Source organism: Fodinibius salipaludis (genome assembly GCF_002287075.1).
Taxonomy (GTDB): Bacteria; Bacteroidota; Rhodothermia; order Balneolales; family Balneolaceae; genus Fodinibius; species Fodinibius salipaludis.
The window spans coordinates 288,357-346,027 of sequence record NZ_NSKE01000001.1 but is presented as its reverse complement, the minus strand read 5'-3'; the positions used below and the strand labels follow the sequence as shown (position 1 = coordinate 346,027).

At 42.2% G+C, this 57,671-nt stretch carries 47 protein-coding genes (2 of these 47 cut by a window edge); 25 read left to right on the top strand and 22 right to left on the bottom strand.

What is annotated here, in order from left to right; translation table 11 throughout:
• Positions 1–172: the 5' portion of a 16S rRNA (cytidine(1402)-2'-O)-methyltransferase gene (gene rsmI / locus CK503_RS01420; RefSeq protein ID WP_095604993.1), read on the bottom strand. 512 nt of this gene lie to the left of the window's left edge; the window shows 172 of its 684 coding nt (coding positions 1–172); the start codon lies at positions 170–172; the stop codon falls past the left edge of the window.
• Positions 173–382: 210 nt separating this feature from the next.
• On the opposite strand from rsmI, the gene CK503_RS01415 reads away from it, so the two are divergent.
• The 3 genes from CK503_RS01415 to dnaJ all read left to right on the top strand — a co-directional run bounded on the left by CK503_RS01415 (position 383) and on the right by dnaJ (position 2,746).
• Positions 383–775: a VOC family protein gene (locus tag CK503_RS01415; protein ID WP_095604992.1), complete on the top strand. Its 393-nt coding sequence runs from the start codon at positions 383–385 to the stop codon at positions 773–775.
• A 183-nt stretch (positions 776–958) separates the two neighbouring features.
• Positions 959–1,561 (top strand): nucleotide exchange factor GrpE, encoded by a 603-nt coding sequence (locus CK503_RS01410; RefSeq protein ID WP_095604991.1) that lies wholly within the window; start codon positions 959–961, stop codon positions 1,559–1,561.
• A gap of 27 nt (positions 1,562–1,588) precedes the next feature.
• A complete protein-coding gene (dnaJ, locus tag CK503_RS01405; RefSeq protein WP_095604990.1) occupies positions 1,589–2,746 on the top strand; it encodes a molecular chaperone DnaJ in 1,158 nt (385 codons plus the stop codon).
• A 100-nt stretch (positions 2,747–2,846) separates the two neighbouring features.
• Here dnaJ and CK503_RS01400 read toward each other — a convergent pair whose 3' ends face one another.
• The 7 genes from CK503_RS01400 to CK503_RS01370 form a co-directional block, all read right to left on the bottom strand.
• Positions 2,847–3,734, bottom strand: a complete 888-nt coding sequence (locus CK503_RS01400; RefSeq protein ID WP_095604989.1) for an ATP-grasp domain-containing protein — start codon at positions 3,732–3,734, stop codon at positions 2,847–2,849.
• A gap of 72 nt (positions 3,735–3,806) precedes the next feature.
• Positions 3,807–4,421 (bottom strand): class I SAM-dependent methyltransferase, encoded by a 615-nt coding sequence (locus CK503_RS01395; RefSeq protein ID WP_141239851.1) that lies wholly within the window; start codon positions 4,419–4,421, stop codon positions 3,807–3,809.
• Positions 4,422–4,429: 8 nt separating this feature from the next.
• Positions 4,430–6,526 (bottom strand): heavy metal translocating P-type ATPase, encoded by a 2,097-nt coding sequence (locus tag CK503_RS01390; protein WP_095605176.1) that lies wholly within the window; start codon positions 6,524–6,526, stop codon positions 4,430–4,432.
• 11 nt (positions 6,527–6,537) lie between these two features.
• Positions 6,538–6,885: an ArsR/SmtB family transcription factor gene (locus tag CK503_RS01385; RefSeq protein WP_095604987.1), complete on the bottom strand. Its 348-nt coding sequence runs from the start codon at positions 6,883–6,885 to the stop codon at positions 6,538–6,540.
• Between the two features lie 146 nt (positions 6,886–7,031).
• Positions 7,032–7,295: an RNA-binding regulator gene (gene rbp / locus CK503_RS01380; protein ID WP_095604986.1), complete on the bottom strand. Its 264-nt coding sequence runs from the start codon at positions 7,293–7,295 to the stop codon at positions 7,032–7,034.
• 170 nt (positions 7,296–7,465) lie between these two features.
• Positions 7,466–7,954 carry a GNAT family N-acetyltransferase gene (locus CK503_RS01375; RefSeq protein WP_095604985.1) on the bottom strand — a complete coding sequence of 163 codons (489 nt, stop codon included), beginning with the start codon at positions 7,952–7,954 and terminating at the stop codon, positions 7,466–7,468.
• A 22-nt stretch (positions 7,955–7,976) separates the two neighbouring features.
• Positions 7,977–8,486, bottom strand: a complete 510-nt coding sequence (locus CK503_RS01370) for a Fur family transcriptional regulator (RefSeq protein WP_095604984.1) — start codon at positions 8,484–8,486, stop codon at positions 7,977–7,979.
• 191 nt (positions 8,487–8,677) lie between these two features.
• On the opposite strand from CK503_RS01370, the gene CK503_RS01365 reads away from it, so the two are divergent.
• Together CK503_RS01365 and CK503_RS01360 are read left to right on the top strand one after the other, a co-directional pair.
• The gene (locus CK503_RS01365; RefSeq protein WP_095604983.1) at positions 8,678–10,552 is read left to right on the top strand and encodes an AMP-dependent synthetase/ligase; all 1,875 of its coding nucleotides are present in this window, start codon (positions 8,678–8,680) and stop codon (positions 10,550–10,552) included.
• Positions 10,553–10,563: 11 nt separating this feature from the next.
• Positions 10,564–11,052 carry a DUF2269 family protein gene (locus tag CK503_RS01360; RefSeq protein WP_095604982.1) on the top strand — a complete coding sequence of 163 codons (489 nt, stop codon included), beginning with the start codon at positions 10,564–10,566 and terminating at the stop codon, positions 11,050–11,052.
• Positions 11,053–11,057: 5 nt separating this feature from the next.
• Here CK503_RS01360 and CK503_RS01355 read toward each other — a convergent pair whose 3' ends face one another.
• Together CK503_RS01355 and CK503_RS01350 are read right to left on the bottom strand one after the other, a co-directional pair.
• Positions 11,058–11,615, bottom strand: a complete 558-nt coding sequence (locus CK503_RS01355; RefSeq protein WP_095604981.1) for an LOG family protein — start codon at positions 11,613–11,615, stop codon at positions 11,058–11,060.
• Positions 11,612–12,775, bottom strand: a complete 1,164-nt coding sequence (locus CK503_RS01350; RefSeq protein WP_095605175.1) for a cysteine desulfurase family protein — start codon at positions 12,773–12,775, stop codon at positions 11,612–11,614. The genes CK503_RS01355 and CK503_RS01350 overlap by 4 nt, the downstream gene beginning before the upstream one ends.
• Positions 12,776–12,932: 157 nt before the next feature.
• Here CK503_RS01350 and CK503_RS01345 point away from each other — a divergent pair, with 157 nt between their 5' ends.
• From CK503_RS01345 to CK503_RS01335, 3 genes are all read left to right on the top strand, one after another.
• Positions 12,933–14,381: a hypothetical protein gene (locus CK503_RS01345; RefSeq protein ID WP_095604980.1), complete on the top strand. Its 1,449-nt coding sequence runs from the start codon at positions 12,933–12,935 to the stop codon at positions 14,379–14,381.
• A 48-nt stretch (positions 14,382–14,429) separates the two neighbouring features.
• Complete coding sequence (locus tag CK503_RS01340) at positions 14,430–15,623, top strand: phosphoglycerate kinase (RefSeq protein ID WP_095604979.1); 1,194 nt, start codon at positions 14,430–14,432, stop codon at positions 15,621–15,623.
• A 144-nt stretch (positions 15,624–15,767) separates the two neighbouring features.
• Complete coding sequence (locus CK503_RS01335) at positions 15,768–17,453, top strand: acyl-CoA dehydrogenase family protein (protein ID WP_095604978.1); 1,686 nt, start codon at positions 15,768–15,770, stop codon at positions 17,451–17,453.
• Here the strand turns inward: CK503_RS01335 and CK503_RS01330 are convergent.
• Positions 17,450–19,201 (bottom strand): DUF2207 domain-containing protein, encoded by a 1,752-nt coding sequence (locus CK503_RS01330; RefSeq protein ID WP_095604977.1) that lies wholly within the window; start codon positions 19,199–19,201, stop codon positions 17,450–17,452. The two genes, CK503_RS01335 and CK503_RS01330, sit on opposite strands and share 4 nt — an antisense overlap.
• A gap of 196 nt (positions 19,202–19,397) precedes the next feature.
• Here CK503_RS01330 and CK503_RS01325 point away from each other — a divergent pair, with 196 nt between their 5' ends.
• The 8 genes from CK503_RS01325 (at position 19,398) to CK503_RS01290 (ending at position 29,617) form a co-directional block, all read left to right on the top strand.
• Complete coding sequence (locus CK503_RS01325) at positions 19,398–19,838, top strand: single-stranded DNA-binding protein (protein WP_095604976.1); 441 nt, start codon at positions 19,398–19,400, stop codon at positions 19,836–19,838.
• A gap of 126 nt (positions 19,839–19,964) precedes the next feature.
• Positions 19,965–21,335, top strand: coding sequence for a hemolysin family protein (locus tag CK503_RS01320; protein ID WP_095604975.1), 1,371 nt, complete (start codon positions 19,965–19,967; stop codon positions 21,333–21,335).
• A gap of 30 nt (positions 21,336–21,365) precedes the next feature.
• Positions 21,366–22,418 carry a UDP-N-acetylmuramate dehydrogenase gene (gene murB / locus CK503_RS01315; RefSeq protein WP_095604974.1) on the top strand — a complete coding sequence of 351 codons (1,053 nt, stop codon included), beginning with the start codon at positions 21,366–21,368 and terminating at the stop codon, positions 22,416–22,418.
• Positions 22,405–24,300 (top strand): DUF2779 domain-containing protein, encoded by a 1,896-nt coding sequence (locus tag CK503_RS01310; protein ID WP_095604973.1) that lies wholly within the window; start codon positions 22,405–22,407, stop codon positions 24,298–24,300. Before murB ends, CK503_RS01310 begins: the two co-directional genes overlap by 14 nt.
• A gap of 81 nt (positions 24,301–24,381) precedes the next feature.
• Positions 24,382–25,866 (top strand): M48 family metalloprotease, encoded by a 1,485-nt coding sequence (locus tag CK503_RS01305; protein ID WP_095604972.1) that lies wholly within the window; start codon positions 24,382–24,384, stop codon positions 25,864–25,866.
• A 121-nt stretch (positions 25,867–25,987) separates the two neighbouring features.
• The gene (gene purB / locus CK503_RS01300) at positions 25,988–27,283 is read left to right on the top strand and encodes an adenylosuccinate lyase (protein ID WP_095604971.1); all 1,296 of its coding nucleotides are present in this window, start codon (positions 25,988–25,990) and stop codon (positions 27,281–27,283) included.
• 95 nt (positions 27,284–27,378) lie between these two features.
• Positions 27,379–28,437 carry a LuxE/PaaK family acyltransferase gene (locus CK503_RS01295; RefSeq protein ID WP_095604970.1) on the top strand — a complete coding sequence of 353 codons (1,059 nt, stop codon included), beginning with the start codon at positions 27,379–27,381 and terminating at the stop codon, positions 28,435–28,437.
• Positions 28,438–28,537: 100 nt separating this feature from the next.
• Positions 28,538–29,617, top strand: a complete 1,080-nt coding sequence (locus CK503_RS01290; protein WP_095604969.1) for an acyl-CoA reductase — start codon at positions 28,538–28,540, stop codon at positions 29,615–29,617.
• Positions 29,618–29,702: 85 nt separating this feature from the next.
• On the opposite strand, the gene CK503_RS01285 is transcribed toward CK503_RS01290, so the two are convergent.
• From CK503_RS01285 to CK503_RS01270, 4 genes are all read right to left on the bottom strand, one after another.
• Entirely contained in the window at positions 29,703–32,942 is a 3,240-nt protein-coding gene (locus CK503_RS01285) for a VPS10 domain-containing protein (RefSeq protein ID WP_095604968.1), read from the bottom strand.
• A 262-nt stretch (positions 32,943–33,204) separates the two neighbouring features.
• Positions 33,205–34,269, bottom strand: coding sequence for a flavin monoamine oxidase family protein (locus CK503_RS01280; protein ID WP_095604967.1), 1,065 nt, complete (start codon positions 34,267–34,269; stop codon positions 33,205–33,207).
• Between the two features lie 99 nt (positions 34,270–34,368).
• Positions 34,369–34,710 (bottom strand): cupin domain-containing protein, encoded by a 342-nt coding sequence (locus CK503_RS01275; protein WP_095604966.1) that lies wholly within the window; start codon positions 34,708–34,710, stop codon positions 34,369–34,371.
• Between the two features lie 112 nt (positions 34,711–34,822).
• Positions 34,823–35,467, bottom strand: coding sequence for a class I SAM-dependent methyltransferase (locus CK503_RS01270; RefSeq protein ID WP_095604965.1), 645 nt, complete (start codon positions 35,465–35,467; stop codon positions 34,823–34,825).
• A 183-nt stretch (positions 35,468–35,650) separates the two neighbouring features.
• Here CK503_RS01270 and CK503_RS01265 point away from each other — a divergent pair, with 183 nt between their 5' ends.
• The 3 genes from CK503_RS01265 to CK503_RS01255 all read left to right on the top strand — a co-directional run bounded on the left by CK503_RS01265 (position 35,651) and on the right by CK503_RS01255 (position 41,389).
• Complete coding sequence (locus CK503_RS01265) at positions 35,651–37,390, top strand: Na/Pi cotransporter family protein (RefSeq protein ID WP_095604964.1); 1,740 nt, start codon at positions 35,651–35,653, stop codon at positions 37,388–37,390.
• A gap of 282 nt (positions 37,391–37,672) precedes the next feature.
• Positions 37,673–40,273 carry a leucine--tRNA ligase gene (gene leuS, locus CK503_RS01260; protein WP_095604963.1) on the top strand — a complete coding sequence of 867 codons (2,601 nt, stop codon included), beginning with the start codon at positions 37,673–37,675 and terminating at the stop codon, positions 40,271–40,273.
• A gap of 174 nt (positions 40,274–40,447) precedes the next feature.
• A complete protein-coding gene (locus CK503_RS01255) occupies positions 40,448–41,389 on the top strand; it encodes a sodium:calcium antiporter (RefSeq protein ID WP_217988291.1) in 942 nt (313 codons plus the stop codon).
• Between the two features lie 100 nt (positions 41,390–41,489).
• Here CK503_RS01255 and CK503_RS01250 read toward each other — a convergent pair whose 3' ends face one another.
• From CK503_RS01250 to CK503_RS01225, 6 genes are all read right to left on the bottom strand, one after another.
• The gene (locus CK503_RS01250) at positions 41,490–42,917 is read right to left on the bottom strand and encodes a GH3 family acyl-acid amido synthetase (protein WP_095604961.1); all 1,428 of its coding nucleotides are present in this window, start codon (positions 42,915–42,917) and stop codon (positions 41,490–41,492) included.
• Between the two features lie 95 nt (positions 42,918–43,012).
• Positions 43,013–44,176, bottom strand: coding sequence for a citrate/2-methylcitrate synthase (locus CK503_RS01245; protein ID WP_095604960.1), 1,164 nt, complete (start codon positions 44,174–44,176; stop codon positions 43,013–43,015).
• Positions 44,177–44,387: 211 nt separating this feature from the next.
• Positions 44,388–45,158 carry a nucleoside triphosphate pyrophosphohydrolase gene (gene mazG / locus CK503_RS01240; RefSeq protein WP_095604959.1) on the bottom strand — a complete coding sequence of 257 codons (771 nt, stop codon included), beginning with the start codon at positions 45,156–45,158 and terminating at the stop codon, positions 44,388–44,390.
• A gap of 70 nt (positions 45,159–45,228) precedes the next feature.
• On the bottom strand, positions 45,229–46,500 hold the full coding sequence (locus CK503_RS01235) for an asparagine synthetase B (RefSeq protein WP_095604958.1): 1,272 nt from the start codon (positions 46,498–46,500) through the stop codon (positions 45,229–45,231).
• Between the two features lies 1 nt (position 46,501).
• Positions 46,502–48,409 (bottom strand): tetratricopeptide repeat protein, encoded by a 1,908-nt coding sequence (locus tag CK503_RS01230; protein WP_176466177.1) that lies wholly within the window; start codon positions 48,407–48,409, stop codon positions 46,502–46,504.
• A gap of 25 nt (positions 48,410–48,434) precedes the next feature.
• The gene (locus tag CK503_RS01225; RefSeq protein WP_095604956.1) at positions 48,435–49,061 is read right to left on the bottom strand and encodes a Maf family protein; all 627 of its coding nucleotides are present in this window, start codon (positions 49,059–49,061) and stop codon (positions 48,435–48,437) included.
• Between the two features lie 268 nt (positions 49,062–49,329).
• Between CK503_RS01225 and CK503_RS01220 the strand changes: the two genes are divergently transcribed.
• The 6 genes from CK503_RS01220 (at position 49,330) to CK503_RS01195 (ending at position 56,917) form a co-directional block, all read left to right on the top strand.
• Positions 49,330–49,572: a hypothetical protein gene (locus CK503_RS01220; protein WP_217988290.1), complete on the top strand. Its 243-nt coding sequence runs from the start codon at positions 49,330–49,332 to the stop codon at positions 49,570–49,572.
• 20 nt (positions 49,573–49,592) lie between these two features.
• Positions 49,593–50,402, top strand: coding sequence for a DUF92 domain-containing protein (locus CK503_RS01215; protein WP_095604955.1), 810 nt, complete (start codon positions 49,593–49,595; stop codon positions 50,400–50,402).
• Positions 50,399–51,709 carry a dicarboxylate/amino acid:cation symporter gene (locus CK503_RS01210; protein ID WP_095604954.1) on the top strand — a complete coding sequence of 437 codons (1,311 nt, stop codon included), beginning with the start codon at positions 50,399–50,401 and terminating at the stop codon, positions 51,707–51,709. Before CK503_RS01215 ends, CK503_RS01210 begins: the two co-directional genes overlap by 4 nt.
• A gap of 114 nt (positions 51,710–51,823) precedes the next feature.
• Positions 51,824–52,723: a tetratricopeptide repeat protein gene (locus CK503_RS01205; protein WP_095604953.1), complete on the top strand. Its 900-nt coding sequence runs from the start codon at positions 51,824–51,826 to the stop codon at positions 52,721–52,723.
• 126 nt (positions 52,724–52,849) lie between these two features.
• Positions 52,850–55,807 carry a lamin tail domain-containing protein gene (locus CK503_RS01200; protein ID WP_095604952.1) on the top strand — a complete coding sequence of 986 codons (2,958 nt, stop codon included), beginning with the start codon at positions 52,850–52,852 and terminating at the stop codon, positions 55,805–55,807.
• Between the two features lie 291 nt (positions 55,808–56,098).
• Positions 56,099–56,917: an aldo/keto reductase gene (locus CK503_RS01195; protein ID WP_095604951.1), complete on the top strand. Its 819-nt coding sequence runs from the start codon at positions 56,099–56,101 to the stop codon at positions 56,915–56,917.
• 63 nt (positions 56,918–56,980) lie between these two features.
• Here the strand turns inward: CK503_RS01195 and CK503_RS01190 are convergent, their stop codons facing one another.
• Positions 56,981–57,671, bottom strand: partial view of an acyl-[acyl-carrier-protein] thioesterase gene (locus CK503_RS01190; protein WP_176466176.1) — the 3' portion only. It continues 38 nt past the right edge of the window; only the last 691 of its 729 coding nucleotides appear in the window; its start codon lies beyond the right edge, outside the window; its stop codon occupies positions 56,981–56,983.

Below are 57,671 nucleotides of genomic sequence, written 5' to 3'. Positions count from 1 at the left end.
GTGCATGAAAAGCAAAGGTGTTTGCATTAATATCAAGCTTTTTCAGCAGCACGCCTGAGGTGCGGGTATCTTCACAGGCGATGTAGGAAACCGATTTGAGGGTTTTGATGGCTCGCTCGGAGATATCCTCAAGATTTCCAATAGGCGTGGCAATAATATAGAGTGTACTCAACAGTTTCTGAGTTTAAGGTTTTTGGTTTAAATCCCACCAAAAGTAACAAAAACTTATTAACTATTTCGACTTATGATGGTAATTGGGCAGGCTGAAATTAAGGCGGAAAAAGGCTATATTTAGCTGCGTTAGAAAATGAATGATGATTGGAGATTTTTGTGTTATCAACACTTTCAGAATTTATTAAATAAATAGATAAACAAAATTATTATGGCAGATTTTAGTCCATCAGGTATTAATCACATTACGATTCGAGTAAACGATATTGAGCGAGCGGAAGAGTTTTACGGGGATGTTTTGGGATTTGAACTGGTTCGTAAAATGGGGAAAAGCATGGCCGTATATCGGGTTGGTGAAGAGGATACGCTGGTATTGGTTGAGGCGGAAACAAGCTATGATCCTGAGTCACGGGATTACCGGGTAGATCATTTCGGATTTTACCTGGATTCCGAGGAAGAAGTTGACGAGATGGCAGACTATTTTCGTAAAAAGGAAGTTTCTATTTTGAGTGGGCCGGCGAATCGCAAGCGGGGACGATTTGTGTTTATATCTGATCCCGACGGAAATATGCTGGAGTTTTTCTATGAGGAAGATGATGAATAATTTTAGTATTGGTGCGTTAGATACTGATACAAAAAGCTGACACTCTGAATCTTTGCTTTTATTCAGGAACAGAACTTCCGTAACTTTGTCAGCAGATATAGAGGCACAGGGTAATGGCATGTTATTTGCATTCTTGCACCCTAAAGAATCAAAAATAGAATTTAATTGTCAATTTAGTTTCACATGAGCGAATCCAACGAAAAGGTAACTGAAGAACAAGCAGCCGAAAAAGAGCAGCAGTCGGCTGAAGAACAAAACGAAGCTGAGGAGCTTTATTCCCAATACGAAGATTTTGAAACGGATGAGCTTCGTGAATTGCTTGTTTCGCGTGATCAGGAAGTACAGAAATTAGAAGAGGAACTTGCCGAAGCAAAAGATAATCACTTGCGAAAAGCTGCTGAGCTGGAGAATTATCGCAAGCGGGTACAGCGGGAGCGTTCCCAGGTGTATGAGACGGCTAAAGCCAATGCATTGGAGGATTTTCTGGAGATCAACGACGATCTGCAGCGCACGCTGAAGGCGGCTGAAGAACTCGAGGTGAATGATACCCTGATGGATGGTGTAAACCTTGTAGCCAGTAAATTTAAAGAAGTACTCAGCAAATACGGTGTAGAACGCATTGATGAGGAGGGCGTTCCGTTTAATGTAGATCTACACGATGCCATGATGCGCCAGAAACCCGAAGATGACAGCATTGGAAGTGATGTTGTTCTCAATGTTGTGGAGAGCGGTTACCGCATGGGCGATCGTACCATCCGTCACGCAAAAGTAATTGTAAGCGAATAAAATTTATAAGGTTAGTTAGTTCAATACATGTCTAAACCAGATTATTACGACGTACTCGGCGTAAGTAAAGATGCATCTGAAGATGAAATTAAAAAAGCTTACCGAAAGAAAGCGATGAAGTTTCATCCGGATCGTAATTCTGATGATCCGGAAGCGGAGCGGAAGTTCAAGGAAGCTTCGGAAGCTTATGAAGTATTGGGAGATGAGCAGAAACGTCAGCGATATGATCAATTTGGCCATCGTGGTGTAAATGGCGGTGGTGGATTTGGCGGCGGTGCTGCCGGATTCGAGGATATCGGATTTGATGATATTTTTAGTCGTTTCAGTGATATATTCGGTGGTGATTTTGCCGGTGGACGAAGCCGCTCACGTGGTCGTCGCTCTTCGGGACAACCCGGTTCGGACATGAAACTCCGAATTGAGCTTTCACTTGAGGAGATAGCTTTTGGCACCGAGAAAAAGCTTAAAGTTAAAAAGCAGATCAAATGCGACGAATGTAACGGTACCGGTGCGGAATCGGAAGAAGATTTCGAAATGTGCGGTACCTGCAATGGTACCGGTGAAGTGAGACAGGTTCGCAAAACGATGCTTGGCCAGATGGTAAATGTACAGCCGTGCCCAGAGTGTCGTGGCGAAGGTCGTATCATCCGCAATAAATGCTCAAAATGTAGTGGAGAAGGACGCTATCGGGGTGAAGAGACGGTTAAAGTAAATGTTCCTTCAGGTGTATCAGAAGGTAACTATATAACCCTGCGTGGAAAAGGGAATGCCGGTAAGCGCGGCGGTGATGCGGGTTCGTTGGTTGTGCTGATAGAAGAGAAAGAGCACGAGCATTTCGAGCGCGATGGTAACGATATTTATTACGATCTTGTGCTTAGCATGCCCGATGCTATTTTGGGTACCGAAGTGGAAGTGCCCACTCTCAAAGGAAAAGCTAAAATAAAAATAGAAGAGGGCACACAGCCCGGCAGACTGCTTCGGATGAAGGACAAAGGTATTCATGGGTTAAACCGTTCGGGTATCGGTGACCAATTTGTGCGGGTGAATGTGTATATGCCTAAAGATCTATCCGATGAGGAACGTGAACATGTGGAGGCTCTGAGAGGTAATGAGCATTTTAGTGCTACAAATAAAGAAGATGATGGAAAAGGATTCTTCTCTAAAATAAAAGATGTGTTTACGTAGTGTCTTTAGTGATGAGTAGTTAGTATTGAGTTGAAAACTACTAAGACACCAACTAAATATTTTATTTGGTCACACTGCTCTGCAGTGTGACCTTTTTATTTTAATCCTGGATCGAGAGCTTTTTCTCCATCCACTCGTCAAATACTTTTGCAAATCTTTTTGGAGATTCCGGATCCATGTTGAAATATAGTGAGGGTTCGATGAGCTCCAGCTCCATCAGCGCGAAGGTATTCTCGGCCGTACGGACGTAGTCGGCACGGGTATATAACGGTTCAGGATCAATCAGATCCCGCATGGCTCGGGCCGTTTTTAGGAGATCTTCTTCAGGTTCAACCAGCGTTAACCTTCCGCCGTGTTCTTCCTGTACGCGAAAATCATTGGTTTTAGGTGTTTTTAGGATGGTATGACTGTAGATGTCTCCAAAAAAGAAGACCGAAAATTCGCCTTCTGCTGTTATATTATCCATGAAGGGCTGTACCAAAAAGGGCCGGTTTTTGAACACGGATTTAAGATCATTAACAAAAATACCATAGTTTGATTTGTGAATACGGAACGTATTATCAGCTCCGGCACTAATGGTTGGCTTGATAACAATCTCTGCTGATTTTAAATCAGTAAAAATGGAGGGGAATAGATCCGAATTAAATTTTTGATACCACAGGCTGGGGACGATTTCAAGGCCCCGTGATTCCAGATCCCGAAGGTAGGTTTTGTCAATATTCCATTTAACAATTTCGAGGCTGTTTTCGAGTACTGCCTCAGATTGTTCAATTTCTTCCAGTACCTTTAAAAAAGTCTGTGGGTCGTCTTGATAATCCCACGGACTTCGAATAATGACGGCATCATAGCTATCCCAGTCTATGTTTTCATTACGCCACGAAACCTCTTCAGCTTGCCATCCTAATTCTTTGAGTGGTTTAAAAAGCAGATGATCATACACTTCAAAATCATCGAGATTGTCCATTGAAAGAAAGGCGCAATACTTCATTATGCCATTAAATATTTGGAATTTAGTTCGCGCTAAAGATAGGATTCGAATGTAACAGCAACAAGTTGATATCTACTTAATTCCTTCCAGAAGCAGAAGTTTCCAGTATCGCCAGTTCCAGCTGTGCGATATTTTGATATTAAATTTTTGAGCGCTCATCATTTGTTTTAACTCCCCCAGGGAACAAGTATTTATATATTCTGAATTAGTCCAACGTATAAGCTGATTAAAAATCTGGAAGAAACCTTCTCGATTCCAATCCAGGATATAAAGTTTTCCGCCCGGCTTTAGGATATTATAAAACTGACCTAAAACCTGCTGCTGATTTTTATAAAAGTGAAAAGAATTCAGGCAGATAATTTTGGTGAAATAATTTGGCGGGTAGGAGAGGTGTTGAACTTTGTGATTGGCAAAGCTAATTGAGGGATTGCTGGATAGTCGTTGCCGGGCAATTGTGAGCATTTCATCAGAAGGATCATTAACGACCAAATGGTCAAAAGAAGACTTTCGGTCTATAAGTTTTTTAGCAAGTAATCCCGTGCCAGCGCTGGGATCTAAAATGACATCTGATGGATCAACTTCGATATATTTGAGCAGCCTTTGGTGGGTGTGGTCGAGATATGCCCCCCATTTTTGCTCATACATTTTTGCTTTTCGGTTATAGCGGTGGATCGTTGAGTCAGACAAAACAAATATTATTTTGTTAGCAGGCGTGAGGAATTAAGCAATATCCCTACATCAGGCAGAGATTGTGCCGCGGCAGCCAGAACAGGGGGAAGGATTCCAAAGGCCGCCAGTGACAGTCCCACCAGGTTATAAGCCGTTGTAAACCCGAAATTCCATTTGATAACACGCATGGTTTTATCTGCCGAAGCAAAAAGATCGGGCACGAGATACCAATCGTCGCGCATCAGGGTGATATCAGCTGTTTCGATAGCAACATCGGTACCGGTTGTTCCCATTGCGATACCAACATCGGCTTGAGCAAGAGCAGGAGCGTCATTGATGCCGTCGCCAATCATGACTACTGTGTGACCTTCTGACTGATATTTTTTGACGATATCAATTTTATCTTCGGGCAACAGTTCACCCCTGAAATCGATATTTAATTTCTTTGCCAAATGGCGGGCAGTTTCGATATTATCTCCCGTCAAAAGTTCAACGGTATCAAACGAATGTTGTTCACGGAGATTTTCAAGAGCTGCTCCAGCTTCGGATCGTTCAGTATCCCGGGCTGCTAACACACCAACAGGCAGACCGTTTTTCTGTACAATAATAGCTGTTTTACCTTCTTTTTTGAGGGTATCAACCGCCGATTTAATTTCCTGGGTTTCATCGTCGAGCAGACGCTGGTTCCCGACGGTAATGGTGTGCCCATCCACTGAGGCGCGAACTCCGTTTGCAGTGATTTCTTTAAAGTTATCCGGTTTTGAGAGAGTCAGGTAACGTTTTTGAGCTGCTTCAACCACTGCTTTACCGATGGGATGGTCAGAATACTGTTCGGCACTTGCAGCCATGGCAAGAAGATCACCTTCGGTAGTTCCGTTGAACGGTATGATATCCGAAATTTCCGGTCGACCGAATGTTAGCGTCCCCGTCTTATCAATCAACAACACATCGGCGCGATCCAGTGCTTCAATATATTTACCGCCCTTGATAAGTACTCCACGTTTGGCGTTGGATCCTACAGAAGCGAGCAGGGCTACCGGGGTTGCGAGAGCAAAGGCACAGGCACACGCCACTACCATCACGGCCACGGTTGCCATGAGGTCACCGGACAGTAGATAGGTAAGTACTGCAATGAACGTTACTACCGGCAGATACCACGCCGAGAATTTATCGGCATAGCGCTGTATCGCTCCCTTTTGAGATTCAGCTTCTTCGACCATGCTTATGATTTTCCCGAAGGTGGAATCCCGACCAATAGCTTCTGCGCGTAACGTTAGAAATCCTCCTTGTGCAATGGTAGATGCAAAAACATTGGATCCTTCTGTCTTTTCAACCGGCATTGATTCACCGGTAATAGGTGATTCATCAATGGTAGCCTGTCCGTCGATTACAGTACCATCGACGGGGATTTTACCGCCGGGGCGGACAAGGATTTTATCACCCTGTTTTACTTGGTCAATGGGAATTTCTTGCTCAGTATCGTCCCGTAATACAGTAGCGGTCTGCGGTGCGTGTTTTGTCAATGAGCGAAGAGAATCCCGAGCCTTTTCGGTGGTGTAACTTTCGATGTAATCGCCGGTTCGCATAAAAAATACGACGATACCGGCCGTTACCCATTCTCCCGCGGCCAGTGCTGTAATTGATCCCAGAGCCATGAGAGCGTGTGGAGTAACCAGTCCCTTTTTAGCAGCTACGATAACCTGTTTAAAAACGGGATATCCCATAAAAAGTACGAGAAGGGCTCCCAACCAGAAGGGAATCCACTGGGTAAGCGTTTGAAAGAGTCCGAGCCATTCTCCTGCAATGACGATGAGCAATATGGCCCCAAACACAAGTCCGAATAATCGAAAGGATTTTTGAGCTTTTTCTTTCAGTGATTCGTTTTCCTCTCGATATTGATCTGATGTGTTATCAGGAATATGATAGCCAATATCCTCAACGGCTTTTTTGATACTATCGAGATCAGGCTGGTCAGTTTTGGTATTAATTCGGGCTTTTTCGGCTGATAGCAGAACCTCGGCAGATTCTACTTCCTCAAGTTGTTCGAGTGCAGTTTTTACATTGTTGGCACAGCCCGAGCAATCCATGCCTTTAACCGTGAGTTGAACTTCTTTCTTATTCATTATTTGCTGATTCATTTTTTTGATTCGTATCGCGTACAATCGTAGACCCCTTTAGCAACTTCTGAGAGAAGCTGTTCAGACTTCTGTAGGATCATTGTTATGCGCGTATCACTTAGTCTATAATAGATATAACGCCCGTCTCGTTCTTTTTTAACCAGATCGCAATCAGCGAGACACCGCAGGTGATTCGAAACATTTGGTTGAGAAAGTCCGGTAATTTCAACTAATTCTCCTACACTTCTCTTCCCGTTGCGAAGTACTTCAATGAGCATTAGTCGCGAGGGGTCAGCAAATCCACGAAATAACTTTGCTTTTATTTGAATGGCTTGTTCATCGATCAATAATTGTTCGGTATCCATAGTCTATTAATATATCATTATACAATGATATAAAATACAAGGTTTTAAGGCCAATTGGAACTTTATTGTCGATAGTGAAATGTCTATTAAACAAAAAAAGCCTCAGAAAGGATTCTGAGGCTTTTTAATAAATCAAAAAGTAAATTTTACCGTCGGCTGCCGGCTGTTTCTTTGGGACGGGCCTTATTTATTTTAACAGTTCGGCCCTTGATTTCGGCGCCATCAAGTTTATCAATAGCGGCTTGGGCTTCTTGGTCATTTTGCATTTCTACAAAACCGAATCCTTTTGATCGGCCGGTTTCACGATCTTTGATAACCTTGGCTGAAATTACATCACCAAGCTCTTCGAAAATTTCTTCCAGTTCCCGATCTGAAACCTTATAAGAAAGGTTTCCTACGTAAATATTCATTCGTCTAATATCAGTTTAATTATAGGTTATTGCGGGACTCGTGATACATCCCACAATTAGGATATTACGACGTTTTCAAATAGAAAAGAAATTAACTTTTTGGTATGAAAAGCGGATTAACTTATTCGGTTTTTCCCATTAGTTATACTGATAAAAAAAGAGGTTAGTCCTTACAACTTTTTGTACATATAAAGATGATCCCGAAACTCACCGTCAAAATTAAGTCCGTCGGGAATACGTCCCGCTTCACTGAATCCAAACTTCTCGAGAAGGGCAATACTTGGTTTATTATCACTGACTAAAATAGCAACAGCAATACGATAGCCATATTCCCGGCAAAATTGCAGACTGTGTTCCATTAATGCCGAAGCAATACCCTGGTTGTGATGGTTGTAGTCAATATAGTAGCTTACTTCAACTACGTCGGCAAGAGCTTGACGATTTTTGCTATAGGAAGAAATTGAAAGCCAACCGAGTACGGTCTCATCATCCAAATAGACAAAAACGGGGTAGGTACTGGGAGAATGGTCAGCAAACCACTGTTTACGCTCATCCGGAGAAACCGGATTGGTATGAGCCGTTCTAAAACTATCCGCTACCGCTTGGTTATAGATGTTATTAATGGCTGGAAGATGGTGAGAACGGGCGGGGATAATCATCAGCCAAACCCTAATAGTTATATTATGACTTCACTTTCGATTTTTTGGTGCCGGATTGTTCTTTCTGACGCTTTTCGCAGGCTTCCTTATCTTGACAAGTGCCAAAAAAGTGGAGGGAGTGGCCTGAGATATCGAACTTGTGAATTTTCTCCATCATCGTTTTGATCTCTTGAATACGCGGATCACAGAACTCTAAAACCTTACCGCATTTTTTACAGATGATGTGATCGTGTTGTTGGTAGGCGTAGGCACGCTCGTAATAATATTGGTTTTCTCCGAATTGCTGGCGTTGTACCAATCCACATTCCACCAAAAGATCGAGTGTGTTATACACCGTTGCCCTGGATACGCGAGTGCCGCCTTCTTTCATATTGAAAAAGATATCATCGGCATCAAAATGTCCGTCGGCACGGTAAATTTCTTCCAAAACCATGAACCGCTCCGGGGTTTGCCGTTGGTTGTGCTCCTTTAGGTATGAGCTGAAAATCTCTTTAACTAAATCAATTGTTTCTTCACTTGCCGGATGAGCCATAAAAAGAGGGTCAAATTTTTCTTTTAATATAAGGAATTGGACTTCCTAAAAAAATTCAATCGTAATGTCTGAAACGAATGGGGAAAACCCGGAATGTTGACCTGTACTGAATTTTCAATTCAGAATGTTATATTCGAGCATATACAAATAGTTTGTGATCAGGGTTTTTAACAGTAACTAATTTTAGTTTTATGCCTACAGTTGTAGCTTTTGAAACGTTGACTGAGCTGTTCCTTAATTTATCCAAAAAATATAAGGGAACTGAAAAGACGGCTTTTGCACGAAAGCCGCAAACGGATGAGCCTTATGAAACGATCACATGGGATCAAGTTCATGAAGATACACATACGCTGGCTGCCTATATGGTTACCCATGGTATTGAAGCCGGTGACCGAGTAGCTATCCTTAGCGAAAACCGCTACGAGTGGGCTGTTGTTGATTTGGCTTTACAACTAATTGGGGCTGTTAATGTATCCATTTATACCTCATTGCCACCCAAACAGTGTGAATATATTTTGAAAGATTCGGGGGCAAAAATGTTTTTTGTCTCCACGGGTATTCAACTTAAGAAGGCGCGCGAAGTGTTTGATAATTGTGAGGATTTGAATCGGGTGATTGCATTCGATGAACCCAACATCTCGAGCTATTTGGATGATGAGTATGTATCACTTTTTGATAAGGCAATGGCTGAGGGAATGAAAGAGTTGCCCAAACAGAAAGATGAAATTGCTCGTCGCAGTAAGACAATCGAGCCGGAGGATTTGGCAACACTGATTTACACTTCGGGAACAACCGGCAAGCCAAAGGGAGTTATGTTGACTCATCGAAATATCGTCAGTAATATTAAGGCTGCCCATCAACAGATTGAAATTATGGATGATGATCGTTGCCTTTCCTTTTTGCCGCTTTGTCACTCTTTTGAGCGTACGGCGGGTTATTATGCGATGATGGCCGGCGGTGCAGAAATTTATTATGCTGAAAGTGTGGATACGGTGGCAAAAAATATGACAGAAGCCCATCCCACTATTATTATGAGTGTTCCGAGACTGTTTGAAAAGATCTATAATCTTGTTTCCAAAAGCGTGGAAGAGGGGAGTGCTGTTAAGCAGAAAATTTTCAATTGGGCCCAGAAAGTAGGTCGTAAGTATGCTGACGGGGAACGTGGAATCGTTTCGATGCAGAAAAAACTGGCTGATAAGCTGGTATTTGACAAACTGAAAGAACGAACCGGTGGACGTATTCGATTTTTTGTTTCGGGGGGAGCCGCATTGCCGGCAGAGATTGGCCATTTCTTTATGGGAGCAGGGCTCCATATCATTGAGGGCTATGGATTAACAGAAACATCACCCGTTATGTGTTGTAATACCTACGGCGATGAGCAGATGGGTACGGTTGGTAAGGTGTTGCCAGGTGTAACCGTTGCTATTCAGCGATTAGAGGATAGTAAAATTATTGCTGAGATCAGTGGTGAAGATTATCCGACGGATCATGATTCTGAGCAGGGAGAAATTTTGTGCAAAGGTCCCAATGTGATGGAGGGATACTGGAAAAATAAAGAAGCAACTCGTGAAATGATCGATGATGACGGTTATCTGCATACCGGAGATGTGGGTAAATTTGTGGATGGGAAGCTGCAGATCACCGACCGTATTAAGCACATGATTTTAAACGCCGGTGGTAAAAATATTTATCCCGGCCCCATTGAAGACCTGTTTAAAACCAGTAAATGGATTGATCAACTGGTTGTTGTCGGGGAACGCCAGCCCTATATGGCTGCCTTGATAGTACCGGATTTTGAGGCGCTTGAAGCTCATGCTGAGGAGGAGGGCATTGAATATGGTTCTATCGAGGATCTGATCCAAAAAGATGAGATTCAGAAAATTTATAATAACGAGGTGCGAAGCTACTCTAAAGACTTGGCCTCCCATGAAAAGATCAGAGATTTCCGCATTGTGTCTAATGAATTTACGGTTGAGTCGGGTGAGTTAACCCCTACGTTAAAAATTAAGCGCCGTATAGTTGAGGATAAATACGGTCATCTTATTGATGACATTTTTTCAAATTAAGCTGGATTTGGATGTTGTATGAACTCTCTCGGTGGATTCACATTCTTTCAAATTTAATATGGTTGTGTGCATTTGTCGGAAGCTTGCTGTACGGTATTAGAATTTATCGGACAAAAAAATCATCTTCTACAGATAACTTAATACAGACCGAGCGGTTATTGGCAAAGTGGGGGACTATAGTTGGCGCCGGAGGAATAATTGTTTCTGGCTGGGCATTATCGAGTATTGCACAAGGTCCGCAGTGGGGATGGTTCGATATTCAGCTCTATCCCTGGCTGGCATTGAAACAACTGCTTTTTGTAATCATTCTTGTGTTTATTGTTATAGACCTTAACAGGAGTAAAGAACTTAACAAACGATTACAAGCAGGTGACTTTGTAGGAAAACAATCGGTAGAAAAGTGGAGTGCGGCTTACCGTTATACTGTTGCTGTATACATTCTTGTTGTTATCAGTACGTTGCTGGGATGGTATAAACCGGGACTAACAACCTTTGGCTAATCCTATCAATTAGAGTCGTAAAACGGTAAGTGATTTAAGCATTCTTCGATAGTATTTCCGGTTTTTAGCAGTGTTCTATTATCCTTAGTGATAAATTTGTTTTTGACTGCTTCATCGATAAACTCGATCAGTTTATCGTAGTACCCATCGATATTAAATATGATTACTGTTTTCTCGTGGATGCCCAGCTGCAGCCAGGTGATGGCTTCCATCAGCTCCTCGAACGTTCCGAATCCACCGGGCAGGGCAATAAACGCATCCGAAAGTTCGGCCATCATCGCTTTTCGTTCGTGCATGGTATCGGTGATATGCAGGGCGGTAAGATTTTTGTGGGCAACCTCCATATCATACAAATGCTGGGGGATGACGCCGTGAACCTGTCCGCCACGCGAAAGAGTAGCATTTGCGATCTCATTCATCAATCCCACTGAACCGCCGCCATACACCAACCCAATTTCGTTGGATGCAAGGGCGTGTCCCAATGCTTTGGTTTGAGGAATAAAGGAAGAGTTATTACCGGTTTTTGATCCGCAATAAACACAAACTCGATTTTTAAAACTCATGCTTTAACAGTTCCCATCATTCTTTCTACAACTTCTTTTAACTTATTTACAAAGTAATCGATTTCTTCTGCGGTATTTTGTTTGCCAAGGCTTACACGGAGGCTGGAGTTTGCTGTCTTCTCATCCAAGCCGATGCCTTCAAGCACGTGAGAAGGTTCCATAGCGCCTGAAGTACAGGCCGATCCGTTGGAACAGCAGATGCCTTCCACATCCAGATTCAGGAGCAGCATTTCTCCGTCAAGGCCATCCCCATTGGGATCTAAGAAAGAAATATTGATGATATGGGGGACTCCGTTTTCGGTATCGCCGTTAATTTGGTAGCGATCACCGAATGTTTTATCAAGTCCGTTAATAAGCCGTTTGCGGAGTTTGATAAAATGTTTACGATGGTCATCCATCTCTTTTTGAGTGAGTTCCATCGCTTTGGCTAATCCAATAATCCCGGGCACGTTCAGCGTACCCCCGCGTCGGCGTCGTTCTTGCGAACCCCCGTGCATCCAGGGAAGCCATGGGGTTGCATGACGCATATACATTACACCAATACCTTTTGGGCCGTATATTTTATGTCCACTGATACTCAGAAAATCGAGTCCGAGTTCATCCACATCCACCGGAATTTTACCCACGCTTTGAACAGTATCAGAATGGAAGGGTATGTTGTGCTTGCTGCAAACTTCGCTAATTTCCGCAAGCGGATTTATAGAACCGATTTCATTATTAACATGCATCAGCGAAACCATCGCTGTATTATCGTTGATTGCTTCTTCTACTTTTTCAGCAGTGATAATCCCTTTGGAGTTTGGTTCCAGGTATACCGGTTTAGCTCCATGACGTTTTAAAGCCTCTGCCGTATGCAGAACGGCATGGTGTTCAAGCGGGGAGGTAATGACTTCTGTTTTGCCCGTGGCATTCACAACACCCTTGATGACACAGTTGTCACTTTCCGTCCCGCCGCTGGTAAAGACAATTTCAGCCGGTTCGGCACCGATCATTTCGGCAATATTTTCCCTTGCTTCTTCAACTGCGACTTTGGCATTGTTACCTAATCCATGGGGAGAGTTTGCATTTCCATAATGTTCGGTAAAGTAAGGGATCATTGCTTCAAGCACACGCTCATCAACCGGTGTGGTAGCGGCGTGATCGAAATAGACGGTATCCATGTCTCCTGTTTTTAGCATTGAAATTTATTAGTCAAAGATATTTAATTTTGGGTAAAAAAACAGGGTTTGACTGTACTGATAGTTTGCAGTACCATAGAAACATTCGAACATCCTGTTTGTAGAATAATTGAGCAATATTAAATATCAGCTATCATCAATGGACAATCTGTTTTCTCCCCGACTATTAATTTTGAGTGTCTTAGTATTCATTTTTCAACTTTCTTCTGTTCATACAGCCAATGGTCAGGATTCTACTTCAACGGCAACACTATTGGGATGGGAGCAACGGACCCGAAATTTTATGTTGGATCGCTCTCATAATCATGGTGGTACTCATTTTAATCGGGGATTGTTTCGGGAGCATCTCAATGAAATGAGTCCCGAGCATAACCTGGATTTAATTACTTATCAATTTACATTATTTCAGGATTATGATTTTGAACAGGCTAAAAATGTATATCGGATGTCGACAGGTAGTTTAAATGCCACAGAATTTGCGATTGAAAATACTATTAAAAGTGATATTGCTATTAGTGATAAGAATCAGATTTCCATTGATGGATATCATGCAGAAAACATTCGCGCAAATCGTTTTTTATTTCATCTGGGTTATACTCGAAATCTTACTGGTAAACATTTTTTGGGGGTAAGCCATACCCTTAGCCAATATAAGGCTGATCTTGATGCCACATTTTTTTACAGATATGGAGATTTTGATGATGGAATGGTGCAAATTAGTGCAAGCATTTTGGATTGGGGCAGTAATGTTGTTCAGGATTTAGCTAAAGACGGTCGAAACTCCTGGAATGAACGGTACGATATTACTCACCAATATTCCAATAGGCCGGAACTGCTTTCAATGAAATATACCAGTTCCCAATATAATAGATTAAAAGTTGAATTATTGGGTGGTTTACAAACGTATACGCGTAAGAGAATAGAAGTGCATGCCGATACCAGTAATTATATTGATGAAGAGTGGGCCCATTATTTGGGAGCATTGGTTGAGTATGACCACCCTCTTTTTACAGTGGGGTTAACGTATCAGCGTACTTTTTCAAAATTAAAAAGAAATCCCACTTTGGATTCTAATTATAATTTTAACAATTGGCAGATAACAAATCAGTTAGGTTTATATGCTATGGGGCGGTTACAAGCCTTTCGGTTTGAACAATGGCTATGGTATGGATATGACAGAGATCGAATAAAGGGCAAAAAAGTCCCTAAAAAAATTATACGACATGGGGATCCGTTTGATTATTTGGAGGAGCCTATTAGTATAAAGAGTAGGATATTGTATGATCCCATCATTTCTGGATTTAAAACGGGGTTGGAATTTCACGCAGAATATAGTCGTCCCCAAGGACCTAAAGCTCAAAATGGTATACGAAGCTTTGATTTTAGACGAAACTACAGCATAGTAAGAGATTATAACGCTCGGGTTACGTACACAATTGGATACAGGTATAGCCAACATTTTTATTTCCTTGCCGGAATATCATACGACCTGGATGGGGATAAGCAGACGGGACGGGGAACATATAAAGTAATTGATGATACCACATGGTTCGATGGTGGGTTTGGACGGCTTTCAATAAGCTGGTAAATTCAGCTATGAAATCATTAGTTAATCAGCTAAAAATTACAGCTACTTATGGATAAGATGACGCTTGAGGATGTACAAATTGAAGGCAAGAAAGTATTAATGCGCGTGGATTTTAACGTGCCGATTAAAGATGGACAAATTGGTGATGACAATCGCATGGTACAGGCACTGCCGTCTATAAATTATGTTACGAAGCACGGTGGCAAACTCATTCTCATGAGTCACTTAGGACGTCCCGGTGGAGAGGTTGATAAGTCGCTGAGCCTCAAACCGGTAGCCAAGCACCTGCAGACGCTGGTTGATACAAAAGTCCATTTTGCAGAGGACTGTATCGGAGAGAAGGCAAAAACAGTGATCAATCAGGCCAAAGACGGTGAAATTGTACTGCTGGAAAACGTTCGCTTTCATAAGGGGGAAAAAGCTAATGACGAAGAGTTCTGCAAGCAGTTGGCCAAACATGGCGACCTGTTTTGTAACGATGCATTTGGAAGTAGTCACCGTGCGCATTCTTCTGTAGCAGGGGTTACGCGTTTCCTTCAGCCGGCGGTATCGGGATACTTGTTGGAAAAAGAGATTAAGTATTTGAATGACTCTATAAACAATCCCAGTCGACCGTTTGTAGCGATATTGGGTGGAGCCAAAGTATCTGATAAGATTGGAGTAATTGAAAACCTGCTTGATAAGGTAGACAGCATTCTCGTTGGCGGGGGTATGACCTACACGTTTTATAAAGCTAAAGGACTGCCCATTGGTGATTCGCTGGTTGAAGATGATAAAGTTGATTTAGCCAAAGAATTAATGATGAAAGCCGATGAAAAAGGTGTCAATGTTGTATTACCTGTGGATTCGGTTGCTGCCAAAGAGTTTAAAAATGATGCCGAGCACAAAGTTGTTGACGAGGATGGTATTGAAGATGGTTGGATGGGCGTAGATATCGGTCCGCAGACCGCTATTTCGTTCGGGAACATCATCAAAAATGCAAGGACTGTGGTATGGAACGGGCCCATGGGGGTTTTTGAGATGGAAAATTTTGCCGACGGTACCAATGCTGTTGCAGAAGCTCTGGCTGAATCAACAAAACTCGGTGGAACGACGATTATTGGCGGTGGTGATTCGGCATCAGCTATTAAACAGGCCGGACTTGAAGAAGCCGTTTCCCACGTTTCGACCGGTGGTGGAGCCAGTCTGATGTTCCTTGAAGGCAAAGATCTGCCCGGTGTGGTTGCACTGACGGATAAATAGAGATTAATTTTATGAAGATCCCCCGCACTTCTGAAGTGCCGGGGACTCTTTTAGTTTAATGTAAGGACGGGATAAAATCCCGTCCTTTTTTTATTTATACTTCTTTATTAATCAGTCCTAAAATTTCAAATAGAGAGATTTGTTATGTCACATCCTAAAAACCAAGTGCTTACCGATGATTACAACGTCAGCAAAAATTTTTATGAATCTGACCTTATTCTCCGTGAGTATGTTAATCGGTATCTTTCGGAGTACGCCAAAAAAATTCTGGATGAAAAATTAGATCAGTTGGGGAAAGTTGCGGCAACGCAGATGGATGAGCTCTCTCAAAAGGCAGATAAAAACGGGCCAGTGTTAGAAAAGCGCAACAAGTTCGGTGAAGATATTGATGAGATTGAGTTTCACCCTGCCTATTGGGAGCTAATGGATATCGCAGCCGAGTCAGAGATGTTTTATTTGAAATATCATCCTGACAGAAAGGGGGAATTCACAGGAAGTCGGCACCAAATGGGTTTTGCGCTGGGGCAACTGTATGCGATGAGCGAGTTGGGACAATACTGTCCGCATTGCATGACTGACGGTGCAGCCTACTTAATTGAACAGTTTGCGGATGAGAAAGATAAAAAACGGCTTTTGTCTCGGTTGACAGCTAAAGAGGGAGCGGAGCTTTATTCAGGTGCCATGTTTTTGACGGAGAAGTCCGGCGGATCGGATGTGGGGGCAAATTTGTGCATAGCTGATAAGGTAGAGGGAGATCGTTACCGATTAAATGGTGAAAAGTGGTTTTGTAGTAACGTCAATGCCGAGGTGATTATGGCATTGGCCAGAACAGGTCCGGTAGAAAAGGGCACAAGAGGATTGTCGCTATTTTTGGTAGAAAAAGTGTTATCCAATGGCGAGCGAAACCCCATGGAAATTATTCGCCTTAAAGATAAGCTGGGCGTACGCTCAATGGCTTCGGCAGAAGTTCGTTTTCAGGATACCGAGGGCAAACGATTGGGCGATGAGGGTGAAGGATTCAAAATCATGGCCCAGATGATTAATATTTCTCGAAATTATAATTCTGTGGCTGCTCTGGCTGGCAATCGTCGGGCAATAATTGAGGTATGGCAGTATCTGAATCACCGGAGAACTTTTGGAAAACGAGCCGTTGACCATGCATTGATCAGGGAGAAACTTCTGGAGCTGGGATCGAAATATTTGGCCGATTTTCTACTGGTTTGGCGCGGGTTGCGGGCGATGGATGCTGCTGAAAAAGGAGACGAAGAAGAGCAACACTTGCTGCGCATGATTACTCCCATGGCCAAGTGGTGGTCGGCCGAAAATGCTGTTTATAGTGTTCGTGAATGCATGGAGCTGATGGGGGGCAACGGTTATATAGAAGATTTTGTAATGCCCAAATTACTTCGGGACATCAATGTGCTGCCAATTTGGGAGGGATCCGGCAATATTATTGTATTGGATATGCTTCGCGCCACTGAAAAATCACGCGGACTGGATATTATTTTTGAGATGATTGAACAAGCAGCTGATAGATCATCGGATTACGGGGGAATTTTAGCAGAGAAACTGACCGAAATGAAATTAGTATGGAAGGACATTCGAGAACTGGATGATCGCGATCGAATGGAAGCCTCTGCCAAGCCGATGTTCAAACAGTTGATCAGACTCTTTCAGATGGCACTTCTTATTGAAGAGGCACAATCAGATGGCAGCAAGCGATATGCCATAGCCCTTAATTACTTGGCAGATACTTTTGACAGCACGCTAAGTACACATACCCCGCTGGATATTGAACAAATTGAAATGCTGATTGGCTGGGAGTATTAGCCTGCACTTGCTGAAGCGCCGCCGCCCGCAGCGCCGGCAGAAGCTCCTGCACCTCCGGCTGTGCCGGGAAAGGAGGTTGCACCCGTTGCCCCGAGGGTTGAGAAACTACTGGCAACACTTGCTACTGAGCTAGTATTTGAGCTGAAGGCAATCCAGGCAATAACTGGTACAGCATTGGCATTGGTAGCAATAATGCTCTCGAGCTCTTTTTCTCCCAGGCCGAAAGCAAGTCCATAGATAAAATGTTTGTCTAGTTTATCGGACGAGATACTGTGTTCCTTGGCATTTTTAAGTCCTTCTTTATAGTTGCTCCATTGATGATATACTTCTTCTCCTTCGGGAGTACGCCGAATAATCAGGAAAGAAAATATCAATGCAAAGGCGGAAACAAAGAGGGACATTAATCCAACCGGACCTGCATAAATGAGTGCGGGAATGCTTGCTATAACAAGTAACGATTGTACCGCGATATTCCAGTAGCAGCCGGTGTAGCTTTTTTCATCAACCCAATTTTGATCAAATGCATACTCTTTTAAATTTTTTCTCCATTTGGTAAACCATGAGGATACCTCAGAATTAGTTCCCCCAAAGATGTTGTGTAATTTCTGGTGACCATCTTTGAGGCGCTGCTCCACAAAGGTGATGATTTGGTTTTCCCATTCCTGTAAATTCTCATCCAATTGTTTCTCCGTTCGCTCGATAGAAAACGTCGGTTTATCATCTGCCAAAAACCCTTCTTCAGGCGGTTCTTCCTGTATTTTGAAATATCCTTCTCGTGCCAGATCAAGAACCGTAGCCATAAGCAAGTTACTGGTGATATTTTGTCCCTGCAGAAGCCAGCCAATAGCTGCCGGACGAATTTCACCCGGGGCCATAATTGTTTCTTTGGATGAAAAACGGGAGGTGGAGTGTCGTTTTCCATACTTACGGTAAAGGAAATAAAATCCTGCAATACTAAACAGAATGATCATATAGTTCAGTGTTTCCCAAAGATCGGAAAGATACTCCTGGCGTTTTATCTGTTGGTCACGTTTCTCTTGGTATGTTTGCTCTTCCTTTTGAGCCTGACTGAGTGAGAAATCCTCATCAGTAACAGAGATTGGCGACTTATTTAGAACTGCAGTGGGGAATATCGCTCTTACTTTTGCAAATTCGTCATCATCAATATTGGAAGCATTGATGGTAAACATTCCGGCTGACTTTTGTAGGTCAAATTGTCCTTTAGGACCTCTTGTCCAGCCGTAAAGTGAATCCCCTGAAACTGATTCGGGTAGCTGAATACTGATTTTTAGCTGGCTGGTGGATTTGTCTCGTTCATTCGATAAATAGTTCCAGAAAAATTGCGACCATTTGGGGCCGACGGTTAATGCTTCCTGCAAAGTGTACGAAACGGTAAACGTTCGTTTTTCATCCTCCGCAGAATAATACCACGTTAGCTTAATGGCCTCTTTATTTTCTGCCACGCTGAACGTCCCGGAAGATTCTGTATTTTCGTTGATATAGGACTTCCCGTTTTCCTGAATCTGGATATTGGTGAGAGCGGAAAAACCCTGTCGGGGAATTTCATATTCTGCCCAGGAAAAAGAACCATCAAAAACGTATGTTAAGTGTTCGGTAACGTGAACAGTACCATCTGCATCGATAGTGATTTCAACTCGAACATCAGGTATTTCATACGACTTTGCAGAAGTAGAAAGAAAACTACTACCGATTAGTATGATTGAGAGTATGAGTGTTCTAATCCACATGAGAAAGTTACGTTATAATGATATTCAAGTTTATTTGTGTATCATTTTGACTATTCAACAGGAGTTTAAAATTAGTTAAATTTTTTACCTATTTAACAATAGGTAAGGATAATGCCAAGATTTTTTCTGTAAGGATTTCCTCCGAAATATATCTTACCTTTAGAACGAAACGATAAAAAATAAATGAGGAAATATTATGAGTTCACTCAATAAAGCAATGATTATTGGCCGGTTGGGTCAAGATCCCGACGTACGTTATACGCAGTCTAATACAGCTGTTGCAAACTTATCAGTTGCGACATCCGAACGTTATAAGGATAAGCAGGGCGAATGGAAAGAGAACACCGAATGGCACCGCGTGGTGGCATGGGGGCGTTTGGCCGAAATTTGCCAGGAATATCTAAAGAAGGGATCACAAGTTTATATTGAAGGTCCTATCCAAACCCGTAAGTGGGAAGATAAAGAAGGCCAAACACGGTACTCTACTGAGATAAAAGCATTGACTATGACGATGCTTGACAGCAAAGGTGAAAGTAGTGGTGATGTACCTCCGAAGCCGGATAACTCTCAGCCGGTATCGAGCAATGTCGACTTAAATGAAGATTTTGACGATATTGACGACGACTTGCCATTTTAATGGTATCCGTTCCATTTTTAGCATACATTTAAAAGCGGTGAGGTAATCCCTTGCCGCTTTTACTTTTCTTGCACCGCATGAGTACAGTCAATAGCTTTAAGACAACCCAAAATTAAAAATAGGTAGTTGAAAGACCCGAGTAGTTTACTGTTTATTTTCGATTTTATTTCCCGGCAAGGGGAATCTGTTCTTATCGATTCTACAATAGATCCTGTAGCGTTGACGATACAGCTTATAATCATTGTTTTGGGACTTGTTTTTTCTGCTCTTTTTTCAGGCGCTGAGGTAGCCTTTTTTTCTGTTATTAATCAACAAGATCTGCTCATAGATCAGGATACAAAGGGTTCCAAAGATCGAATGATTGCAAAGATGTTAGCATATCCAAGGCGATTGCTGGCTACCATTCTAATTTGCAATACCTTTGCGAATATCGTGGCATCCGTACTGGCTGCCGTGGTAGCCGGTAATATTGTGGCCTCTTTTGGACTTTCAGAGGTTTTTATTTACACGCTGGAAGTGGTGGTCTTGACCTTTATGATTTTAATTCTCAGCGAAATTACGCCCAAAGTTATTGCCATTAATAATCCGCTGAAAAGTGCGCGACAGATAAGCTCTTTCATCTACGTATTATTTAAGCTGCTTACCCCACTTTCAAGTCTTATTGCCAATAGCACACTTAGTTTGGAAGAACGGCTCCCCAAACCCGACAGCAAGATGACCTCCGAAGATATTATGACGATGGCCGAGGTGAGTGAACAGGAGGGATCCATCAGAAGTGATGAGCGAGAGATTATTGAGAATGTGATTGAATTTGGCACTACCACAGTTCGTGAGATAATGACATCACGTGTTAATATCGTTGCCATTTCTACTGATGATTCTCTCAATGAAGTTTTACAGCTGATTCGAGAAAAGGGGCTATCGCGTATGCCGATATATGATGGCGATCTTGATAATATTTTGGGCGTAATACATTCTAAAGATGTACTGCCTTATATCAACTCTGATATCGAACGGACAACAATAAATTGGCGAACTATTGCCCGTAAAGCTCTTTTTGTGCCTTCTACTAAAAAAGTAGATGATCTACTTCGTGATTTTCAGCAAGAAAAAACACATATCGCTCTTGTAGTTGATGAATACGGCGGTACCGAGGGACTCATTACGCTGGATGATATTCTTGAAGAAATTGTCGGGGAAATATCTGATGAGTATGATGAGGTAGAAGAAAGTCTCTATACAAAATTTAAAAGCGGCGTATATATTTTTGATGCCAAGATTGACCTTGATGATATGGAGGATATCCTCCATACAGAGCTTACCGCTGAAGATGATGAATATGAAACACTTGGTGGACTCGTTTATCATCTCACAGAGCGTATACCCAATGTAGGGGAACGTGTCTACTATGAAGGGTTAGAGCTTACAATTCACTCAGTTAAAAATAACCGTGTAAAAAAACTTCGTGTCAAAGTTCAGGAACGCCCCAAATCATAAAAAATCTGTAAAAACAGCATATTTATATAGATGAGCACCGATTTTAAATCATTAGTTGAAACCGATGTTGATTTAAAGCCCTATAATACGCTGAATATTTCCGCAAGGGCACGTTATTTTGCCACAATAGAATCGGAATCTCAGTTAAAAGAAGTATTACGACATCCTAAGACTGAGGGGCTCAAAATTATGGTGTTGGGCGGTGGCAGTAATGTTCTTTTTGCGGATGATTTTGACGGTTTAATACTGCATATCGAGATAAAAGGACGGGAAGTGGTTAAGGAAAACGATGAGTATGTGTGGTTGAAAATTGGTGCGGGTGAAAATTGGCATCAGGCCGTCAGATACTGTGTTGAGAAGGGATGGGGCGGAATTGAAAACCTGTCGCTTATTCCGGGGACGGTAGGTGCGGCGCCCATACAAAATATAGGGGCTTACGGCGTTGAGCTGGAAGAAGTTTTTGAATGGCTCGAAGCTGTGGATATTGAGGGAAGGGAAACACGTCGATATGAAAAAGGGGATTGCAATTTTGGTTATCGTGACAGCATCTTTAAAGGGGAGCTAAAAGGTGTTGTGATTGTCACGAATGTGGTTTTGAAACTCTCTAAAAATCCGGAATTGAATACATCATATGGAGCTATCCAGTCAGAAATTGAAAAGCGAAATATCGATGAACTAACTATTCGTGATATCAGTGATATTGTAATTGATATCAGAAATAGCAAGCTGCCCAACCCCGATTTGCTCGGCAATGCGGGGAGTTTCTTTAAAAATTCCATTGTGGAAAATGATGTGTTTGAACGTATCAAAATGGAGTACCCCGAGGCTCCGGGTTATGAGATGGGGGATCAAAAAATGAAAGTGCCGGCAGGTTGGCTGATTGAAGAGGCGGGGTGGAAAGGAAAAGTAGTTGGGAATACCGGGACTTATAAACAGCAGGCGTTGGTGATTGTTAACCATGGGGGAGCCACAGGTGGTGAGATTTTAAATTTAGCTGATCAGATCAAAGAATCAGTTGAAGAACAGTTTGGTATTGCGCTCGTCCCGGAAGTTAATATTGTGAGTTCGGATGGCAAGGTTTAACGATCGCGATAAATATTTGACCAGACACCTCTTTGGTGCCGGTTTGGAATGTCCGGTTAAGCTTTATTACTACCGGCAGGGGTATCCCCAAAATAAGCAGTCACGACCCTTTATTGAACATGCTATCTATAATAAAAGATTACTAACGGCATTAGTCCGCTCGGTTTATCCTGATGGAATATTGGTAGATGAGAAACAGGTGCCAAAAGCAGCTGATAAAACGCATCAGTTATTGCAAAGCGCTAATGTTGTACTTTTTGATGCCGTTTTTGAGCATAAGAGTATGATGGCCCGGTTACCCATTGTGCATAAAACCGGTAATAAGCTGACGGCTTTCTATATCCGCACTAAGGCCTTTGATTCTCGTAAGCATAGAATTACAGACGCTAACGGTTTTATCAACAGTAAATGGGAAAAGTATATTCTGGATTTTGCTTACCAGGTGTATTTGATTCAGAACAATTTTCCCGGTTTGGATATTCAGGCGATGCTGGTAATGCCGGAGAAATCGAGCAGTGCGTATACCGATAATCTTCCTTTGTTATTACATCCTTTAGATAACAGCCAAAAGGTAGTGGATGTCGATTTTTCCAATCAGGAATTGTTGGCTAAACTGGATGTAACAGAGGTGGTTGAAAAATTAGTGAGCCAACCGGTTTTTGCTGAAAATTATCTTCCGAAACCCACCTTAAAAGAGACGTTAAAATACTTTTCAGCCGTGTATTCTGGGGATGATAAACCTGAGCCCGAGGTTGGTCTGAAGTGCAAGAATTGTGAATTCCGTATCGAAGAAAACAGGGTTGGTGAGGGAGAAAAAAGTGGATTTAACGAGTGTTGGTCGCCGGTGATGTCGGAGGGAAGCCCATCAAAGAATCACATTTTTGATTTAATTGGTCCGGGAACCAATCGGCGGCTTGCCAACGGAAATTATGATCAGGGAGATATTCCCCTCGATTCCATATTTAGTTCTGCAAGTGTTATCAAATCGGAGGGACGGATTTCTCAGGAGATGCGTCAAGCATTGCAAGTTCACAAAAGGAAGAATGAGGATGTGCCCGAGGAGATTATTCGACCTGTATTATTTGAAGAGCTCGATCGATGGGAATTTCCATTGCATTTCCTTGATTTTGAAGCAGGAAATTTTGCGGTACCGATCCGAAAAAATCGTACCCCTTATCATTTAGTCGTTTTCCAGTTTTCATGTCACACGCTGTATCAAGATGGAACTTGGAAACATCGGGAGTGGATTGACGATTTGAATAGTGGATATTCTAACTATGAACTGGTTCGAAGGCTAAAGGATATTTCGGATATCGAAGAAGGTACTATTGTTCAGTATTCCAACTTTGAACGACATGCGTTAAAAACGATTCGTTCAGAATTATTAAAGGAACATGATGAAATTTCAGATGCTATTCAGCTTGTTAGCTGGATTGAACAGCTCATTAATCGCCACGACTCCTCTCATTCGCAGCCGCCTTATATCGCTGATATAAGTCGCTTAGTAAAGAATTTTTATTATAACCGGGAGATGGAGAGTTCACTGAGTATAAAAGATGTGCTTCGGTCGGTAATGAGTCACAGTTCTTATCTTAAAGAAATTTACTCGAGGCCTTATTCCAGTAGTAATTTCAGAGATATTATTTGGTGGCAGCCGGATGGAAAGGGTGGGGCAAAAAATCCTTATGCCGTACTAACGGAAAGTGGTGATTCACCAATTCGACGCGGTACTGAGGCCATGGTGGTATATGGCAAAATGATTGCTCAAAAGTTAGATCCTAAAAAAAAGCAAGCCTATCAAAATGCATTGCTGAAATACTGTGAGTTGGATACCTTGGCTATGATGATGATATTTCAGCACTGGCAGGAAAAGATGGGGTAGTCTGAAGTTTTTAGCAGGAACATTTTGGGAGTTGCGTACATTTATAAATACTGATCAATGAACCAATAAAACAAAGGAATTATGTCTTCACTAAGAGTATTTGTCACAGCCATATTATTGGCATTTTTTGTAAGTGCTTGTACTGTTCAGAAAAGTCCGATTACCGGTTCTAAAAGAGCATACGGATATAGCTGGCAGCAGGAGGTAAAAATTGGAAAGGAGGCTGACCAGCAAATACAGCAACAATATGGAGTTTATGATGATGAAGAAGTTCAACAATACGTAGACCGTATTGGGCAAGAAGTGTTGGAAGTAAGCCATATGCGGCGCGAAGATACCGACCCCAAATATCGGGAGACAGAATTTCATTTCAGAGTGCTTAATAGTCCGGTGGTGAACGCTTTTGCATTGCCTGGCGGGTATATTTACGTAACACGAGGTTTGCTGGCACACCTTAAAAACGAAGCTCAGCTTGCGATGGTACTGGGACACGAAATTGCGCACGTGGCAGCACGACATGCTTCTCAACGTGCTTTTGAACAGCAGTTAGGACAGATCGCACTTATTGGGGGCGCGGTTGCCGGTGAGGAGCTGTTAGGGATACCGGGACAAAGCGTATTACAGTTAGGCAGTCAGGCTGCACAGTTTTTGTTTTTGAGTTACGGACGAGATGATGAGCGGGAATCGGATCAGCTGGGAGTCGAATATGCAGCTATGAAAAGCTATGAAGCCGAAGATGGAGCAGGATTCTTTTCGGCGCTTGAACGTATATCTGAACAATCGGGGCAGAGTATCCCCAGCTGGCAGTCGTCGCACCCTGACCCATCTGAGCGTGCTACCCGGATTCCTGAATTGGCCGATCAGTGGCGCGAAAAAGGATATGAGCAGAATATTGAGAATACGGATGAATATATGAGTACAATCGACGGCATTATTTACGGAGAAAATCCGCGCGAAGGATTTAGCGAAGATGGTAACTTTTACCATCCGGATTTGAAGTTTCAGTTTGATTATCCTGATAACTGGGAGATCGTGAATCAGCCAACCTTAGTTGCAGCAGTGAATGAAGATCAGGATGCTATTTCTCTAATGGAAATTGACAGTGAGACTGATTCGCCAGAATCATCGGTAATGAATTATGTTAGCCAAGAGGGGTTTTCAGTACAATCCCAGAATACAACTCAGCAAAATGGATTGAATAGTTACCAGGCATTGGCTATAGCAACTACCGAAGATGGGACAGAATATCGGTTTTTGGTTTATGCGGTTGATTATGACGGCAATATTTATCGCTTTACAAATTATAGTTTAGCTGAAAAATTTGACAGCTATCGCACAAACTTTGAGCAAACCAGCTACTCATTTTCGGAATTAAATGATCAGGATAAGCTAAATCGAGAGCCTGTTCGCTTGCAAGCACAAAAGGTGGATCGATCACAGTCCTTATCGAGATTTACCGATAATTTACCCATGGATATTACGGCTGAAGATGTGGCGATCCTCAATCAGATTGATGTGGATGCTACAATTGAACAGGGCAATTGGATTAAGATACCCCGTCAGTAATAAATGGCAGATCACTTTATATCTGCTGTCTTATATTTCATGTTTTGCCTTTCTCCTTTATCAATAAATCCAATATCTTTGGGCGAACCTACATTTTAATTACAGCCCAAATTTATAAGCAATGATTGAGCGATATTCCCGTAAGGAGATGGCCGAGATATGGTCGCTGGAGAACCAATTTCAAGCCTGGTTGGAGGTCGAGCTGGCCGCCTGTAACGCGTGGAGCAAACTTGGTAAAATCCCAAAAGAAGATGTCGAGAAGCTCTACGAAAATGCGTCGTTTGATGTCGACCGGATTAAAGAGATCGAAAAACAGACCCGTCACGATGTTGTGGCTTTTACCCGGTCGGTTTCAGAGTCGCTCGGTGAAGAGAAGAAGTGGGTGCACTACGGACTTACTTCGACTGACGTAGTGGATACGGCCAACGGTTATCGCTTGAAGCAGGCTAATGAGATCCTGCGGAAAGACATACAGCATATTATTGATGTGTTGGCGGAAAAGGCAAAAAAGCACAAGTACACCGTGATGATGGGACGTACGCACGGGGTACATGCAGAGCCAACGACCTTCGGACTTAAATGTGCGCTCTGGTATGCGGAGATGAAACGAAATCTGGAACGTTTTGAGAAAGCTGCTGAGAATGTGGAGTTTGGAAAAATGAGCGGATCGGTGGGAACGTTTGCGAATATTCCGCCGGAAGTAGAAGCTTCTGTTTGTGAAGAATTGGGACTCTCACCCGCACCGATATCTACCCAAACGCTTCAGCGTGATCGCCATGCCGACTATATTTCAACGTTGGCATTGATCGGATCAACGATGGAAAAAATGGCCGTAGAAATACGACATCTCCAGCGCAGCGAAGTCCGAGAAGCGGAAGAGTTTTTCCGGAAGGGACAAAAGGGGTCTTCCTCGATGCCGCACAAACGAAATCCGGTGAGCTCAGAGAATATTTCGGGCTGCTCTCGTGTGCTCCGCGGTTATATGATGTCGGCCTATGAAAATATTCCGCTCTGGCATGAGCGCGATATTTCGCATTCATCAGTCGAACGCATTATCCTGCCCGATGCTACTATTTTAATGGATTACATGCTCAATCGTTTCTCCGGTGTGGTCGAAAAGCTGACCATTTTCGAAGACAATATGCACGATAATATTTATAAGACGTTTGGGTTGACGTTTTCTCAGCGCGTACTGCATAAGCTGATCGATACCGGTATGTCGCGTGAAAAAGCATACGATACGGTTCAACCGCTGGCAATGCAGGCGTGGGAAGAAAAGACGATGTTCCGTGATTTGGTAGAAGCCGATGATACGGTGCAGAAAAATCTCACTGATGAGGAGATCGAGGAAGCTTTTGACCTGGATCACCACACTCGAAATGTCGAGCGTATCTTTGAGCGCGTAGGATTAGAATAGAAGGCTGACTTTAGCAGATACGACATAACTTCACAGATAAATATCTGTGATTACTCGTAATGACCTGTGTCATCAGTGTTATAATAGAATTAGTTATGAAAGATTGGGCAAATATTATTTTTTCGGATACGCTTTCATTTAAAGAGAAAGCCAAACAGGTTTTTGAATACCAGTTCGAGCAGAATCCTGTGTATCGGAGATATTGTGAGGCACTGGATGAAATAAAAACTTCGCGTCATTCCGAACTTGTTTCGGAATCTCATGCGACTCAAAATAATGATTCGGAGATCCTGAAACGAGTTCAGGATGACAGGGAAAGTATTCCACTGTTACCTATAAAGGCATTCAAGGACGCGGATGTGACGACCAGGACTGATGCAGAGGCTGAACTTATTTTTAAAAGCAGCGGTACCTCAGATATGCAGCGGAGTATCCATCGGGTGCATAATCCTGAACTTTACGATAAATCGCTGTTAAAAGGGTTTCGGCATTTTTACAATCTTGATAATGCCGTTATCTGGGGCTATACACCCGGGTATGCGGACAATCCGCATTCGTCGCTGATCTATATGATCCAGAAGCTTATTGATCAGGATAACAGTGGGTTGAGTCGCTTCTTGCCACTGGGTGAGCCGGTGAATCCCGGTGCGATTAAAGAAGTGCAGCGGCAGGGGAAACAGTTAATATTATTCGGGGCTGCCTTTGGATTGTTGGATTTGTTAGAGATGGATGATATTAATTTGCCATCCAACAGCATTGTAATTGAGACGGGGGGAATGAAAACTCATCGAAGAGAAATTTCTCGCAGTGAGTTACATCGCCGACTGGCAAAGGGGTTTAGATTGGACGGTAGTCGCATTCATTCTGAGTATGGTATGGCCGAGTTATTGAGTCAGGCCTATGCTACGGGAAAATGGTTTTCTACGGTCCCGTGGATGCAGGTTACCATCCGTAACCCTGAGAACCCGAATGAAATTCTGCCGCCATATGAGGAAGGATTAATTGGCGTCATTGATCTCGCAAATGTGCATAGTTGCTCTTTTCTTTTGACGGGTGATAAAGGTGTTATGGATAAAGACGGGCGTTTTAAAGTACTGGGACGTTGGAATCCTCGAGACCTGCGAGGCTGTAATTTTTTAATTGATGAAGATTAAATATACATAGAATTATAAACCCTGCGGGTCTCTCAAAGGGGTTTTATATCTTACTTTTTCAACATCTGTTAGACCCGTAGGGTTTTAGATAAATATTTTTATGACAGACACTCAACAACGAATAGATACCTTAATTAAAGCTACTGAAAACTGGCTGTCAGATGATAATCTATATTTAAAAGATGCCATCGACCGAACAGTAAGAGAGGGCTATTTCAGTTTTGAGGATATTAACTATGCTATTGAGGCTATAAAGAAAAGTATTAGCATATTAGCAATAGAGGAGTGGGTCGAACAGGCTGGATTGAATGACAAGCATGATGCATCCGACCAAAATGTACTGTGTCTGCATGCCGGAAATTTGCCATTGGTTGGTTTTCAGGATGCCCTTGCCACATTGTTGAGCGGTGCACGTTATACGGGTAAAATTTCTCGTAAAGACCCGTACCTGCTGCCGACTTTTCTGAATGAAGTAAAGAAGACGGATTTATGGTCCGACCGCGATGTACAGTGGACCCACCGCCTGGATGATTTTGAAGGAATGCCTCATGATGCCATTATCTTTGCTGGATCAGAATCATCCGTGTCGGGCGTGAAAAACTCCATTCAAAAGCTGGATTTAGCCAAGCCCGATGCCCGGTTTTTGATTCGTACAGCTCATTTTTCAATGGCTTATCTCGATAGAAAAGACGAGGAGGCCCTGCAAGCATTGACGGAGGCAATATTTCGATATGGCGGGAAAGGCTGCCGATCGGCGGCTATTATAGTTTCTCCTTTTTCACTGGCTGAACTTAAAGCGGAGCTGACAAATCACGCAAAAAGTTTCTGGCTCGAAAATCCCCAGCACGAATATCCATCCCCAAAGATAAAACAGCAGTTTGCCTATAACGAAGCTGTTGAACGCTCGCAGTTATGGTTGGAGTATTTTTTACTGCAGGAGGGAGGCTTGGAATTGGATCAGGATTTTGTCTGCTACTGGATAGAGGGTGACGAGTCAAAACTCAAAGAGCTGGCTACAACCTATCGTGATCAGCTACAGAGTATTTACGTAACAGACTCCGAGATTGATCTGGCTGATCGGGATTTGGAAGTAGAGCATCTATCAAATGCTCAGCAGCCTGCTATAGATTGGAAACCCGATGGGGTGGATACAGTGGAATGGTTAATCCAAGAGAAATAGTTTTGGGGTATATAAATTAGGTAAAAAGCAAAAAGGGACGCATGGGCGTCCCTTTTTTGCCTATTAGCTAAGATTGATTTTTTGATTAATTATCCTCGATAGGAGGAGCTCCTGCATTTTGGACCGCCTTTTCGAGCTCCGGCATTACATTTTCAGTGAAGTCACTAAGATCCTTTTGAAATTCCGATAACTCTTCTTTACCAGTTTCAATAGTTTCCCGATGCAGCTGAGTAGGTCCGTAAGTTGTATTTAACGCCCGGTATCCTACGAATAATCTCGATCGGGGAGAAGTGCTATCAGCAAGTTGACCGACTTCCTGTTTGGCCTCACTGCCGTTCATTCGTTCGTTCAGCTCTTGTAGACGGAGTCGTACGTTATTAAGCTTGGTAACTAAGTCAGGAGCTTCTTGATCTGCCCGAGATAAAGCTCGTTGCAGGGTATTGACCTTTGTGATTTGATCCTGCAGGGTATTTGTCGTGCGAGTAAGATCTTGCTGGAAGTTTTCAAGGGTTTCCCTGAATTCAGCAAACTCTTCATTTGAAGCACCTTCAAGTGCACCATCGCGAAGAGGTACGACATCAAACGTTACCGGTTCTGAAAGTTGGGTTACTTCGCCACGGACAACTTTTGATAGGGTGGCAGTATAAGTGCCGGGAGTCGCCATAAATCCGTCATCAAAAATGCTGCTGGACTCATCCAGCTCAACCACATCTTTCGATGGGTAATTGAGTTCCCAATTGATCCGATGAAATCCTTCGGAGGTAGGTCCTTCAATTCGGTTTACTACATTACCGCTTTCATTTTTGATGGTAACTACAACTTTGGGTTCTTCTTCGCACATCTCAGCTTCAAGATTATCCCAACCGGGGAAAGGAACGTCTTCGTCTCTATCCAGTTCGGCTTCTCGTTCCTGCCGCTGAGCTTTCATCGATTTATAGCTGTCTTTGAGATAGTAAGTGAATACCGTTCCAAAGGGGGGATTCTCTGCTTTAAAATAGTTATCACCCATAGAACCAACTACACTGTTTTCTATATACCAGAAAGTCTCTCGCGGCGTAAATAGTTTCGCTTCTTGATTGAGAGTCTGGTTGTCAACTTCACGAAGTGGGCTATAGTCGTCGAGGATATAGAATCCCCGTCCAAACGTCGCACCTACCAAGTCGTTGTGGTCGCGCTGAATTTCAAGATCACGGAAAGGGATAGTTGGAACACCACCATTTAGTTCTTGCCAGTTTTCACCACCGTCGACGGTGAAGAATACGCCGAATTCTGTACCGGCAAATAGGAGATCTTGTTTTTTATGATCCTGGATGACACGCCATACTAAGTGACGATCGGGGAGATCATTGCTAATTAATGACCATGATTCCCCACGATCGGTGCTTTTAATTAAGTAGGGAGAAAAATCTCCGTTTTTGTGATCATCCATAGCCACATACACGGTATTAGCGTCAAAACGATCTGCCTTTATATCATTGATAAAAGCTTTCTCGGGGACGCCATCAATGTCAGACAGCTTAATCTCACGCCAGCTGTCGCCGCCATTTTCGGTAACTTGGATACGGCCGTCATCAGTACCTGCATAAATAAGGCCTTCCTGCCGGGGCGATTCTGCGAGTGAGGTAATCGTATTGTAGTTTGACATAGCATTCATATCCCAGGGATTGTCCCAGCTGCGTTGTTTACCCATAATGGGTAGCTTAAGCCGATTTTGGTCGAGCGTGAGATCCCCAGATATGGCGGTCCAGCTGTTGCCACGATTTTCAGAAATCCATACCCGTTGTGAAGCAAATAGTAGTTTTGTTGGGCTATGTGGACTTACCTCAATGGGTGCGTCCCAGTTAAAACGTTCAGACTTTTCATCTTTGCCGGCTTGAGGCTGGATCATAACTTGATCACCGGTGGTTCGATCAATTCGGTGAAGGCCGCCCTGCTGGGTTTCAGCATAGAAGATCTCCGGATTTCCGGGTTCGGTAGCTGTATCATGACCGTCGGCAAAGAGTGTTTTCTGCCAGTCGGCATTACGGATACCGTCTTCGTTATCTGTGCGTGAAGGACCCATTTGTGATCCATTATCTTGAGTTCCCCCATACACGTTATAAAACGGTTTGGCATCGTCGACAGCTACTTTGTAGAACTGGGTAATCGGCATGTTATTAATAAAATGCCAAGATTTTCCTTGGTCAAAACTTTCATAGATCCCACCATCCGTTCCTATTAGGATATAATTCGGATCATCTTCTCGAAAAGCTATCGCATGATCATCTACATGTCGGGAATCGGTATCCATTTCCTCAAAGGTAGCGCCGTGATCAGTAGAAACCTCGGTTTGAACATCCATCAAATAGAGAGTACCGAAGTGATGGGGCGAAGCATACAGTTCCTGGTAGTAGTGCGGCCCAGTTCCACCGGCAACCGTATTGGACATCTTTTTCCAGGATGCGCCGCGATCTTCGGATTTGAATACACCGCCGGTTGTTCGATCAAGCGTGATGGCAGCATAAACGATGTCGGGTTTTTGTGGGGATATAGCCAGCCCAATTTTACCCATATTTGAACTCGGAAGTCCACTTTCTAATTCTTTCCAGCTATCGCCGCCATCGGTACTTTTGTGGATGCCGGTACCCGGACCGCCGCCCATGTAGGCTGCCGCTGTTCGATGTCGTTGCCAGGTAGCAGCATAGAGCCGGTCAGGATTTCGAGGGTCCATGACAATATCTGTTACCCCGACCCATTCATCATCGCCGAGAACTTTATTCCAGTTATCGCCGCCGTCGGTGGATTTATACAAGCCGCGATCACCTCCGCTATCCCAAAGGGGGCCCTGAGCTGCAACCCAGATTATGTCCGAATCTTTGGGATGGACAATGACCTTGGAAATATGTTCGGAATTTTTGAGTCCCATATTCTGCCAGCTGTCGCCGCCGTCAGTGCTTTTATAAACGCCGTCGCCGTAACCTACATGACGTCCGCCAACATTTTCTCCGCTTCCAACCCAAATAGTATTGGGATTATTCGGATCAATAGTTACCGACCCGATTGAATAGGAAGACTGGTTATCAAATATTGTATCCCAAGAGGTACCAGCATTAGTGGTTTTCCATACACCGCCGGAACCTACAGCTACGTACCATGTATTTTCGTCATTGGGATGAATAGCAATATCGGCTATTCGACCGGATGTTAATGCCGGACCGATATTGCGGAGCTCAAGTCCGCTATAATTGGCTTCTGAAACACTTCTGGCATCGTCTTGTGCCGCAAGCGGAGTTCCGCCCAGCACGAGAAAGATGAGTAATAGGAGAGAGGTGAGTTTAACTTTCATACTGATAAAATTTGTTAAAGAAATGATTACTTAAGACTATAAAATTTTTGAAGGCATAGTTCAAACAGTTAAAGTCTCTTCAAGATTTGTTGGACGATTTACGTAAACAGATTTCTAAAAAATGTTCTTTTTAAAAGTCTTGCTTCAATTTACGGACAGGAACATGAGTCTATCCATGTAAATTTAATCGGTAATTTAGGTTTCTTTTATCAGTCCCGATCAGCAGGAATCAATGCGGTAGAATGCCTAATTAACCAAATAACTATGCTAAATTTTCCATTATTTGATCAACAGTTCGGTGTGCACTTTCTACAGCACCGTCCATATAGCCCGGGAAAGAGCTTGCCGTTTCTGATCCTGAGATAAAGAGCTGATCATCCCAATAGGGTTTTTGAAATATGCGATTCCCGTTGTTTTGGTGAGGAATTAGATCGTTGTCATATTTTACAAAGCTGTATGGTTCATCCTTCCATACTGCCTCGTGATAGGAGTGGTAGCTATCGGTTTTATCCCCGTAAAATCGATGTAATTGCTTAAGTACCAACTTCTTTCGGTCGTTATAAGATACTGAGTGATAGGCCTCATTCATAAATCCTTTCAGCGCGTATTGGGATTGATGCTCATTGGAATGGTCGTACATCTCGTTAAGTGGACCCACATTACTGAAAATAGTGCCGCTGGAGTTAGGTTTTCTCCAGAACGGTTCTTGAAAAGTCAGGGCTACCTTGATGGATTCAGCCATCCAGGTGTGTGTTTGACGAGCTGTTTCATGAAGCTCGTTGGGCAGTGTTGGAGTGAAAGCGACAGAATCTACAAGTAGCTTGGGCGGCAGTGTGCTAATGATTGCATCAGCTTCAAAAAGGTCGTTATCGGTTTCTACTTCCAACTTATTTTTTTGTTTTCGGAGGGAACTTACAGGCTGACCCAACAAAATTTGGTTGTCATCCAGGTGATTTGCCAGCGAGTAAATGAGATTATCACTGCCTCCTTCGATGCGGTAGCTGGGTTCTTCGTTGGGCGGTAGATTAACAAGTTGGGGTGGCGAAACCGACATGGGCTCATAATATCCTTTGTCACCCATGAACTGTTCATGGGTGTCGATATTCAATTCATCCAGAAGCTCCAGCAAGTGATGATGCTTATTACCCAGCCAGGTGGCCCCCATTTCAATAGGAGCTTCGCCATCGTTGCGCAGGGTATGAATACGTCCCCCGAGTCGATCACGTGCTTCGAGAATTGTTGTTTTGATTCCTTTTTTGGCAAGCAGATAGGCTGATGTAAAACCGCAAAGTCCGCCGCCAATAATGATAATATTTTTGGGTTGCATATTTTATATAGGGGGCTCAATTAGAACAGAAAAATAAATTACTCAGTCCTTTTCGGCGATCAAACAGAATAAACTGGAGCCATAATATCTGGCCATAGGTTAATTTGACTCTCGTTCTCCAAAAACAATGGTGACCAAAAGGATAGTATCTTCTTTTACACTGTACGAGAAGGGTTGGCCCTCCTTTAAATAGAGCCAGTCATCCTTGGTAAGTGTTTCCGCTGTACTGTCAATATGGAATAAGATTTCTCCATCCAGACATAATACAGATATTTCGCTGTCAACAGTATGTCGATCAACAACTTTTCCCTTATGCAATGCCATACGAATAACCTCCATTTTGTCCGTCTTGACCAAGGCGTAGGTGGTGTCTACTTCCAGTTCTTCGCGTAGTGTTTGCAGGTTGATACGATCACCCGATTTCACGTGTCCGTAACTCATAGTCAACCTCCGTTCGTTTGGTAGGAATTGATACAAACAATCTACTTAGAATTATTGAACGGATAAAGAAATATGAGGTCAGATTTAGGAACTAATCCTCAGTTGATAAAACTCAGGAATTCCTGTTTGGTTTTTGCATTACTACGTAGATATCTCTTCCCGAACCTTTTTTAGAGTCAATAAGCGAAAATCCTGCTTTTTTTAGTTCTTCTACTACAGTTTCGGCTGTTACGCCATGTTGACTGCCGGATGATCTTCCTTCAGGATCAGCTTCAGATCCACGAGGTTCAAAATCAATAATGGCCAAGCGTCCACCGGGTTTAAGAGATTTGAACAGGCTGGCGTTAAAGGTTTTGGGATTTGTGATATGATGGTAAACGCGTCGCAAAAATATGGCGTCACAGCACTGCTCGGGGAGGTTTGTTTTATCGGGGTGTCCTTCGAGAACGGATATATTATCGAAATTGGAATTCTGGACCTTTTCTTTTAGCTCCTCAAGTCTGTCGGCTCCCAGCTCAGTACTGTAAATAGTACCTTTAGCAGCGAGATGCTTGGCAATCGCCAGTGTTTGGTCGCCGTCTCCCGCTCCGATATCAGCGATGGTCGATTCACTTTCGATTTCAAGAGCTTCAATAAGCCAGTCTACGTCTGATTGATTACCCGGAGCTTGGGCACAGGAAATGGAGACGGTTACCAGAAGCACCAGAAAAATAGTAGATATATACTTTCTAAACTTGTTGAAACTGAAGAACACCATTATTTGCGAAGTTTAATCTGCCTTATAAAAGTAGTATAAAGTAATGTGTTGTTTAATACTAATGGGATTGATTTCTGTTCTTTTATTTCTGTTAAAAAATGCTGATATCTGTTATATTTACCCGCGCTGTTTTTTCGGGATACAATCCCATTTAATTTAGATTAGCATATAAACAAACGAATAATGACGTATACGTTTTGGGATTTTCTGCAGCTTATCGGGGCATTGGGAATTTTCATCTACGGCATGAAGGTTTTTAGTGATGGTCTTCAGAAAGTTGCAGGTAATAAGCTTCGGGCTATTCTCAAAGGAATGACCAGCACTCGGTTTCGGGGTATTCTCACCGGGTTTGCTACTACATCAATCACACAATCATCTTCTACCACAACGGTGATGGTGGTGAGTTTTGTGAATGCTGGTTTGATTACTTTTATGGAATCCACAGGGGTTATAATGGGAGCCAATATAGGTACAACGGTTACCGCCTGGATGATTTCTATTTTTGGGTTTAAGATGCAGATTACTTCAGTTGCCATGATGTTAATCGGTGTCTTTTTTCCTTTCATCTTTTTCGGCCGCGAGAAGCTGCGCAACCTTGCCGAAGCGATGATCGGATTCGGTATTCTGTTTATTGGTCTTGATTTTATTAAAAATGGGGTGCCCAATATTCAGGAGAATCCAGAGATGTTTATGTTTTTGGATCAGTTTACGGAGTTTGGCTTTGCGTCCATCGTTATTTTTGTGATTGCCGGTACAATACTCACCCTGGTTACCCAGTCATCCTCAGCAGCTATGGCAATTACCCTTGTTATGTTATTTGAGGGATGGATTGATTTCCCAATAGCAGCCGCGATGGTATTGGGTGAAAATATCGGAACTACAGTAACTGCGAATATTGCCGCCGTGGTAGGGAATGTGTATGCCAAACGGGCCGCCCGTTTTCACTTCGTCTTTAATATGTTTGGAGTGATCTGGATGATGATTTTAATTGATCCCTTTTTAATGGGGGTTGATTCTTTGATGAGCTATTTTGTGCCTGAGTCAGGGTCTATTCTTCATGCAACAAGCGAAATTGGGCGTGCTAATGCCACGCTGGCTCTTTCACTGTTCCATTCGGTGTTTAATGTGCTTAATGTGTTATTGTTGGTTGGTTTTGTGCCTTATATTGTTCGAATTATTGAAAAATATCAGAAAGAAAAAGAGGATACACAGCATCGGTTACAGTATATCTCTTCGGGTATGATGTCTTCTCCCGAGTTGTCGATGTCTCAAGCACATAAAGAAATTCAATTATTCGCTAAGCTGATTGAAAAAATGCACTTTAGCATGCAAGGATTGTTGTTTAACAAACAGAACCGGCAGGATCAATTCTTAGATAAGATTGAAAAAAGGGAGGGGATAACAGATAATATTGAATTGGAAATTGCTGAGTACCTCACTAAGATTTCCAGTTATAACCTCACTGAAGATGCTACACGTCGCATACGAGGAATGCACAGTATGATTAATGATCTTGAGCGTGTAGCGGATATCTATTTCCAGATGTCTAAAACTTTTGAGCGAATGCAAAATGAGGGACGAGAACTCCCCGATCCTGCAATGAAAAAATTAAATGAGCTGCTTGATTTAGTACACGATGCCGTTCGAAATGTCCGGGAAAATCTGGACAAAGATAATGGGGAAATCAATCTTGATAAATCTATTGCAATCGAAGATGCTATTGATGATTGTCGCGATGATTTATTAGAGTTCCACTACGCCCAGCTTGAGAAAAACACCTACTCAAATGAGGTAGGATTTGTATTCTTGGATTATCTGAATCGATTGGAGAAAATTGGTGATCATCTCTTTAACGTAAATGAAGCTCTTGCGGGTGTTAAGGTGAAGGCTGCCTATGAAAGAGTGATTGAGGAGAGGGGATAATACTTTCTTCAAACCAGTCCAAATTTTGCTTATTTTTGGCGACTAATGAATTGGACAATAGAATGCAGGTGAAACGGATCTGGCAGATTGTTATTGAATAATTGAATATCAACAATCATGTCATTCTGAACTTCTTTCAGAATATGGAATTCGGAAATGGGTGAAGTAGATCCTGAACTAAATTCAAGATGACATATAGCAGTTAAAGAAATTTTATTGCAATAGCGCTATCCGCGTTCTATTACATAATCAACCAATAATAAATTTATAATCAGTAACTGAATGAGTTCGTACAAGCCGGAAGATATTGAATCTAAGTGGCAGGAATATTGGCAGGAAAATAAGACCTTTAAAACGCCGGAAGATCACGACAAGCCCAAGTATTATGTACTGGATATGTTTCCATATCCCAGTGGTTCAGGGCTGCACGTAGGTCATCCGGAGGGGTATACCGCTACTGATATACTGGCGCGTTACAAGCGGATGAACGGTTTTAATGTCTTACATCCCATTGGATGGGACGCTTTTGGATTGCCAGCAGAGCAATATGCGGTGAAGACAGGAACTCATCCCAGAGATACAACTCAGCAAAACGTAAATCGTTTCCGCGAGCAGCTACAGGATTTGGGGTTTAGTTATGATTGGGATCGTGAAGTTAACACTACCGATCCGGATTATTACAAATGGACCCAATGGATTTTTCTGAAGCTCTATGAAAAAGGGTTAGCCTATGAAGACGATGTGCCGGTAAATTGGTGTCCTGAGTTGGGAACGGTATTGGCCAATGAGGAAGTGATTGATGGTAAAAGTGAAGTTGGTGGCTTTCCGGTAGTCAAAAAGCCGATGCGTCAGTGGGTATTGAAAATAACTGAATATGCTGATCGTTTGCTTGAGGGACTTGATGATTTGGATTGGCCGGAATCGACTAAAAAGATGCAGCGCGACTGGATTGGAAAATCCATCGGAGCCAATATTGATTTTGAGGTGGCTAATTATGATGAAGAGATTAGGGTATTTACTACGCGTCCCGATACTATTTTTGGTGCTACGTACATGGTATTGGCGCCTGAGCATGATTTAGTGGATAAAATTACGACCGACGATCAGAAAGAGGCCGTTCAAGCATACCAGGAAGAGGCGGCGCGAAAATCAGATTTGGAACGCACCGAGCTTAGTGATGAAAAAACGGGTGTCTTTACCGGAGCCAGTGCTATTAATCCCGCTACAGGAGAAGAAATCCCCATCCTGGTTGCCGACTATGTGTTGGTAACTTACGGAACCGGAGCAATTATGGCGGTGCCGGGACATGATGACCGGGATTGGGAATTTGCCCAAAAGTTTGATCTGGATATTATCGAAGTGGTTAAAGGTGGCGATGTCTCTGAAGGGGCTTATACTGATACCGAAGAGGGGACCCTCGTTAACTCTGAGAATGATGAGATTTCATTAAATGGTTTGCCTGTTGATGAGGCAATTGAAGAAATTACGAATTGGCTTGAGAAAGTTGATCGTGGAGAAAAGGCCGTCAATTATAAACTGCGCGATTGGCTATTTTCGCGTCAGCGTTATTGGGGCGAACCGTTTCCCATTATTCATGTTGATGGCGAACCCAAACCGGTTGGCGAAGACAATTTACCGGTAACGTTGCCCGAAATGGATGACTTTGAACCTACCGAGGACGGTGAGCCACCACTGGCTAAGGCGACCGACTGGGTCAATACCAAAGATCCCGAAACCGGTAAGCCGGCCAAGCGGGAAACGAATACCATGCCGCAGTGGGCGGGCTCATGCTGGTATTATCTGCGATATTGTAGCCCTGAATTTAGTGAAGGTCCCGTAGATCCGGATGAAGAAAACTATTGGATGCCGGTGGATATGTATGTCGGTGGGGCCGAGCACAGCGTGTTGCACCTGTTATATGCACGATTTTGGCACAAGGTGTTGTATGATTGCAGCGTGGTATCCACTAAAGAACCGTTCCAGCGATTGGTACATCAGGGGATGATTTTAGGTGAGATGGAGTTTACCGGTTTTAAAAAAGACGGTAACTGGATTTCTGCTGATGCTGCCGATGAGGTAGCGGAGGTCGAACGCGTAAAGCTCAGTGAAGATCAGGTAGAGAAAGAAGGTGATAATTTTGTGATTAAAGACACAGAAATCACCGTAGATGCCAAAGCGCACAAGATGTCGAAATCACGCGGTAATGTCGTCAATCCCGATGACATTGTGGATCAGTACGGTGCGGACTCTATGCGACTGTACGAGATGTTTATGGGGCCATTAGAGCAGGTTAAGCCATGGAGCACCCAAGATGTGGATGGCGTTTATCGTTTTCTGGGACGTGTTTGGCGATTGATGATTGATGAAGACAGTGGAGGATTGAAAGAATCTGTTATAGATAGTGATCCATCTAAAGAGCAGCTGAAGGTACTGCATGAATGCATCCAGAAAGTAACCGGAGATATTGAGGAGCTTTCGTTTAACACAGCTATTTCTGCGATGATGATTTTTGTAAATGAAGCAAATAAATGGGACCAACATCCAAAGGCTGTTTTAGAGCCTTTTATTAAGCTGTTGTCTCCCTTTGCGCCGCATATCGCTGAAGAGTTATGGAGCAAACTCGGTCATGATGAGTCTATCACCTATGCCGAATGGCCGGAGTTTAACGAGGAGTATTTGATTTCTGATACGCAGCTTTATCCCATCCAGGTAAATGGGAAAGTGCGTGGAGAGATTCATGTACCTCGTGAGAAGGCCAAGGATAAGGAGTTTGTACTTTCTGAGGCAAAGGCTGAAGAGAATGTGAAGAAATATTTAGAGGACGGAAACCTCGTGAAAGAGATTTTTGTCCCCGAACGTATTGTAAATTTGGTGGTAAAGTAAGTTTGAAAATTCGATAAACCTAATTTATAAAAGGGCCGGTGATCTTGTAGATTGCCGGCCTTTTCTATGTTAGCTTACCATATTGTTGACTATCAGGTTGTGTTAGCAATTTCCCTTTAACTCAGAAAATTCTTTTTTTGGAATAAAAATATAAAGCGAGTTATATAGCATATCGTGATATTTCCCTTATTCGTTTTTGTTGCCGGATTACTAATGATCGTCTTTTTTTCTGAAAAGTTGGTAGAGGCAACGGTTGGTACTTCTGTTGGATTTGGGATTTCTACTTTTTTAATCAGCGTTATTGTAATTGGATTTGATCCGGAAAATTTGGGATTGGGAGCAGTAGCATCTTATGAGGGAGTTACCGGTATTGCTGTCGGTACTATAATAGGTTCGGCAATGGTTGCAGTGGCTTTAGCACTGGGGATTACTGCGCTTTTTGCTCCTATGGAATTCAAAGAAGTTCCGATGCAGATTCCGCTTGTAACAGTTGCTGCTGTGGTATTGTTTGGATTACTCAGCTTTGACGGGCAACTGTCTCGTTTTGACGGAATTATATTATTATTGGCATACTGTACTGCTGTCTGGTATTTGATTTATCTGGCGCGAAGAGGATTAGACGTTCAGCCCACCGGTGAGGCAGCCGAGGCTGTAGAGGAAGGGACAAATCTAAGTCAGTGGCAATCGATTATTATGCTCGCAGGATCGTTGGTTGCAATTATAGTGGGCAGTGAATGGATCGTATGGGCATCCAGGGAACTTATGGATGGATTTGAATTATCAGACACGTTATTTGGAATAACAATTGTAGCGCTTTTAGTAAGTATCGAAGAGGTTGCACGAGAGCTGCCGGCAGCTCTGAAAGGACGTCCTGAAATTGCATTTGGCAATGTGGTGGGATCGGTACTGGCGTTTTTCTTATGCAATGCCGGAGTGATTGCGATAATTCGTCCGGTACCTATAAGCTTTGAAGTATTTAGCTTTTATCTGCCACTATCACTGGCGGCGGTATTATTTGTGGCTTTTTTGATGATCCAAAAATCTATTCCCCGGTGGGGTGGAATGGTTTTAGTTCTGGTATATCTGCTGTTTTTTATTAGGGGATATTTATGGTAAAGGTTACGGTAACGTAATACCCTATGCTCAAAAAATAGGAGGGGATAATTTTAGAACCTTTTATAAAAATTCCCCTCGTGATCATTGGAAAATTAAATTGTTACTTAAAAAAATCGATATCTTCCTCATCCCGTAAAATAGCCGGTAATTTACCCTGCGCTTTATCTTTTCCTTTGCTGGCCAGCCAATTGTTAATCTGTTGTTGTGAGATGGAATAGACTTTGGGAAGGCCGAGAGCATTACTTTCTCTGCGAATGGCATAGTGACGATTGATTTCTCGTACTTCTCGGTCAATGTTTTGGGCAAGTCGATCTAATGTATCACGGTGAAGTTGTTCCGGTGTACGGATGAACCAAAAGTGTTGTGGAGCAGCTGCTCCTTCTTGAAGAGTGGCACCAATAGTGAAATTGCCAATTTCAATATCCATTTCTTGTGATATGTTTTTTAACGCTTCTTCGGCTTCATAAGCGTACAAGGCTTCGCCATAGTCATCGAGCATTTCACTTACGCGTCCCATTACCTTAATCCGTGGTGGATCGGTCTGTGTAAACTCTACTATATCGTTTAAGGTGTATCGCCATAGTCCCGAGTTAGTGGTAACCAGCATGGCATAGGGGGTGTTGGGTTCTACCTCCCAAAGTGGTACCGTTTCTTGCACGGCCATTGCGTCTTGGTCGGGGAGGGGATTGGGAATGAACTCATAAAAGATGCCATTATCGGCAACGAGTTTCATATCTGTTCTATTCCAGTCATCAGTAAATGAAAAGTAGCCCTCCGAAGCACCATATGTTTCTACAAAACTGACATCAGGTTTGTCCATAAGTTTCTCGAGATGGGGCTTATAGTTTGCCAGTTTTACACCGCCGCAGACGAGCAGGGTAAGGTTCGGCCAGACTTCACGAATACTTGATGCTCCAGTTCTATCGAGCACCTCCTTAAACATAGTCAATATCCAGCTTGGTACGGCAGTAATTACGCGTATATCACTGTCTAACGCTTCATCAACAGTTTGGTTTACTTTTTGATTGAACGGAAGTTGACTGAGCTTTATAGGATCAATAAGCTGGAACGGGGTTAACCACCATGGCGCTTGTTGCGCAGTATAAGCGCTGATCTCCCCAATTTGGAAACCATCTTTTTCTTCCAGCGTTCCCGGGATGCTTATATGTTTGCCCCAAAGATCGAAAATATTGGGGTTTTTTTTAAGATAATTTAACACGACCTTCTGCATAAAATTCCGATCGCTTTCAAGTCTTGCATCTGTTAAGGGCAGGTGTTTTCCTTCGCCTGAGGTACCGGCCGATACGGCATATTTATTCACTTTCCCGGGCCAAAAAATATTACTCTTTCCCTGTTTAAGCTCTTTTATTTGCAACTTAATATCATCATAAAATGATATGGGAATACGGTCAGTGAATTCATCAAAGGCATTGATGGATTGCAAATCGTACTGCTGACCAAATTCTGTATTTTGGGCAGTTTTTAATAAACGTATAAGCTGTTGCTGTTGTATTTCTTTAATACTCAAGGCAGAGGAATTTGGACTAATAACGTTTTAAAAAGAAAATAAAAAAGCCCCGAAAAAGTTCGGGGCTGAATATTTAAGACAAAGAATCCAATGGATTATCGATTTTCAACCGGGACCCAGTCTTTATTCTTTTCGCCAACATACATGGCACGGGGACGAACAAGACGGTTGTTCTCGGCTTGTTCAATGTAGTGCCCCGTCCAGCCGGATACGCGACTCATAGCGAAGATACAAGTATAAAGATCAGGCTTAATGCCCATAGAGTAATATACGGTGGCTGAGAAGAAATCAACGTTGGGATCAATATCCTTTTCATCCTTCATTGTCTTCAGAATAGCCTCTGACCATTCATAAAGATTTTCGTGACCGGTCTCTTCGGAAAGTTCTTTTGACATACCACGCAAAATTCGAGCTCGGGGATCCATGGTTTTATACACACGATGACCAAAGCCCATGATTTTTTCTTTGCGCTCCAATCGTCCGTGCACGTATTCAACAGGATCAGCATCTTTTTCCTCAATATCCATCAACATGTTCATAACCTGTTGATTGGCTCCGCCATGCAAGGGGCCTTTAAGAGCACCGATAGCACCTGTTACCGAAGAATACATATCTGATTCGGTTGAACAGATAGCTCGGTTTGTAAAAGTTGAAGCATTCATACCATGCTCAGCGTGCAAAATAAGGCAGAGATTCATTGTTTGTTCCGCCTTTTCGCCCGGTTCTTCATCATTGAGCATGTAAAGAAAATTATAAGCCGTACTCTTTTCATCGAGAGGGGCTACAATATTTTTACCGTTTCGGGCACGATCAAAAGCAGCAATTACCGTTGGAATTTTAGCTGTTATGGAAATAGCTTGGTTAAGACGGAATTCCTTATCATCGTCGGTTTGCACTTCATGGAAATCACCGAGCATAGAAACGGCTGTCCGAAGCACGGCCATAGGTTCAGCATTCTTGGAAGTGCTTTTAATATAATTTAAAACCGGCTCGGGTAACTCACGATTATTTTGGAGCTTAGTATTTAATCCATCCAGTTCTTCCTGGTTAGGAAGACGGTCATTCCATAAAAGGAAGCAAACCTCTTCAAAGCTCGCATTTTCTGCCAACGTATCGATGTCGTACCCGGCATAGATAAGTTCTCCTTTTTCTCCGTCGATAAAACTTTTAGTACTGCTAAAGGCAACGATGCCTGCAAGTCCTTTATTTATGTGCGGATACTGACTTAAATCAATTTCTGTATTTGTACTCTCAGCCATTCTATACTCCGAAATTTTGGATTGAATATATACTTTTTGTTTCGGTTAAATGTAATAAAAACAGATCTAAAAATCAGGGATAAGTTGAATGCTATCAACCAATAAACCCAATAATTATATTACTTAACGAAAGTTAGGTTAACAGCGTTTACCTGTAGCTATTTAATTTAATACTTTTTAGTCTTAAATCGAAGACCTGCTAATGGATATTTTATTTTTTTGCTTCGTTCCAATAGCTGTCCATATCTTTCAACGAAGCATCAGACAGCGTTTTATTTTCTTGATCAAGTTGTTTTTCGATGTATTGGAATCGCCGGATGAATTTTTTGTTCGTTGACCGAAGGCTGTCTTCGGCATTGAGATCGAAAAAGCGTCCGGCATTTACTAAAGAGAAAAGCAGATCGCCAAACTCTTCCCGACTTTTTTGTGAGTCGCCTTCTTCTAATACTTCTTTAAATTCCTGGAGCTCTTCTTCGAGTTTTTCCCAAACCTGGGAGAACTCCGGCCAGTCGAATCCCACATTTGCTGCTTTTTCCTGCATACGCTGGGCACGGATGAGGGCGGGAAGCGGTTTGGGGATTCCATCCAGTACCGATTTTTTGCCTTCTTTCATTTTGATGTTTTCCCAGTTTTCGGCCACTTGCTCTTCATCTTCGGCTACTTCATCCCCGAAAACATGCGGGTGGCGGCGTATGAGTTTTTCCTGAATTGAATAAATCACATTGCTGATAGAGAACGTATCGGTTTGCTCAGCCATGCGGCTGTGGAAAACGACGTGTAATAAAACATCCCCCAACTCTTTTTCGAGCTCTTCAAACTCTTCATTGTCAATGGCTTCAATGGTCTCATACGCTTCTTCAATGAGGTTATCCTTAATACTTTGGTGAGTTTGTTTACGGTCCCACGGACATTCGTCACGGAGAATCTGGACGATTTCAACAAGGTCATCAAAATTTTGGGTCGGTTTTCTGCTGTCTGCCATTGTGAATTAAAAATGAAGAATTAGGAATTAAAAATTATGGTCTATTGCTAATTTTCTGCTGAGCTCTGAATCACGTTTTTCGTTTTTTCTTTTTAGCGGCGGGGAACAGGATGTTATTTAAAATCAACCGATAGCCGGGACTGCTGGTGTGTAGGCTCAAATCTGTGGGCGGATCATTCACGCGGTGCGTATAATCCTCGGGATCGTGACCGGCATAAAAGGTAAAAGTTCCCTGTCCGTAATTACCGTGGATGTATTTGACCATATTCCGGCCCGGACTTTCACCTAAAATGACAACCGATTCTTTGATTTTATCCTTCTGGAACGCCGTTGTTTGTCCGTAAAACCCGCGAATGCTGCTAACATGGTTTTGAGTTAGCATGGTGGGTACCGGATCCCACTTAGCCGAAAATTCAAAAAGTGTAAAAAAGTCGATTGATTGATCTACCTCATCAATTTGAACAGGAACATCGATATCTGCATGTTCGTATTCTGCGGGATCAGAACTGAGTATAAAATCAGTGAATGCCAGAGTGTTCTCAAAGTTAAGTTTCTGTTGTGCATTGGGATCCATGGGATCGCCGTCAAACTGGGTGGGCACGATGTCAACTTCCTGTGCTGCCAGTGCGATGTCGAAAGTATCAGTGCCTGAGCACATGGCAAACATAAATCCACCGTTGCCGACATACTCTTTGATTTTTGCTGCCACTGCTTTTTTTTCATTGCTTACTTTATTGAATCCTAATTCCTGAGCCATAGCTTCCATTTTGCGTACCTGTTTAATGTACCATGGCTGATTACGCGATGAGACCCAGAATTTACCATACTGTCCGGTAAAATCTTCGTGATGCAGGTGCAGCCAATCATACTCCGAAAGTTTTCCATTCAACACTTCGGGATCCCAGACTTTATCATATTCAACCTCTGCATAGTTCAAGGCCATAGTAACAGCATCATCCCAGGGCAGCGCTTGCTTGGGCGTATATACGGCAATTTTGGGAGCCTTATCCAGCTGTATGACAGAAGTATTGGCATCGGGCTGTTCTACCTGACTGATGATTTGGGCAGCCTCGGAATTTGATATCACCTCGATTTTTACATTTCTGAGATGGGATTTTTTGACCAGGTCCTCAGAATAATTTGTTATAAAACTACCTCCCTTATAATTGAGCAGCCACTGTGACGAATTACCATCCTGTAGATTATTGAAAATGATCCCATAGGCTTTAATATGGTTGGTTTGGGAGGCATCCATCGGAATAAAAAGCTTGTCCTGAGCCAATCCCGGCAGGCTTGCAAAGAGAACAAACATTAGCGATATCAAAAAGGAGCGTAGCATCATATTAGACCTGTATTTCTTCAAGTTCCTGAATGCGGTCGCGTGCAAATGTGGCATAAAATCCATTGGGAAATTGTAGTAAAAGCTTTTCGTAAAGGGATAGCAATTGATCTACTGTTTGTGGAATTTCAAGATTGTTATCGCCCAATATTTGAGTTTGTTTATCGGTTAACTGTAACTGCCCAATATTTATATTACTATTTGTTATCAGCTGATCGGCCATCCGTGTTTTTACCCACAGAAGTTGTTCTCGAAGTGCAGTATTATCGCCCTGCGTTTCTAAATGAGTGGTCAAGGCACGATAGATAAATGCGGCATTCTGTTTCTTTTTTTTGGTCGTTAATTCAAGTAGGGCGTATCCAATTAATGGATTTTGGCGGTCTTTTTGAAATAGCTGTTCCAGGGTAGCGATACTTTGCTGTTGTTCGCCGCGAGAAAGGTGTTCAATGAGCTTAGCGAAAGGTTCAATTTTTGATCCTGTGCTATCGGCCTGTAAGCCTTTTTGAATCCACAGTCGCAGCTGAACGGCATCGTTGGCATAATAGGAGGTGGTTTGCCGTTCGAGTGCATTCAGTTGGATTTTGGCAAACTCGTAATCCCCGGCAAAAAAGTCGGTTAATGCCAGGTAATAGCGATTTTTTTCAGCCAAATTTCCAATGCGTTCCTGTTTATTACTTTTTGAGAAAGAAACTCGTGCGCGTGTATATTCTTCATCATAAAGATGTAAGCGTCCTTCTAAATATGCTTGTCTGGACTTTTTTTGTTCTCCGCCGGATAAATTTTGTAGCTCACTAAGGAACTTTTCGACTTTGTCAGGTGCATGGAGGACATCCAGCGATAATTCACTTAGCGTGGTCAATACCTTATCCATGCGATGATAATTAGGGGCGTTAGTACGAAGGGTATTAAGGGTAGAAAAAGCTTTCTGATAAAGAGATGAGGGAGTTGAATTAAGGTCCAAATTATGATTTTCGAGGTATTGCGCCCACTGCATATATACGTTGGCCAGCTCTTCGCGGCTTCTGTTTGCCAGAGATGCTACATTATTGTCTATGTAATAAGAGTAAGCTTCTCCGGCGAGCTCAAACTTTTGCTCAGCCAGTAATTTAGATCCAATATTGTAGAGGCTATAGGTAAGATTTGATGATTCCTGCTCAATATTTTTTGCCGTTGCTACTGCTCGTTTAAAAAGCTTACGCTCCATCAGCAACCATATTTCCAGCTGTTGAAGATTATTATAGCTGGGATGAGAGGGGGAAAGCTCATCCAAAAAGTCAGAGATCTCGAGGATTGCCACATCATAAATATGATCATCCCGGAAGCGCATGAGCCAACGCTGTACATAACTAAGCTGTTTGGGATTTTCTTGTACTAATTCGAGAAATTCACGCATTGCTTTTTCATAGTTGCCTGCCTGCATATAGGTTTCTCCCAGTTCCGAGGAAATAAGATTTGATTGCCCCGAGAAGGATTGCAACTCCTTATAAATATCAATGGCTTTATCGTATTCTCTCCGATCGCTGGCCTTACGGGCAACATTCAAATATACTTGTTGGTTGTCCGGGTAATTTTTAAGGATATCGTTCCAGATCTGTATTCCACGCTCAATATTGCCGCTGGTGTGATATATCTCTCCCAATTGAATTTTTGCTTGCGGACGATGCCGGCCATCTTGAACGGCTTCTTCTAATATTGTTATAGCTTTCTTATACTTCTTGAGATTGATGAGACTCTCGATAAGTTTATTTAGATACAAGTAGCGTTGTGGCTCTTTATTATAGAGCTGTTCAAATTGTTTAGCCGCTTCCTCGTATTTTTGCTCCTTGAGCAGTTGGTCGGCATTAAAATACCTTTCGTTATCTTGGGCAAATCCCGGTTGATGGCAAAGTATTCCCACCGAAAGGAAAGCCAAAAGCAAGGTTCTTTTCAAAAAGGATTTAAGAGTCATCGGAATACTGATAAAGGTTTTGCTGCGACAGGAGCTTTGGTGCAAATGATGTCAATATATTATAAAATCTGTGAAGCGGAAATCCCACTACATTGTAATAATCTCCTTCTATTGCTTCAACGAATAGGGTGCCGTGTGGATCTTGAATTCCGTACGCTCCGGCTTTGTCCATCGGATTTGTTGTTGCCACGTAAGCGTTGACGAGTGTTGGGTTTAATTCCCCAAATATCACATTTGTTGTCTCAACAAACGTTCTGTGGTCAGTTATGTTATTTGAGGCATCTGTTTTTAATAACGATACGCCCGTTAACACCTTATGTGAATGCCCACTTAACTGCCGCAGCATTGTGTTTGCCTCTGATGGAGTAGCAGGCTTTTCAAGGATTTTACCGTTATGGGTCACAATTGTATCAGCACCTATAATCAATGCATTACCATATTTGGGAGCGATGTCTCGGGCTTTTCGTTCAGCAAGAGTTTCTGCAATTTGGTTTGGGGACCAATGGGACTCATAGTCTTCGTTAACTTTGCTGGCGTGTACCTTAAAAGTAATACCTATTTTTTGCAGAAGCTCTTTTCGTCGGGGACTTCCGGAGGCAAGGATAATGGTTTCCAAAATGAAAGGGGGAGTTTAATTAAATAATTAAATCAATATTTCCATATTAAAAGAGGATACATCTTAAATGAGTCATTTAAAATAAGAACTATCTGGTAAAATGGGGGGGGGCGATATTGATCATGGTAACTTCTATACTTTTACAGTATTTTTGTAGCTCAATAAATCAATCGTTACTTTAGCCGCTGAATTGAGATGAAAGAAAATAGAACTTCTTTCGTTACACTGTTCATTCATTGATAACGTATTTTAAAAATGTTTATTCACAATGGGATCACAAAAACACGGACGCAGTAGTTCTAAGCAACCGATGATTTTCGATGCCTGGAATTATAAAGTTCTGGCTTTGGGATTGTTGCTGGTTGTTATCGGCTTTTCTGCGATGTATCTTGAAAATGAAGTAGAAGGTTTTATATCACTTTATGTTTCTCCGATTGTTATTATGAGCGGTTATGCAGCCGTTATTGTTGCTATCCTTAAACACGATTGGGGCTCCTCAAAAAAATCCTGACAATCTTTTGAATTGGCCCGATGGATCGCAAGCTGAATGCTTTATTCTTATTTGTAGCGGTTGTCGTATTTATAACTGCAGCTAATACCACACAGCAGTGGAATATACTGCTTGGGGTTTTGTTAGCCGCCCCTTTTTCTTTCGCAGCCTTTTTCTTTCGCAGCCTGTCACTCGATGGTATGTTTGCAGCAACTGTTATTGGCACTTTTGCTTTTGGACTCGGTGGATGGAAGTTGGCTATAGTGTTATTACTGTTTTTTGTAAGTAGCACTGTTATTTCAAATCGATCAAAGTGGCGTGCAGAAAATATTTCACAAAGTGTTAGAAGAGATGGGTTACAAGTTTGGGCAAATGGATTTTGGCTGGTTACTTTCCTGATATTTGTTACCATTTTTAATGCCCCGATTTTTTTGATTGGAGCCATAGCTGCAATTGCTACAGCTGCAGCTGATACTTGGGCTACAGAGATTGGCAGCAGAACTTCGAATAGTACCTATTTGATAACAACTTTTGAACAGGTAAAGCCCGGGACGGATGGGGGCGTAAGTATAAAAGGGACAACAGCGGCTTTTTTTGCTGCTGTAATGATTTCGGGTATTAGTGTTTACGTTTTTTCACTTCATTTTTCCGTTTTTATTTGCATTTTTATAGCTGCCGTTTTGGGATGTCTTATTGATTCTTATCTTGGTGCTCTTTTTCAACAGAATAAACGTTCGGTAATGTTACCGGCTGTCGATGTAGAAATTGATTTTTCGAATAATTTAGTAAATACAATTTCGACAGGTTTCGGCGGCTTACTGGCAATAATTTCAAAATTGTTTTTTGCATGAAAAAAGTATGGTATAAACGACTGCACTGGCAAATAATAATTGGACTTGTACTGGGATTAATATGGGGATTGGTGGCCAGTGTTGGGGGCTTTTCTGACTTTACGGTTGACTATATACAACCCTTCGGTACGATATTTATAAATCTGTTGAAACTTATTGCCGTACCGCTGATTTTAGCTTCTCTTATTGTAGGGGTGACTAGCCTGAACGATATTGCCAAGCTTTCACGAATGGGCGGTAAAACTATTGGCATCTATATTGTTACTACTATGCTGGCGATTACAATTGGATTGACCGTAGTAAATGTTATTCAGCCCGGAAACTTTTTACCGGTTGAGACTCAGGAACAACTGATGTCAGGTTATCAGGAAAATATTGAGGGAGCCGATCAATCCGCTCAGGAAGTATTGGATCGAAGCCCAATGTCGTTTTTGGTAGATATTGTTCCTGAAAACTTTTTCCAGGCCGCTTCTGACAATGGCAATATGCTTCAGGTTGTTTTTGTAGCACTTCTAATGGGGATTGGTCTCATGCAGATACCATCCGAGAAAAGTAAGTCGCTAATCAACTTTTTTGATTCCCTGAATGAGGTCATTATCAAAATAGTAGACTTAATAATGAAAGTTGCTCCCTATGGCGTTTTTGCCCTCATGGCGGGAGTGATTGTAGATCTTGCGGGTGATGACATTGGTCAGGCACTGGACCTGCTGGGAGCACTGTTCTGGTATACCTTCGTTGTTATCTTAGGATTATTCTTGCATTTGATGATCGTATATTCCGGACTGTTTAAGCTCTTTAGCAAGATGAAGTTGCGTGACTTTTTTAAAGCTATTCGTCCCGCAATGCTTTTGGGATTCAGTACCAGCTCCAGTGCAGCTACGCTACCCGTAACAATGGAGCGCGTCGAAAAAAATGTAGGTGTGGATGAAGAGGTTTCCAGCTTTGTTCTACCCATAGGAGCGACTATTAATATGGACGGAACCAGTCTCTACCAAGCTGTAGCTGCGGTATTTATTGCGCAGGCATTGGGGATGGATTTGGGAATCGCTCAGCAGATAACAATTGTGCTCACCGCTACATTGGCATCCATAGGTGCTGCAGGAGTACCCGGTGCGGGGATTATTATGCTCGTTATTGTTTTACAGGCTATACAGGTTCCCGTCGAAGGTATTGCCCTCATCTTGGGAGTTGACAGAATCTTGGATATGTGCAGAACGGCGGTGAATATAACCGGTGATGCTGCGGTTGCAGTAGCTGTTGCCCATACCGAAGGTTTGTTGGGCGAAATGCATTTTGATGATGAATAAACAGGTAGCCCGAACGCTTCTATCTCAATATATTGTTTGGCTTCTGATATATAAGATCATATAGATTTTTAGCTTTACCTAATGATGTGATATAAAAACAGAAGTCCCGAGTATATGAAATTGATTCAGCTATTGTGGTTTTTAATTTTATGCAGCATTATCTCGAGTAATTTAGTTGCTGCTCCCACCGGTATTAAAGCGGATTCTTTATCCTATGAGCAAAAACTGGAGAATGGGATTGATGCTTTTTATCGGACTGACTGGATAGAAGCCAGTTCTGTTTTTAGGGAGCTTCAACAGAAAAAGCCCGGTGATTCAAGGGCTTATTTTTTTGAGGCAATGATTCCTTTCTGGGAGTATTATTTTGGTAATAATTCGTCTCAAGCGGCCGATCAGTTTCTGAAACGATCCCAGCAGGCCATTGAGATTAGCAAAAATCAGCTCAATAAAAACTCCAGTGATACCACAATGGTATTAATGCTGAGTGGTTTGTATGGATATCGTAGTTTAGTAGCCGCTGCGGAGCAGAACTACAAGGAGGCCCTGGAAAGTGGAATGACAGGATTTAAATATACGCGACAGCTCTTGGAACTTAATGCCGACGATCCCAAAGCATTAATTGGCAAAGGCATGTTTTACTACATGGCAGGCAGCGTACCTAATGGATTGAAATGGGCTGCTAACATGATAGGAATGTCAGCCGATATGCAGGAGGGATTTGATGCTTTGGAAAAAGCGGCAAAGTCGGATAGCTACGTGAGGAATGACGCCCAAATGATATTGGCATATTTGTATGAACGGGAGGGACAGGATAAAAAGGCATTGAAGCATTTAGAAGCATTATCTGCTCGTTATCCGGAGAACATCATATTCCAATATAATAGAGCACGACTATTGGAAAAGACAGATCAACTTACTCTGGCCCGGGAAAAATATGAGATGATTACAAAAATGAATACCAACACACTGGGTGTTTTGAAACAGAAAAGTAGAAACAGGTTGCAAAAATTGTAATCTTTTTCATTAAAAAATGTATAAGTCTGTATATAGTGTTCTAATTTTTTGAAAAAGATTACGAAAAACACGTAATTAGTTAATGATATACAATTGCATAATTGTCCATTTTCTAAAAAATAGTGTATGGGAATAGGGCTACCGAGTAATCCTTTTCTAAAAATATTTCTTGTAGTTATACTTCTTTTGGGCGTTGCCCTACAGGAGGGGTATGGCCAGTCAACAGGAGATTTAGCTGTTATTGGTGTTAATTCTGATGGGGATGATAACTTTGCAATAACTACTTTTGTTGATATTCCATCCGGAACCACCATTTATTTTACCGACCGTTCTTGGGATGGCAGATCTGAAAGTTTCAGTGGAAATGAAGGCGTATATTCTTATACAGTACCGCAAGGAGGTTTTAATGCCGGAAAAGTAGTTGTAATTAATCCTGATTCTGAAACGGCTTCAGACGACGGAACGGTTTCTCATATATCAGGTAATTTTAATTTAACGAATGGAGATGACGAGTTATATTTTTATTTGAGCACGTCTGACGACAACCCTTCTTCTTTTTTGTTTGCTATTACAAATGATGATGCTTGGGATGACAGTGAATTAAATAATATGGGGTTAAATGATGGTACTACAGCTCTTTCTAACATTAATGAGAATGGAGAATATGTAGGTCCAAGGGAAGCAACCCTTTCGACCCTGAAAGAAGAAATTCGAAAAGTTGAAAATAATTGGTTAACTACAGAGGGGACAGGTGATCAAAGTATAGCTTTTAATACATCTTCTTTTTCATTAGTTGATCTCCCCACTGTTGCATTTAATACTTCAGCTATAGATGTATTGGAGAATAGTGCTACTGCAGAACTTACGGTCGAATTGGTGGAGTCCAATAATCAAGCTGTCGATGTAGATATAGCTTATCTGAGTGGTTCCGGTACAGCCGAAAGTGGTGATGATTTTTATAATGAGACGGGAAGCGAATTCAGTACAGAAACTATCAGCTTTGGAAGTAGTGAAGGAGATGGGACAACCAAAACTGTTACACTAAACTTAGAAAATGACAGTGAGTTTGAGGGCCCTGAAAAGGCCGTTTTTCAGCTCCAAAATATTTCTGATGGTACTATCATTGGTCCGGATGTATTGACGCTTACCATTAAAGATGATGATATCCCTGATATCGTGATTAATGAGATATATGCTAATCCTGCTGATGGTAGTGGTGCTCGTACTGGTGAATTTATTGAGTTTGTAAATAATCAGGATTCGGATATAGATATTAGTGGATGGAAAGTTTTTCAGGAATCGGATCTAAAGCATACTTTTCCTGACGGTACGGTATTACCGGGCAACCGTGCTTTAGTTCTTTTTAGCGGTGATGATGACGTAAATACCGAAGGTAATTATGGTGGTGCATTGATTCAACGTAGTAGTGAATCCGCAACACTAAGTTTGGATAACGGTGGGGATATTATAAGACTTGAAGATTCAGAAGGTAATGATGTGATAAACTTAGATTATCCTTCTGCAAATAATAACGAGTCAATTGTCAGGGATCCGGAGATTACAGGTGATTTTGTAGATCATTCCACTGTTAGTGATAAAAGTATATTATTATCTCCCGGTACTAAAGTTGATGGAAAGGCCTTTGGCTCAAAATATGCAAAGGGTATTCGAGGTTCGGCGGGATGGCGAATGATTTCAACGCCTACCGAAAATACTTCTTTTGCTGATCTGTTCGGTAACTTACGGATACAGGGTGTTCCGGGCTCGGATGATCCTTCAGGTAATCTAACCTTAGCAGGTTGGTCTGAGGACCAGCGGTCATTTACGGTTCCTTCTGATATGTCAAATAATATGTCACCGGGGAAAGGATATATCGTATATGTACCTGAAGATAAAGAGTCTAATTCTCCGGGTATACAAGGTGGGTTTTCAAAAGTTATTACTACTGATGGAGTTGAGAACAGCAATAGGGTTAATGTAACGGTGTCAGCGCGTGACTTCGACGGAGAGCGTGGAATAGATGGTGATGAAGGTTGGAATCTATTGGGTAATCCATTTGGGACAGATATTTCTGTTGGAGCCTTAATTGATGCTTTGGAAGATGTTGATCCTGATGTGAATGCGAATATATATGTTTGGGATCACGAAGCAGATGGTGGGAACGGTAAATATATTACGTTATCTGATGATGGTCTGATCGCTCCTTTTCAGGCATTCTTTGTGCGTTTTACCAATGAAATGAATGAAGAAACATTTACTTTTGATAAAAGTGTATTAGAATCAAATACTGGTACTGAATTATACAAGAATAGCACTGATGATTCTTTTGCATTTGATGTACGATTGCATGGAGAAGAATATTTTGACACCTATACGCTCGAATTCAGTGATAACGGCACTGTAGAGTTAGATCGTTTTGATGCCTATAAGTTGTTGTCTTTGAATCCCAATTCAATTAACCTATTCAGTACTCATGGTAATACACGACTTCAGAAAAATGTGTTGCCTGAGGATTTAGAAAGTAATTTGGAGATTCCACTTTCTTTTGATGCCAATGGGCGTACGAAATTGACCTTTCGATGGGATGATATTGATAATCTTCCCGATGAATGGGATGTCAAGCTTATTGATAAGGAAACAGATAGAGAAATTGATCTTCGTACTGCTCGGGAATATCAGTTTACACTTTTATCAACCGGACAAAAAGAAACCATTGAGAACCAAGAGCTCTTGAATAAAAGAAAAGCCAGTGAAAAAGATCCCCGGTTTGTACTCTCGATGAGTCCAAATTTTGAAACATCAAATGGAACAGATCTGCCTGAATCTGTTAAGTTGAATCCTAATTATCCCAATCCATTTAATCCTACGACCACAATTCCATACGAAATAACCGAGGATATGGAAGTGAAATTGACAATCTGGAATATGATTGGTCAAAAAGTAGCTACATTAGTTGATGGAATGGTGGAAGCGGGAACACACGAAGAAACCTGGAATGCCAGTAACATGCCGAGTGGTATTTATATTGCCCGTTTTGAAGTGGGTAATGAGGTGTTTACCCGAAAAATGACTTTGATTAAGTAGAAAAACTCTTTTTAGTATTTCGCAGTAGTATTAGTTGAATGATTATTTGTTATGCCGAATTATATTTTTGCACAGCTTATATTACCCGTGGGGCCAGAATACACCTCATAGGCTGCAGGAAGGGAATTGTAGTGTTTTTTTAGAGGTAAATATGTTATGAAAACCGCATAATAAATAATAGATTTTTTGATCTAATCTACTTTCTCTATTTTCAATGAATCATAATGTATTTTAAACTGTTGAAACAGTGATTTTAATCCTAACAAGAATGGAGTACTCCTTTTAATACAAATGCAATACAAAAATATTCAGGGTCTTGAAGTGCCCGAAATTGGTCTTGGAACGTACAAACTTCACGATAGAGAGTGTTCACAAATTGTACGGAAAGCACTTGAAATTGGTTATCGACATATCGATACCGCACAAATGTATAAAAATGAGCGAGCGATAGCTGAGGCGCTGAACGTTTCAAATGTGCCTCGCGAAGATATCTTTTTAAGTACAAAAATTTGGCATACGAATCTCGAAGCTGATGATGTGCTTCAATCTACAGAGGAGACGCTGCGACAGTTAGATACTCCCTATGTTGATTTGCTTATGATTCACTGGCCGAATGATCAGTATGATCTGCGTGCCACGATTGAATCCATGCTGGTGCTTCGTGACCAGGGAAAAGCGATGAATATTGGAGTCAGTAATTTTCCCCTGCATTTGCTTACCAAAGTAAAAGAAGAAATTCGTGCCCCAATATTTTGTAATCAGGTTGAGTTTCATCCTTTTATAGATCAGCTTGATCTGCTTGATTATGGAATCGAAAATGACATCATGATTACTGCATACAGTCCATTGGCACAAGGCAAAGTGATGGAAAATGAAGAATTGCAGGAGATTGCTGAAAAGTATGGAAAATCTCCCGCACAAATTTCTTTGCGCTGGTTAATTGAGCAGGAAAATGTTGTAGCTATTCCAAAAGCTTCAAGTGAAAAGCATCTGCGTGAAAACTTTGATGTTTTCGATTTCTTTCTCGAAGACGAGGATTTTGAACGTATTGATCAGCTTGAGAAGTCGATGCGTCTTGTTGATCCAAGTTTTGCACCTAACTGGGGCTAAACGTTACTTAGAGAAGTGCAAATATATTTTTAAGTGCCCGATACTTTGAAAGTGTTGGGCATTTTAATTGGATATTGCCTTGGCTAAAATTTTATTGTCAGATGCTCTTCGAATCTGATGATAATATTGGTTACTTGAATCGGAAGAATGTTTTTTTGCCTCAGCAATATCAACATCTCCCGCAACCGACTCTGCCATAAACCGAATATCGATTTCATTGACAGACGAAACTTCCGGTAAACATGAAAGGGCCCATTCAATAAAATGAACATTATTCACGTGGCGATTGAGATCAAGATCTGTTTTTCGAACTTTAAATTGTTGTGAATAATCCGGATGATCTAATTCGGAATAATTGGGGTCATTGACAGGAAGGACGTGATCAGTATTATCAGGGGCCATCTCAAGAATCTTTTTCGGGATTCGAGCAGGGCGACGACTTTGGATATTCATGATGAGCCAATAGCTCAATGATCTGCCGATAACGTTGTTGTTTTCTCCCTTAATTAAAAAGTCACGATAAGCGCGTAGGCCATCACCGCTCGATGGCCAGGTTTTTATCGTAATCGTTTCTCTCCACTCAGGGAAGCGATCCATTTTTACATGAAGTCGATGCAATACCCAGGTAAGTTCATCTTTTTGAAGGTCGGTGATATCAAATTCAAGCTCGCGGGCATGATTTCCGGCAACTTCCTGGAGTAAATTACAGATGGCAGGTAACGTTGCCCGCTGATTAAAGTTAATTTCTGATGCC

Bases quoted from the DNA above. Each gene is read 5' to 3' on its own strand.
- CK503_RS01345 (WP_095604980.1), top strand. From the start codon at position 12,933: ATGGACAATCTGTTTTCTCCCCGACTATTAATTTTGAGTGTCTTAGTA.
- rbp (WP_095604986.1), bottom strand. From the start codon at position 7,295: ATGAATATTTACGTAGGAAACCTTTCTTATAAGGTTTCAGATCGGGAA.
- CK503_RS01415 (WP_095604992.1), top strand. From the start codon at position 383: ATGGCAGATTTTAGTCCATCAGGTATTAATCACATTACGATTCGAGTA.
- CK503_RS01195 (WP_095604951.1), top strand. From the start codon at position 56,099: ATGCAATACAAAAATATTCAGGGTCTTGAAGTGCCCGAAATTGGTCTT.
- CK503_RS01295 (WP_095604970.1), top strand. From the start codon at position 27,379: ATGAAAGATTGGGCAAATATTATTTTTTCGGATACGCTTTCATTTAAA.
- CK503_RS01325 (WP_095604976.1), top strand. From the start codon at position 19,398: ATGAGTTCACTCAATAAAGCAATGATTATTGGCCGGTTGGGTCAAGAT.
- CK503_RS01390 (WP_095605176.1), bottom strand. From the start codon at position 6,526: ATGAATAAGAAAGAAGTTCAACTCACGGTTAAAGGCATGGATTGCTCG.
- CK503_RS01290 (WP_095604969.1), top strand. From the start codon at position 28,538: ATGACAGACACTCAACAACGAATAGATACCTTAATTAAAGCTACTGAA.
- CK503_RS01360 (WP_095604982.1), top strand. From the start codon at position 10,564: ATGTTGTATGAACTCTCTCGGTGGATTCACATTCTTTCAAATTTAATA.
- CK503_RS01410 (WP_095604991.1), top strand. From the start codon at position 959: ATGAGCGAATCCAACGAAAAGGTAACTGAAGAACAAGCAGCCGAAAAA.
- CK503_RS01275 (WP_095604966.1), bottom strand. From the start codon at position 34,710: ATGAGTTACGGACACGTGAAATCGGGTGATCGTATCAACCTGCAAACA.
- CK503_RS01270 (WP_095604965.1), bottom strand. From the start codon at position 35,467: ATGGTGTTCTTCAGTTTCAACAAGTTTAGAAAGTATATATCTACTATT.
- CK503_RS01280 (WP_095604967.1), bottom strand. From the start codon at position 34,269: ATGCAACCCAAAAATATTATCATTATTGGCGGCGGACTTTGCGGTTTT.
- CK503_RS01400 (WP_095604989.1), bottom strand. From the start codon at position 3,734: ATGAAGTATTGCGCCTTTCTTTCAATGGACAATCTCGATGATTTTGAA.
- CK503_RS01355 (WP_095604981.1), bottom strand. From the start codon at position 11,615: ATGAGTTTTAAAAATCGAGTTTGTGTTTATTGCGGATCAAAAACCGGT.
- CK503_RS01305 (WP_095604972.1), top strand. From the start codon at position 24,382: ATGTCTTCACTAAGAGTATTTGTCACAGCCATATTATTGGCATTTTTT.
- CK503_RS01205 (WP_095604953.1), top strand. From the start codon at position 51,824: ATGAAATTGATTCAGCTATTGTGGTTTTTAATTTTATGCAGCATTATC.
- CK503_RS01210 (WP_095604954.1), top strand. From the start codon at position 50,399: ATGAAAAAAGTATGGTATAAACGACTGCACTGGCAAATAATAATTGGA.
- leuS (WP_095604963.1), top strand. From the start codon at position 37,673: ATGAGTTCGTACAAGCCGGAAGATATTGAATCTAAGTGGCAGGAATAT.
- dnaJ (WP_095604990.1), top strand. From the start codon at position 1,589: ATGTCTAAACCAGATTATTACGACGTACTCGGCGTAAGTAAAGATGCA.
- CK503_RS01265 (WP_095604964.1), top strand. From the start codon at position 35,651: ATGACGTATACGTTTTGGGATTTTCTGCAGCTTATCGGGGCATTGGGA.
- CK503_RS01370 (WP_095604984.1), bottom strand. From the start codon at position 8,486: ATGGCTCATCCGGCAAGTGAAGAAACAATTGATTTAGTTAAAGAGATT.
- CK503_RS01215 (WP_095604955.1), top strand. From the start codon at position 49,593: ATGGATCGCAAGCTGAATGCTTTATTCTTATTTGTAGCGGTTGTCGTA.
- CK503_RS01200 (WP_095604952.1), top strand. From the start codon at position 52,850: ATGGGAATAGGGCTACCGAGTAATCCTTTTCTAAAAATATTTCTTGTA.
- CK503_RS01385 (WP_095604987.1), bottom strand. From the start codon at position 6,885: ATGGATACCGAACAATTATTGATCGATGAACAAGCCATTCAAATAAAA.
- CK503_RS01335 (WP_095604978.1), top strand. From the start codon at position 15,768: ATGTCACATCCTAAAAACCAAGTGCTTACCGATGATTACAACGTCAGC.
- CK503_RS01350 (WP_095605175.1), bottom strand. From the start codon at position 12,775: ATGGATACCGTCTATTTCGATCACGCCGCTACCACACCGGTTGATGAG.
- CK503_RS01365 (WP_095604983.1), top strand. From the start codon at position 8,678: ATGCCTACAGTTGTAGCTTTTGAAACGTTGACTGAGCTGTTCCTTAAT.
- CK503_RS01245 (WP_095604960.1), bottom strand. From the start codon at position 44,176: ATGGCTGAGAGTACAAATACAGAAATTGATTTAAGTCAGTATCCGCAC.
- purB (WP_095604971.1), top strand. From the start codon at position 25,988: ATGATTGAGCGATATTCCCGTAAGGAGATGGCCGAGATATGGTCGCTG.
- CK503_RS01285 (WP_095604968.1), bottom strand. From the start codon at position 32,942: ATGAAAGTTAAACTCACCTCTCTCCTATTACTCATCTTTCTCGTGCTG.
- CK503_RS01310 (WP_095604973.1), top strand. From the start codon at position 22,405: ATGGCAAGGTTTAACGATCGCGATAAATATTTGACCAGACACCTCTTT.
- CK503_RS01235 (WP_095604958.1), bottom strand. From the start codon at position 46,500: ATGATGCTACGCTCCTTTTTGATATCGCTAATGTTTGTTCTCTTTGCA.
- CK503_RS01220 (WP_217988290.1), top strand. From the start codon at position 49,330: ATGGGATCACAAAAACACGGACGCAGTAGTTCTAAGCAACCGATGATT.
- CK503_RS01375 (WP_095604985.1), bottom strand. From the start codon at position 7,954: ATGATTATCCCCGCCCGTTCTCACCATCTTCCAGCCATTAATAACATC.
- murB (WP_095604974.1), top strand. From the start codon at position 21,366: ATGAGCACCGATTTTAAATCATTAGTTGAAACCGATGTTGATTTAAAG.
- CK503_RS01330 (WP_095604977.1), bottom strand. From the start codon at position 19,201: ATGTGGATTAGAACACTCATACTCTCAATCATACTAATCGGTAGTAGT.
- CK503_RS01340 (WP_095604979.1), top strand. From the start codon at position 14,430: ATGGATAAGATGACGCTTGAGGATGTACAAATTGAAGGCAAGAAAGTA.
- mazG (WP_095604959.1), bottom strand. From the start codon at position 45,158: ATGGCAGACAGCAGAAAACCGACCCAAAATTTTGATGACCTTGTTGAA.